44 protein-coding genes and 6 pseudogenes (1 of these 50 only partly in view) are annotated in these 57671 nt (G+C 71.3%); 27 read left to right on the forward strand and 23 right to left on the reverse strand.

Annotated elements, in window-relative coordinates:
* Positions 1 to 49 precede the first annotated feature (49 nt).
* From ACH5AF_RS20795 to adh, 5 genes and pseudogenes are all read left to right on the forward strand, one after another.
* A complete protein-coding gene (locus tag ACH5AF_RS20795) occupies positions 50 to 3007 on the forward strand; it encodes a DEAD/DEAH box helicase (protein ID WP_398903095.1) in 2958 nt (985 codons plus the stop codon).
* The gene (locus ACH5AF_RS20800; protein WP_398903096.1) at positions 3004 to 4308 is read left to right on the forward strand and encodes an SWF or SNF family helicase; all 1305 of its coding nucleotides are present in this window, start codon (positions 3004 to 3006) and stop codon (positions 4306 to 4308) included. Before ACH5AF_RS20795 ends, ACH5AF_RS20800 begins: the two co-directional genes overlap by 4 nt.
* 95 nt (positions 4309 to 4403) lie before the next feature.
* Positions 4404 to 4496: pseudogene (locus ACH5AF_RS20805) on the forward strand (N-acetylmuramoyl-L-alanine amidase); the annotation flags it as partial.
* Between the two features lie 66 nt (positions 4497 to 4562).
* Positions 4563 to 5816, forward strand: a complete 1254-nt coding sequence (locus tag ACH5AF_RS20810; protein ID WP_398903097.1) for a GAF domain-containing protein — start codon at positions 4563 to 4565, stop codon at positions 5814 to 5816.
* 123 nt (positions 5817 to 5939) lie between these two features.
* A complete protein-coding gene (gene adh / locus ACH5AF_RS20815; protein WP_398903098.1) occupies positions 5940 to 7463 on the forward strand; it encodes an aldehyde dehydrogenase in 1524 nt (507 codons plus the stop codon).
* 426 nt (positions 7464 to 7889) lie between these two features.
* On the opposite strand, the gene ACH5AF_RS20820 is transcribed toward adh, so the two are convergent.
* Both ACH5AF_RS20820 and ACH5AF_RS20825 read right to left on the reverse strand, forming a co-directional pair.
* Entirely contained in the window at positions 7890 to 8057 is a 168-nt protein-coding gene (locus ACH5AF_RS20820; protein ID WP_398903099.1) for a hypothetical protein, read from the reverse strand.
* Positions 8058 to 8061: 4 nt separating this feature from the next.
* Positions 8062 to 8389, reverse strand: a pseudogene (locus ACH5AF_RS20825) (hypothetical protein); the annotation flags it as partial.
* A 776-nt stretch (positions 8390 to 9165) separates the two neighbouring features.
* On the opposite strand from ACH5AF_RS20825, the gene ACH5AF_RS20830 reads away from it, so the two are divergent.
* The 6 genes from ACH5AF_RS20830 to ACH5AF_RS20855 all read left to right on the forward strand — a co-directional run bounded on the left by ACH5AF_RS20830 (position 9166) and on the right by ACH5AF_RS20855 (position 15887).
* Entirely contained in the window at positions 9166 to 10374 is a 1209-nt protein-coding gene (locus ACH5AF_RS20830; RefSeq protein WP_398903100.1) for a sedoheptulose 7-phosphate cyclase, read from the forward strand.
* On the forward strand, positions 10371 to 11147 hold the full coding sequence (locus ACH5AF_RS20835) for an SDR family NAD(P)-dependent oxidoreductase (protein ID WP_398903101.1): 777 nt from the start codon (positions 10371 to 10373) through the stop codon (positions 11145 to 11147). Before ACH5AF_RS20830 ends, ACH5AF_RS20835 begins: the two co-directional genes overlap by 4 nt.
* 52 nt (positions 11148 to 11199) lie before the next feature.
* A complete protein-coding gene (locus ACH5AF_RS20840) occupies positions 11200 to 12732 on the forward strand; it encodes a GMC family oxidoreductase (RefSeq protein ID WP_398903103.1) in 1533 nt (510 codons plus the stop codon).
* Positions 12733 to 12745: 13 nt separating this feature from the next.
* Positions 12746 to 13786 (forward strand): Gfo/Idh/MocA family protein, encoded by a 1041-nt coding sequence (locus tag ACH5AF_RS20845; protein ID WP_398903104.1) that lies wholly within the window; start codon positions 12746 to 12748, stop codon positions 13784 to 13786.
* Complete coding sequence (locus tag ACH5AF_RS20850; protein ID WP_398903105.1) at positions 13783 to 15111, forward strand: sugar porter family MFS transporter; 1329 nt, start codon at positions 13783 to 13785, stop codon at positions 15109 to 15111. The genes ACH5AF_RS20845 and ACH5AF_RS20850 overlap by 4 nt, the downstream gene beginning before the upstream one ends.
* A 161-nt stretch (positions 15112 to 15272) precedes the next feature.
* The gene (locus ACH5AF_RS20855) at positions 15273 to 15887 is read left to right on the forward strand and encodes an HAD family hydrolase (protein ID WP_398903107.1); all 615 of its coding nucleotides are present in this window, start codon (positions 15273 to 15275) and stop codon (positions 15885 to 15887) included.
* A 450-nt stretch (positions 15888 to 16337) separates the two neighbouring features.
* Here ACH5AF_RS20855 and ACH5AF_RS20860 read toward each other — a convergent pair.
* The 3 genes and pseudogenes from ACH5AF_RS20860 to ACH5AF_RS20870 all read right to left on the reverse strand — a co-directional run.
* A pseudogene (locus ACH5AF_RS20860) lies at positions 16338 to 16433 on the reverse strand (IS481 family transposase); the annotation flags it as partial.
* 185 nt (positions 16434 to 16618) lie between these two features.
* A complete protein-coding gene (locus tag ACH5AF_RS20865; RefSeq protein ID WP_398903108.1) occupies positions 16619 to 17752 on the reverse strand; it encodes an ABC transporter substrate-binding protein in 1134 nt (377 codons plus the stop codon).
* A 352-nt stretch (positions 17753 to 18104) separates the two neighbouring features.
* Entirely contained in the window at positions 18105 to 20930 is a 2826-nt protein-coding gene (locus tag ACH5AF_RS20870; RefSeq protein WP_398903109.1) for a SpoIIE family protein phosphatase, read from the reverse strand.
* A gap of 914 nt (positions 20931 to 21844) precedes the next feature.
* Here ACH5AF_RS20870 and ACH5AF_RS20875 point away from each other — a divergent pair.
* Genes ACH5AF_RS20875 through ACH5AF_RS20905 form a run of 7 tightly spaced genes read left to right on the forward strand, consistent with a single transcriptional unit; the run spans position 21845 to position 30421 of the window.
* Positions 21845 to 24298 carry a GMC oxidoreductase gene (locus ACH5AF_RS20875; protein WP_398903110.1) on the forward strand — a complete coding sequence of 818 codons (2454 nt, stop codon included), beginning with the start codon at positions 21845 to 21847 and terminating at the stop codon, positions 24296 to 24298.
* Positions 24295 to 26154: a hypothetical protein gene (locus ACH5AF_RS20880; protein WP_398903111.1), complete on the forward strand. Its 1860-nt coding sequence runs from the start codon at positions 24295 to 24297 to the stop codon at positions 26152 to 26154. Before ACH5AF_RS20875 ends, ACH5AF_RS20880 begins: the two co-directional genes overlap by 4 nt.
* A 5-nt stretch (positions 26155 to 26159) precedes the next feature.
* The gene (locus ACH5AF_RS20885) at positions 26160 to 27242 is read left to right on the forward strand and encodes an esterase/lipase family protein (protein ID WP_398903112.1); all 1083 of its coding nucleotides are present in this window, start codon (positions 26160 to 26162) and stop codon (positions 27240 to 27242) included.
* Positions 27239 to 28168, forward strand: coding sequence for an acetoacetate decarboxylase family protein (locus tag ACH5AF_RS20890; RefSeq protein ID WP_398903113.1), 930 nt, complete (start codon positions 27239 to 27241; stop codon positions 28166 to 28168). Before ACH5AF_RS20885 ends, ACH5AF_RS20890 begins: the two co-directional genes overlap by 4 nt.
* Positions 28165 to 28650 carry a hypothetical protein gene (locus ACH5AF_RS20895; RefSeq protein WP_398903114.1) on the forward strand — a complete coding sequence of 162 codons (486 nt, stop codon included), beginning with the start codon at positions 28165 to 28167 and terminating at the stop codon, positions 28648 to 28650. The genes ACH5AF_RS20890 and ACH5AF_RS20895 overlap by 4 nt, the downstream gene beginning before the upstream one ends.
* On the forward strand, positions 28647 to 29081 hold the full coding sequence (locus ACH5AF_RS20900; protein WP_398903115.1) for a hypothetical protein: 435 nt from the start codon (positions 28647 to 28649) through the stop codon (positions 29079 to 29081). Before ACH5AF_RS20895 ends, ACH5AF_RS20900 begins: the two co-directional genes overlap by 4 nt.
* Entirely contained in the window at positions 29078 to 30421 is a 1344-nt protein-coding gene (locus tag ACH5AF_RS20905) for a patatin-like phospholipase family protein (RefSeq protein WP_398903116.1), read from the forward strand. Before ACH5AF_RS20900 ends, ACH5AF_RS20905 begins: the two co-directional genes overlap by 4 nt.
* 71 nt (positions 30422 to 30492) lie before the next feature.
* Here the strand turns inward: ACH5AF_RS20905 and ACH5AF_RS20910 are convergent, their stop codons facing one another.
* From ACH5AF_RS20910 to ACH5AF_RS20920, 3 genes are all read right to left on the reverse strand, one after another.
* Positions 30493 to 30870, reverse strand: coding sequence for a hypothetical protein (locus ACH5AF_RS20910; protein WP_398903117.1), 378 nt, complete (start codon positions 30868 to 30870; stop codon positions 30493 to 30495).
* A gap of 100 nt (positions 30871 to 30970) precedes the next feature.
* Positions 30971 to 31600: a GTP cyclohydrolase I FolE gene (gene folE, locus ACH5AF_RS20915; protein WP_398903280.1), complete on the reverse strand. Its 630-nt coding sequence runs from the start codon at positions 31598 to 31600 to the stop codon at positions 30971 to 30973.
* Positions 31601 to 31631: 31 nt separating this feature from the next.
* Positions 31632 to 31772: a hypothetical protein gene (locus tag ACH5AF_RS20920; RefSeq protein ID WP_398903118.1), complete on the reverse strand. Its 141-nt coding sequence runs from the start codon at positions 31770 to 31772 to the stop codon at positions 31632 to 31634.
* A 123-nt stretch (positions 31773 to 31895) separates the two neighbouring features.
* On the opposite strand from ACH5AF_RS20920, the gene ACH5AF_RS20925 reads away from it, so the two are divergent.
* The 3 genes from ACH5AF_RS20925 (at position 31896) to ACH5AF_RS20935 (ending at position 35299) form a co-directional block, all read left to right on the forward strand.
* Positions 31896 to 32705, forward strand: coding sequence for a helix-turn-helix transcriptional regulator (locus tag ACH5AF_RS20925; protein ID WP_398903119.1), 810 nt, complete (start codon positions 31896 to 31898; stop codon positions 32703 to 32705).
* A gap of 35 nt (positions 32706 to 32740) precedes the next feature.
* Positions 32741 to 33856 (forward strand): transaldolase, encoded by a 1116-nt coding sequence (gene tal / locus ACH5AF_RS20930; protein WP_398903120.1) that lies wholly within the window; start codon positions 32741 to 32743, stop codon positions 33854 to 33856.
* Between the two features lie 192 nt (positions 33857 to 34048).
* Positions 34049 to 35299, forward strand: a complete 1251-nt coding sequence (locus ACH5AF_RS20935; RefSeq protein WP_398903121.1) for an NAD(P)/FAD-dependent oxidoreductase — start codon at positions 34049 to 34051, stop codon at positions 35297 to 35299.
* Between the two features lie 187 nt (positions 35300 to 35486).
* Here ACH5AF_RS20935 and glpK read toward each other — a convergent pair whose 3' ends face one another.
* Together glpK and ACH5AF_RS20945 are read right to left on the reverse strand one after the other, a co-directional pair.
* On the reverse strand, positions 35487 to 37001 hold the full coding sequence (gene glpK, locus ACH5AF_RS20940) for a glycerol kinase GlpK (protein ID WP_398903122.1): 1515 nt from the start codon (positions 36999 to 37001) through the stop codon (positions 35487 to 35489).
* A 41-nt stretch (positions 37002 to 37042) separates the two neighbouring features.
* On the reverse strand, positions 37043 to 37810 hold the full coding sequence (locus ACH5AF_RS20945) for an IclR family transcriptional regulator (RefSeq protein WP_398903123.1): 768 nt from the start codon (positions 37808 to 37810) through the stop codon (positions 37043 to 37045).
* Between the two features lie 141 nt (positions 37811 to 37951).
* Here ACH5AF_RS20945 and ACH5AF_RS20950 point away from each other — a divergent pair, with 141 nt between their 5' ends.
* Positions 37952 to 38380: an ATP-binding protein gene (locus ACH5AF_RS20950; protein ID WP_398903124.1), complete on the forward strand. Its 429-nt coding sequence runs from the start codon at positions 37952 to 37954 to the stop codon at positions 38378 to 38380.
* Between the two features lie 81 nt (positions 38381 to 38461).
* Here ACH5AF_RS20950 and ACH5AF_RS20955 read toward each other — a convergent pair whose 3' ends face one another.
* The 7 genes and pseudogenes from ACH5AF_RS20955 to ACH5AF_RS20985 all read right to left on the reverse strand — a co-directional run.
* Positions 38462 to 40486 carry a VWA domain-containing protein gene (locus tag ACH5AF_RS20955; RefSeq protein ID WP_398903125.1) on the reverse strand — a complete coding sequence of 675 codons (2025 nt, stop codon included), beginning with the start codon at positions 40484 to 40486 and terminating at the stop codon, positions 38462 to 38464.
* 716 nt (positions 40487 to 41202) lie between these two features.
* Positions 41203 to 41841, reverse strand: a complete 639-nt coding sequence (locus tag ACH5AF_RS20960) for a protein-L-isoaspartate(D-aspartate) O-methyltransferase (RefSeq protein ID WP_398903126.1) — start codon at positions 41839 to 41841, stop codon at positions 41203 to 41205.
* A gap of 710 nt (positions 41842 to 42551) precedes the next feature.
* Positions 42552 to 43505 carry an alpha/beta hydrolase gene (locus ACH5AF_RS20965; protein WP_398903127.1) on the reverse strand — a complete coding sequence of 318 codons (954 nt, stop codon included), beginning with the start codon at positions 43503 to 43505 and terminating at the stop codon, positions 42552 to 42554.
* A 44-nt stretch (positions 43506 to 43549) separates the two neighbouring features.
* A complete protein-coding gene (locus ACH5AF_RS20970; RefSeq protein WP_398903128.1) occupies positions 43550 to 43738 on the reverse strand; it encodes a hypothetical protein in 189 nt (62 codons plus the stop codon).
* A 798-nt stretch (positions 43739 to 44536) separates the two neighbouring features.
* Positions 44537 to 45988, reverse strand: coding sequence for a hypothetical protein (locus tag ACH5AF_RS20975; protein WP_398903129.1), 1452 nt, complete (start codon positions 45986 to 45988; stop codon positions 44537 to 44539).
* A gap of 262 nt (positions 45989 to 46250) precedes the next feature.
* Positions 46251 to 46577: a hypothetical protein gene (locus ACH5AF_RS20980; RefSeq protein WP_398903130.1), complete on the reverse strand. Its 327-nt coding sequence runs from the start codon at positions 46575 to 46577 to the stop codon at positions 46251 to 46253.
* 126 nt (positions 46578 to 46703) lie between these two features.
* A pseudogene (locus tag ACH5AF_RS20985) lies at positions 46704 to 47336 on the reverse strand (GlxA family transcriptional regulator); the annotation flags it as partial.
* On the opposite strand from ACH5AF_RS20985, the pseudogene ACH5AF_RS20990 reads away from it, so the two are divergent.
* Together ACH5AF_RS20990 and ACH5AF_RS20995 are read left to right on the forward strand one after the other, a co-directional pair.
* A pseudogene (locus tag ACH5AF_RS20990) lies at positions 47336 to 47644 on the forward strand (zinc-binding dehydrogenase); the annotation flags it as partial. The pseudogenes ACH5AF_RS20985 and ACH5AF_RS20990 overlap by 1 nt on opposite strands.
* A gap of 201 nt (positions 47645 to 47845) precedes the next feature.
* Entirely contained in the window at positions 47846 to 48958 is a 1113-nt protein-coding gene (locus ACH5AF_RS20995) for an AI-2E family transporter (RefSeq protein WP_398903131.1), read from the forward strand.
* 6 nt (positions 48959 to 48964) lie between these two features.
* Here ACH5AF_RS20995 and ACH5AF_RS21000 read toward each other — a convergent pair whose 3' ends face one another.
* From ACH5AF_RS21000 to ACH5AF_RS21020, 5 genes and pseudogenes are all read right to left on the reverse strand, one after another.
* Positions 48965 to 49855 (reverse strand): DMT family transporter, encoded by an 891-nt coding sequence (locus ACH5AF_RS21000; RefSeq protein WP_398903282.1) that lies wholly within the window; start codon positions 49853 to 49855, stop codon positions 48965 to 48967.
* Positions 49856 to 50603: 748 nt separating this feature from the next.
* On the reverse strand, positions 50604 to 52016 hold the full coding sequence (locus ACH5AF_RS21005) for an FAD-dependent oxidoreductase (protein ID WP_398903132.1): 1413 nt from the start codon (positions 52014 to 52016) through the stop codon (positions 50604 to 50606).
* Between the two features lie 33 nt (positions 52017 to 52049).
* Positions 52050 to 53222, reverse strand: a complete 1173-nt coding sequence (locus ACH5AF_RS21010; protein WP_398903133.1) for a polysaccharide pyruvyl transferase family protein — start codon at positions 53220 to 53222, stop codon at positions 52050 to 52052.
* Between the two features lie 386 nt (positions 53223 to 53608).
* Positions 53609 to 54298 (reverse strand): annotated as a pseudogene (locus tag ACH5AF_RS21015) (alpha/beta fold hydrolase); the annotation flags it as partial.
* A gap of 175 nt (positions 54299 to 54473) precedes the next feature.
* Entirely contained in the window at positions 54474 to 55274 is an 801-nt protein-coding gene (locus ACH5AF_RS21020) for an SDR family oxidoreductase (RefSeq protein WP_398903134.1), read from the reverse strand.
* Between the two features lie 207 nt (positions 55275 to 55481).
* Here ACH5AF_RS21020 and ACH5AF_RS21025 point away from each other — a divergent pair, with 207 nt between their 5' ends.
* The gene (locus ACH5AF_RS21025; RefSeq protein ID WP_398903135.1) at positions 55482 to 55961 is read left to right on the forward strand and encodes an ester cyclase; all 480 of its coding nucleotides are present in this window, start codon (positions 55482 to 55484) and stop codon (positions 55959 to 55961) included.
* 3 nt (positions 55962 to 55964) lie between these two features.
* Positions 55965 to 56459 (forward strand): DUF3237 domain-containing protein, encoded by a 495-nt coding sequence (locus tag ACH5AF_RS21030; RefSeq protein ID WP_398903136.1) that lies wholly within the window; start codon positions 55965 to 55967, stop codon positions 56457 to 56459.
* A 33-nt stretch (positions 56460 to 56492) separates the two neighbouring features.
* Here ACH5AF_RS21030 and ACH5AF_RS21035 read toward each other — a convergent pair whose 3' ends face one another.
* Positions 56493 to 56903 carry a Fur family transcriptional regulator gene (locus ACH5AF_RS21035; RefSeq protein WP_398903137.1) on the reverse strand — a complete coding sequence of 137 codons (411 nt, stop codon included), beginning with the start codon at positions 56901 to 56903 and terminating at the stop codon, positions 56493 to 56495.
* A 423-nt stretch (positions 56904 to 57326) separates the two neighbouring features.
* Between ACH5AF_RS21035 and katG the strand changes: the two genes are divergently transcribed.
* Positions 57327 to 57671, forward strand: the start of a protein-coding gene (gene katG, locus ACH5AF_RS21040) for a catalase/peroxidase HPI (RefSeq protein ID WP_398903138.1). 1887 nt of this gene lie beyond the right edge of the window; the window shows 345 of its 2232 coding nt (coding positions 1–345); the start codon lies at positions 57327 to 57329; the stop codon falls past the right edge of the window.

Below are 57671 nucleotides of genomic sequence, written 5' to 3' on the forward strand. Positions count from 1 at the left end.
TCCGGCTCCCCAAGTAGTCAAATTTGAGGAATGCGTCTTCACTGTGCACATGCCTCCTACGGCACCGCCGTCTCCGCCCGCCGAACCCGCACTCTCCCTGGCCGCCGTCCACGCCCTCGCCGGCTGCCCCGCTCTGTTCCTGCCGGGCGATCCGGCCAGGACCGGCCGCATGGCCTTCCTCCTGCCCGACTGCCTGCCCGACGGTGACCTGTCGCCGCTCCCCGGCGGCCGCGTCGGCCTGCCCGGCCGGATCACGGTCGTCACGGACGACCTGCGCGCCTCCGACGTACCGGCACTGCTCGTGCCCGTGGGCGACGCACTGCCCCTACTGACCCGCGCACGCACCCTTCCCGGCGCGTCGGACGCTGCCGCGTTCTGGGGCGCCGCCGCGGTGGTCGCGCTGCAACTGGCCGCGCGCGGACTGCTGTTGCCGGGGCTGAGCGCGGCCGACAACGACGCGTGGCGCATGGGGCCGCTCGCTCCCCAGGACCTGGACCGGCTGCGCACGCTCGCGGCCTCCATGCCTCCTGCCGCGCATGCGGTACCTCTCGACCCCACGGCGGACACGCTGCTGCTGCCCGAACCGGAGCGGCTGCTGCGGGAGTTCGTCGACGCCGTGGCCGACGCGCTGCCCCGCAGCCCAGCGGCTCCGCTCGCGGCGGGCGGTGCGGCGTTCGCCGCCCGGGAGCCTCTTCGGCTGCCCGACCAGCGCGCGTGGGTGGCCGACATCGCCGCCGGACACGACGCCGGCGTGCGACTGTCCCTGCGTATCGAGGTGTTGGGGCTCGACGCGGCGGCCGCGGACGGGGCCGGCCGGCCGGCATTCCGGGCCGTGGTGCAGATGCACAGTGTCAGCGATCCTGCTCTGGTTGCCGACGCCGCCGACGTCTGGGCCGGTACGGGCCCCTCCGCCGCCGCCTTCGGCTCCCGTGACCGGCTGGACGCCCTGCTCGCACTCCGTCGTGCGGCGCGCGCCTGGCCTCCGCTCGCCCCGCTGCTGCACGCCGCCGTCCCCGGTGCGATCGAGCTCGCCGACGAGGAGATCGCCGAACTTCTGGGCGAGGCCACGCGGGCCCTCGCGGCGACCGGGCTGCAGGTGCACTGGCCCCGCCGGCTGGCCCGGCGTCTCACCGCCCGCGCGGTCGTCGGACCGGCGGACGGCGGCGCGACGGACGACGGCGCGACGGACACGGGGACGGACACGACAGGCACCAGGGCCGATGCGGCCGGCCGGGAGTCGTCCGGGCTGCCGTCGTTCCTGTCGACCGACGCCCTCCTCTCCTTCAACTGGCGTTTCTCGCTCGGCGACCAGGAGCTCACGCGGACCGAGCTGGACCGGCTCGCCGAGGCCGGGCGCCCCCTGGTGCGGCTGCGCGACGAATGGGTCCTCATCGACCCCGAGGAAGCCCGGCGGGCCCGGGCCGGCCAGGACCGCAAGCTGGCGCCGATCGACGCGCTCGGGGCCGTGCTCACCGGTTCCGCCGAGGTCGACGGCCGGCGCGTCGAGGTGACGGCGACCGGGCCGCTGGAGCGGCTGCGCGAACAGCTCACCGACCCGGAGGGCGGCCGGCAGGAGGTCGCCCAGCCCGCCGCCCTGGCCGCGACCCTGCGCGACTACCAGCTGCGGGGCCTCAACTGGCTCCACCGGATGACGTCGCTCGGCCTCGGCGGCTGCCTGGCCGACGACATGGGGCTCGGCAAGACCATCACGCTGATCGCACTCCATCTGCACCGGCAGACCGAGCCCTCGGCCGCCGGGCCCGCCCTCGTCGTCTGCCCCACCTCCCTGATGGGCAACTGGCAGCGGGAGATCGAGCGTTTCGCGCCCGGCACGCCGGTACGGCGCTTCCACGGCCCGAACCGCTCCCTCGACGGTCTGGAGGAGGGCGAGTTCGTACTGACGACGTACGGCACGATGCGTCTGGACGCGGCACGGCTCGCCGGGGCTGCCTGGGGCATGGTCGTTGCCGACGAGGCCCAGCACGTGAAGAACCCGTACTCGGCGACCGCCCGGCAGCTGCGCACCATCGGGACCAAGGCCCGCGTCGCGCTCAGCGGAACGCCCGTGGAGAACAATCTCTCCGAACTGTGGGCGATCCTCGACTGGACCACACCGGGCCTCCTCGGCCGGCTCGGCACGTTCCGTACGCGCTACGCCCAGGCGGTGGAGGGGGGCGACCCCGCGGCCGCCGCCCGGCTCTCGGCGCTCGTCCGGCCGTTCCTGCTGCGCAGGCGCAAGTCGGATCCGGGCATCGCGCCCGAACTGCCGCCCAAGACCGAGACCGACCGCACGGTGTCCCTCACGCCCGAACAGGCCGCACTGTACGAGGCGGTGGTGCGCGAGACCCTCGCCGCTATCTCGGAGGCCGGCGGCATGGAACGGCGCGGTCTGGTGGTCAAGCTGCTCACCGGGCTCAAGCAGATCTGCAACCACCCCGCGCAGTACCTGAAGGAGGAGCGTCCGCGGATCGCGGACCGCTCCGGAAAGCTGGAACTGCTGGACGAGCTGCTGGACACGATCCTGGCCGAGGACGCGAGCGTGCTGGTGTTCACCCAGTACGTGCGGATGGCACGGCTCCTCGAGGAACATCTGGCAGGGCGGGGTGTGCGGACCCAGTTCCTGCACGGCGGTACGCCCGTCGCCGAGCGGGAGGCCATGGTCCACCGCTTCCAGAACGGCGAAGTGCCGGTCTTCCTGCTGTCGTTGAAGGCCGCGGGCACGGGGCTCAACCTCACCAGGGCGGAGCACGTCGTGCACTTCGACCGCTGGTGGAATCCCGCTGTCGAGGCGCAGGCCACCGACCGTGCGTACCGCATCGGTCAGGACCGGCCCGTGCAGGTGCACCGGCTCATCGCCGAGGGCACGATCGAGGACCGTATCGCGCAGATGCTGGACAGGAAGAAGGAGCTCGCGGACGCGGTGCTGGGCACCGGGGAGGCGGCGCTGACGGAGCTGACCGACGCCGAACTGGCGCAACTGGTGGAACTGCGGGGGAATGGACGATGAGCGGGTCGCCTGACATGGAGCGGACGTTCGACGCGTTGCCTCCCGCCCGGGGCAGGGGCTTCGCACAGACCTGGTGGGGGCAGACCTGGCTCAAGGCACTGGAGGACACCGCGCTGGACGGCGACCAGCTGAAGAGGGGCCGCAGGCATGCCCGCGAGGGCGCGGTCGGCGCGGTGTCGGTGCGTCCGGGCCGGATCACCGCGGTCGTCCGCGACCGGGACGGCACCGGGTACCGCAGCGACGTGCTGCTACAGGAACTGGACGAGGAGGAGTGGGACCGGTTCCTCGACATGGCGGTGGACCGGGCCGGACACATCGCCGCCCTGCTCGACCGGGAGATGCCGCCGCACCTCGTGGAGGACGCGGCGGCGGCCGGAGTGGAGCTCCTGCCCGGGATCGGTGACCTGGAGCCCGAGTGCACCTGCGAGGCGTGGGACCACTGTCCGCACACGGCCGCGCTCTGCTACCAGGTCGCTCGCCTGCTGGACCAGGACCCGTTCGTGCTGCTGCTGATGCGGGGGCGGGCGGAGCGAAGGCTGCTGGACGAGCTCCAGGCGCGCAGTGTGGCGCGCGCGAGCACACCGTCGCCACGCAAGCCGGGGGATGCGGAGGTACGGGATTCTCCGGGGGTACGGGCGGACGAGGCGTTCGCGGCTCGGGACATGCTGCCGCCGCTGCCGCCTCCCCCGCCCCTGCCGGAGGAGCCGGGCCCCGCGCCCGCACTCGACACGGAGACGCCTCCGGCGCCCGGTGTCGACCCGAGTGCGCTGGAGTTCCTCGTGGAGGACGCTGCCGCGCGTGCCCTTCTGCTGCTGATGCGGGCACTCGCGCCGGGGCACGAGGAGCATCCGCCGCCGCCCGCCCTTACGCCCGACCAGGACGCGGTACGGATGGCGGCGTCGTCCCCGGGACCGGTCGTCGCGGGCCGGATCGCCGCCGGTACGGGGCGCGGCCGCGCGGAACTCGACCTCGCCGTGCGGGCGTGGCGGCACGGCGGGGCCGCCGGACTCCATGTCCTGGAGGAGGACTTCGCACCGGACCCGGCCCTGGCGGCACGAGCGGCGACGGCCCTCGACGAGGCGTGGGCGGAGACGGACGCTTCCGGCCGCCCCCGGCTGCGGGCGGCCGGCGCGGCGCGCTGGACGGTGGTCGGCGCGCAGGTGCAACTCCGTCTGGGCCCGGACGGCCGGTGGTGGCCGTACCGCCGTGAGCGTTCGGTGTGGGCGCCGGCGGGTCCGGCATCCGCGGACCCGGCCTCGGCCCTGGCGCTGGCGCTGGGCGAACGGGCGGCGGAGGACTGACGCCCTGGGGCGCCGCCGACGGTCGGCCGACCACATGCGCTTCGGCTCCAGCGCCGCGGACGGCCGGGGACGGCCTGCGGGGCCCCAGTCCGCCGGTCGGTCACCACGAGGTGCCGGGTGCCACGCACACCGGTCCGGGCCCGCACTGGGACTGGACCCGCTACATCCGGCTCGTCGACTTCGCCTGACCGTGGCCCGCGCGTGGTCCTTGTCGGACCCCGCCGGCCGGGTGACGATGGGCGCGGGAGGGCGATGTGAGCGATCCGTGGGTGGCCCTGGAGCCCGGCGCCGATCCGGCGCGACGCAGCGCGGCGCTGCGCCGGGCGTACGACGCGTATCTGACGGCCGGCCGTGTCGAGACGCCCGTTCGGCCCGAGGTGGCCGACTCCTGGCGGCGCTCCGCGCGTGCGCGGGTCAGCCCGGAGGGCGTGGCGGGCGTGGACCTCGACGGAGAGGATCTGGGTGCGTACCGGGACAGTCATGTGCTGGCCCGGGTGATGCCGGTGATCCGTGAACTGACGGGGGCGTACGCGACGGACGGCGGCCATCTGGTGGCCGTCTGCGACGCGCACGGCAGGCTGTTGTGGGTGGAGGGTCCGCCGGCGACGCGCCGTAGGGCGGACCGGATGAATTTCGTTCCCGGTGCCCGCTGGGCCGAGGCGGTCGCCGGCACGAACGCGCCCGGCACCGCCATCACCGTCGGACGGCCGGTGCAGGTCTTCGCCGCGGAGCACTTCCGCAGACCGGTCCAGTCGTGGACGTGTGCCGCGGCCCCGGTCCACGACCCGGCCACGGGCCGTGTCCTGGGCGCGGTGGACATCACCGGCGGGGACCAGCTCGCCCATCCGCACAGCCTCGCGTTCGTCGGTGCGGTCGCCCGCGCCGCCGAGTCGCAGCTGGCGCTGCTCGCCCCGGCGCCGCCGGCCGACTGTCTGCGACTGACGGCGCTGGGCCGGGACGAGGCGGTGCTGGTCACCGCGGGCCGACGACAGCGGCTCAGCCGCCGGCACAGCGAGATCCTCGTCGTCCTGGCCGGCCGTCCCGACGGCATCGGCGGCGAGGAGCTGCTGGTGGAGCTGTACGAGGACGAGACGGTCACGCCGGTGACCCTGCGCGCGGAACTGTCCCGGCTGCGGCATCTGCTCGGCCCCGGTCTCCTGCGCTCACGGCCCTACCGGCTCGCCGCCCCGGTCGACGCCGACTTCGACACGGTGGCGCGGCGGCTGGCGTCCGGTGCGGTGACCGGTGCGCTGGGTGCGTACGCGGGGCCGTTGCTGCCCTCGTCCCAGGCGCCCGCGGTGGTGCGGCTGCGTGGGCGACTGGAGACCCAGCTGCGTGCGGCGCTCATCGCCCGCGGCGATCCGGCGCTGCTGGCCGACTGGGCGTACAGCACGTGGGGCGAGGACGACCTGCCCGCATGGCGGGCGCTGGCGTCCGTGCTGCCGCCCGACCGGCGGGCGGCAGCGCTGGCGCGCGTGGCGGAGCTGGACGCCTGGCAGCGCGGGTGACGACGGCTTCGCGCGCCCGGCTGCGCACATGAGCGCGCGCAACCTGGTTGCAACGTTCCGCTTCCTAGCCTCTGTGGGAGCGCCGCCCAACGGCGGGCGGCGCCTGCACCGGGAGGCCTGCACATGACCCGATACGCGAAGCCGAACGCCGAAGGCTCCGTCGTCTCCTACGCGTCGCGCTACGACCACTGGGTCGGCGGCGAGTACGTCGAGCCGGCCCGCGGCCAGTACTTCGAGAATCCGAGCCCGGTCGACGGCCGCCCCTTCACGGAGATCGCCCGCGGCACGGCCGAGGACGTCGAACGGGCCCTGGACGCGGCCCATGCGGCGGCGCCGGCGTGGGGCCGCACCTCGGCGGCCGAACGCGCGGGCATCCTGCTGAAAATCGCCGACCGGATGGAGGCGAACGCCGAGAAGCTGGCGGTCGCCGAGACGTGGGACAACGGCAAGCCGGTGCGCGAGACGCTGGCCGCGGACATTCCGCTGGCGATCGACCACTTCCGCTACTTCGCCGGCACGCTGCGCGCCCAGGAGGGCACCCTCAGCGAGATCGACGACGACACGGTGGCGTACCACTTCCACGAGCCGCTGGGCGTGGTCGCGCAGATCATCCCGTGGAACTTCCCCATTCTGATGGCGGCATGGAAGCTGGCGCCCGCGCTGGCGGCGGGCAACGCGGTGGTGCTGAAGCCGGCCGAACAGACCCCGGCCTCCATCCATGTGTGGCTGAGCGTGGTGGCCGATCTGCTGCCGCCCGGCGTCCTCAACATCGTCAACGGCTTTGGTGTGGAGGCGGGCAAGCCGCTGGCGTCGAGCCCACGGGTCGCGAAGATCGCGTTCACCGGCGAGACGACGACCGGGCGGCTGATCATGCAGTACGCCTCGGAGAACATCAAGCCGGTCACGCTGGAGCTGGGCGGCAAGTCCCCGAACATCTTCTTCGACGACGTGTGGGCGGCGGACGACGACTTCCGGGACAAGGCGCTGGAGGGCTTCACCATGTTCGCCCTCAACCAGGGCGAGGTGTGCACCTGTCCGTCACGTGCGCTGATCCAGCGGGGCCACTACAGCGAGTTCCTGGAGGCGGCTGTCGTCCGCACGGAGAAGATCGTGCCCGGCCATCCGCTGGACACGGACACGATGATCGGCGCGCAGGCGTCCAACGACCAGCTGCAGAAGATCCTTTCGTACCTGGACATCGGCCGGCAGGAGGGCGCCAAGGTCCTGACGGGAGGTCAGCGGATCGAGTACGGCGGGGAGCTGGCCGGCGGCTACTACGTGACGCCGACGATCTTCGAGGGCGACAACCGGATGCGGATCTTCCAGGAGGAGATCTTCGGCCCGGTCGTCGCCGTCACGTCCTTCACGGACTTCGACGACGCGATCGCCACGGCGAACGACACGCTCTACGGCCTGGGCGCCGGCGTCTGGGCGAGGGACGGCAGCACGGCCTACCGGGCCGGCCGGGCGATCCAGGCGGGCCGCGTGTGGACGAACTGCTACCACGCCTACCCGGCGCATGCCGCGTTCGGCGGCTACAAGCAGTCGGGCATCGGCCGCGAGACGCACAAGATGATGCTGGACCACTACCAGCAGACGAAGAACATTCTTTGTAGCTACTCCCCCAAGAAACTCGGGTTCTTCTAAGCCGCGTCCTGGGTCTTCGAGGAACAGGCCGCGGCTGTCGGATGCACGTGCCTCCCCGGCCCGGAGGGCCGAGGGGACGCATCGCGATGCGGTGGGCGCCCCCAGCGGCAGCTGGGGGAGAACGTCCTCGTACCGGACGTGCGCGGGCGACTGACGACCACACAGCAACGTGCCACAGCCGCGGTACCTCCCACGCGAAGCTGGGGAGCGTGCCCGACAGGATCGCCCGGACAGGCCCAGGAGTATGCCGCGTCGGCCGGGCCGTCCGAACCAACGGGAACACCGGCTCCCGCTCCCCCGCCGCGTTCCCGTACCGGGCCCGTACGGTCACGGGCCACCGGTCCCGCGGTCCCGCGGTTCTCCCAGTACACCCGCCACTCCGGCACGGGATCGGGCTGGGACCGGAGGAAGTCGTGCTCGAGCTGCTCACTCATGACCGTCCTCCTTCGCCGTTCGGCCGCAGCACCCGGGAACACGCGCGCCGTGCACGAGGAACCGGCCGTCGAAGGGGTCGCAGGTGGCCAGGACGCGTGCCATGGAGTCGAGCACCTCGTCGTCGAGGTGGGGCGTGGGACGAGGTCGGCCATCGCGCATGCGCTCATGTGCCGGTCGTGCCCCGACCCGTTGCGCCGGTCGATCGCCTCCCGGGTAAGCCCGGGAGGCAATCGACGGCTCGGCTCCAGATCGTCGCCGTGTCCATGACGAAGCGGTAGCGGACGTCGCTCACCAGCACCCGCTCGTACGCCACGTTGATCTGGTCGGCTGGGATGACCTCGATCTCGGCACCAGGCCGTGCTCGGCGCACAAGTCGAGCATCTCCCGGTCTCGGGGATTCCGCCGATCGCCGAGCCGGCCCGTGTCCTGCGGCCGCCGATCAGGGAGAAGAGGTGCAGCCATACGGGCTTTTCGGGGGCGGCCACGTTGACCGGAACGGCAACGCGCTCTGCCACGTCTTCTCGAACAGGCCGATCGGAACGGGGAAAGCCCAACCGCGCGCACAACACGCGCTGCGTCACCCCGCGGCGGGCAGTGGCGAGCGCCATCTCCTCGCCGGTCACGACCTCGACTCGTCCTTGAACTCGGTCGGCAGCTGTCGCCGAACGGCGTCGAGCGGCGTCGAACGGCGCCCGCGGGTGACGAAGGACGGGAACCAGGCCCTGCGGTCGCGGCGTACCGGCGGACGAATCCGACGCTGCCCGGCCGGCCGTCCTATAGGGCGTGCCTGGGCATACGTCAACGACGTTCGTGGCGTCACCAGCGGTTGTCCGTGCAGCCCGCTCCGATTCGGTGGGGTTGGGGGTGTCTCAAAGCCTGGGAAGCGACGGTGGATTTGACGGTGAGATATGCCACAAGAGCGATAGTCAAACCGTATACGAACTCAAGTCGCTTGGCACGGTGTCGTCTTCGCCGGGAGCGGTGCCAACCGAATTGTTTCGGCCTGCGTCGCCTAGGACGGGCACGTCGCCCCAAGTGAATTCGGGCCCGGCGAGCCGAGGAGGGGTGCCTTTCTGGTCAACACGCGGGCCGCCGTCACGGTCGGCCAGAGCGGACCGAGAGCAACAGAACCGAACCATCTCCCCCGCCAAAGTACGTCACAAACAAGACATATTGCGCAAGATTCTCGATTTGCCTCGCCCCGACCTCGCTGTATGTTTCATGACGCAACAAACCGAACGCTGCGTCAGCGAGAGGGAAAACCACCATGAACGTCTCCACCCGTCAGCAGACTTGGAAGATCCAGACGGAATTACCCGTCGAGTACGAGATAGTCGAATCCCATGGCCTGCTGAATCCGGAGAACCCCGACCTCCTCACCATTCCCGGTGGAGGCCGCGGTGCGGGCACGCGACTCGTCGTCCTCGACCATTCCGTCGACGAGTTGTACGGCACGGAAATTCGCGCCTACTTCTCGAAGAATGAAGCGAGAGTCGACTATTTGACGCTTCCCGGCTCGGAGGAGAACAAGTCCATCGAGCGCGTCCTGGACGTGGTCAACAAGCTGAATGAGGTCGGCACCAACCGCCTCAGTTCCCCGCCGATCGTCATCGGCGGCGGCGTCGTGGCCGATGTCGTGGGACTCGCCGCGAGCCTCTACCGGCGCGGCATCCCGTTCGTCCGGGTGCCCACCACCCTCCTCGGCCAGGTCGACGTCAGTGTGGCCGCCAAGTCGGGCATCAATTACGGCGGGTACCGCAACCGCCTCGGTGCCTACACCCCTCCTCCGAGGACACTGATCGACCGCTCCTTCCTCGCCACCGTCCCCGACCGGCAGCTGCGCAACGGCATGGGCGAGATCTTCAAGATGGCCCTGATCAAGGACCTTCGCCTGTTCGAGCTCCTGGAGGAGTACGGCGCGGAGCTCATCGAGACGCGCTTCCAGGACCCGGAGCCCGGCAGCGAGGGCATGGCGGGAACCGTAGCCGACGAGGTCATCGGCCGGGCCATCGCGGGAATGGCCGAGGAACTCCAGCCCAATCTGTGGGAGAAGGACCTGAAGCGGTCCGTCGACTACGGACACTCGTTCTCGCCCCTGGTGGAGATGCGGGCCCTCCCCGAGTTGCTGCACGGCGAAGCCGTGGCCATGGACTGCGTCTTCTCCGCGCTCATCGCCGTCGGCCGGGGCCTGATCGACGGCGACCAGTTCGAGCGCATCGTCGCCGTGGCGCGGCACATGGGGCTCGAACCCTCGCACCCGCTCTTCTGCGACGTGGAACTCGTCCTGGAGGGCCTCGCGGACACCGTGCTGCACCGCGACGGCATGCAGAACCTGCCGATCCTCACCACGATCGGCGAGGTGTGCTTCCTCAACGACGTGACCGACAGCGAGATCGAGCGCGCCTGCGCGGGCATGGGCCGCCTGCTGGGCATGGACGCCGGCCGGCCGAAGCAGTGCGTCGGGGCCGACCGATGAGCGACGACGCCGACGGCCGGAACCCGCTGGAAAAGGCGGTCGTGGTCGTCACCGGCGGCAGCGCGGGCATCGGCAGGGCGTCCGCCGTCGCGTTCGCCGAGGCCGGATTGCGCGTCGTCATCGCAGCCCGGAGCGAGAAGCGCGGCGCCGAGGCCGAGCGCGAGATCCGGGCGCAGGGAGGCGACGCGCACTTCGTCCGCTGCGACGTCACCAGCCCCAGCCAGGTCCACGACCTGTTCGCACGGGCCGTCGAGTTGTACGGCAGGGTCGACTACGCCTTCAACAACGCCGGTGTTCCCGGCGACGGACGCCTCGCGGACCTGGCACCCGAGGACTTCGACCCCGCCTTCGCCGTCAACACCCGGGGGCTGTGGCTGTGCATGCGGGAGGAACTGCGGCTCATGTCCGCCCAGGGCGGCGGCAGCATCGTCAACAACACATCGGTGCACGGCATCCGCACCGTCTTCCCCGGCATCGGCGCCTACGTCGCCTCCAAACACGCCGCGGTAGCCCTGACCCGCGTGGCTGCCATCGAGCACGCCCACGAGGGCATCCGTGTCAACGCCGTCGCCCCGGGCCCCATCGAGTCCGACATGCTGGCCGCCTCCGAGGCGGCCGTCGGCGGGGCGACGACCTGGCGCGGCCTGATCCCGTCCGGGGAGATCGGCACCCCACGCCAGGTGTCCGACGTCGTGCTGTGGCTGTTCTCCTCCGCCTCCTCGTACGTCAACGGGCAAGTCATCGGCGTCGACGGCGGATTCCTCGCGACCTGATGCCCCAGCGCCCCGCCCCCTACCGCTGCTCAGTGGAGCGAAGGACACAACCATGGAAAGCTTCACCACCTACGACTACGTCGTGGTCGGCGCGGGCGCGGCCGGCAGCGTCGTCGCCACCCGGCTGAGCGAGGACCCCCGTCGGCGGGTCCTGCTCCTGGAAGCCGGACCACCGGACACCGACGCGCGCATCGCCCGGCCCGCCTCCTGGCCGTCGCTGCTCGGCGGCGAGCTGGACTGGGACTACCGCACCGTGCCGCAAGCCGCCCTCGACGGCAGACGCCTCGCCTGGCCCCGCGGCCGGGTCGTGGGCGGATCCGGTGCCATCAACGCCATGGTGCACATCCGGGGCGCCGCCTCCGACTTCGACGCGTGGGAGCGCTGGGGCGGCGACACCTGGAACGCACGCCATCTCGTGCCGTACCTGGAACGCCTGGAAGGCCCCGCCCACGCGGCGCCGTACGGCAGCCTCCCCGTGGCGGAGAACACCGAACCCCACCCGTTCGCCGCCGCGTTCGTCGAAGCCGCGCAGAAGTACGGGCTGCCCGGCAACCCGGATTTCAACGCCGGCCGGCAGGAGGGCGTGGGCCTCTACCGGACCACCCGCACCGCCGCCGCCCCCGGCGCGCCGGCCCACCGCGGCAATACCGCCCGCACCCACCTGGGACCCGCTCTCGAACGCCCCAACCTCACCCTCGTGACGGACGCGGTCGTGCACGGCCTCCTGCTGAAGGCCGGCCGCGTGACGGGCGTACGACTCCGGCACGGCGGCACGGTGACCTCGATCCGCTGCACCACCGAGGTCGTGGTGTGCGCGGGAGCCGCCGCCGCCCCGCAACTGCTGCTGCTCAGCGGCATCGGCCCGGCGGCCGAACTGGCGGCGCTGGACATCCCCGTGGCCGTCGACCTGCCCGGCGTCGGCTCCAACCTCCATGACCACGTGCAGGTTTCGCTCGCCTACGACACCACCGAGGGTCACCCCGTCGCCGACTTCTCCAACCTCGGCGAGGCCGGGGGCTTCGTGTGCCTCGACAGCACGTCGGACGCACCCGAGGTGCAGCTGTCCTTCGCTCCGATGAAGGACCTCAACAACGCGGCCCGCCTCGGCCACGGCTTCACCATCGGTCCGGGCGTCACCCGACCCCTCAGCCGCGGCCGGCTCACCCTGGCCTCCGCCGACCCCGACGAGCATCCCCTGATCGACCCCGCCTACCTCACCCACCCCGCCGACCTCGACGTCCTGGTGGAGGGGGTGCGCATCGCCCGTGACATCGCCGCCACCGACCCGCTCGCGAGCCTGACCACCGGCCGCGCACCCCTCAGCGCGGCGGCCACCCGCCGCGAACTGGAGGCGTTCGTGCGGGCCAACGCCCAAACCCAGTTCCACCCGGTCGGCACCTGTCGCATCGGCCTCGACGGGGATGTCGGCTCGGTGGTCGACCCGAGGCTGCGGGTGCGGGGCACGAGCGGCCTGCGAGTGGCCGACGCCTCCGTCATCCCGAACATGATCACCGGCAACATCCACGCAGCCGTGGCCGCCGTCGCCGAACGCGCGGCCCGGTTCATCCAGGAAGACAACGCATGAGGCAGGACAACGCATGACGGCACACGACGAGCGGAACAGCACCCTGCGCTGGGGTGTCCTGGGCGCCACCTCCTACATCGCCACCCACCTGATGCCGGCCATCGCCGCGACACCCGGCTGCGCGCTGACAGCCGTCGCCAGCCGCCCCGAACGGGCGGCCGCCGCGGCGGAGCTCGGCCGCACCTTCGGCGCCACCGCCCACCCGGACTACGCGACGCTCCTCGCGGACCCCGCCATCGAGGCCGTCTACATACCACTGCCCAACACCGAACACGTCGACTGGACGCTGCGCGCCCTGGCGGCCGGCAAGCACGTCCTGGTCGAGAAACCCATGGCGATGGACGAGGACGGCTGCGCACGCGTCGAGAAGGCGGCCGAGGCGGCGTCGCGTACCGTCATGGAGGCGTTCATGTACCGCTTCCACCCGCAGCAGTTGCGCGCCGCCGAGATCCTCGCCTCCGACGAGATCGGCGAACTGCGGCTCGTACGGGCTTCCTTCGCGTTCCGCATCGAGAGCGGCAGCGGCAACATCCGGCTGGACCCCGCTCTGGGCGGCGGAGCCACCTGGGACGTCGGCTGCTACGCCGTCGACGTCCCGCTGCTGTTCTTCGGGCAGGCTCCCCAGCACGTGAGCGCACGCCTCAGCAGCCGCCCCGGCCTCACCGTGGACTCCAGCGCGGTCGCGACGATGGACTTCGGGCGGGGGCGCTCCGCGGTCGTCGACTACAGCATCGACTACGGCCCGCGCGCCGCCTACGAACTCCAGGGGACCCGCGGCACCCTCATGGTCCGCAACGCCTGGGCCATGGACGGTGAGGACGGGGTCATCACCATCCTCACCGAGAACGGCGTCCGCGAGGAGACCGTCCCGGCGGCCAACCACTACCAGCGTCAGGTCGAAGCCTTCGCGCGAGCCGTTCGCAACGGAGCGCCCGCACCGATGTCGCTCACCGAGTCCCGGCGCACCGCCCGGGTGGGCAGCGCACTCGTGGCATCCGCCGCCGCCGGCGGCGCCGCCGTGGACACCTCGACCGACACGTCGGAGGCCCGGTGAAGCCGACGAGGTCACCGGCGGCAACCCGCACCCTGACGGTCTGCGTCGCCTCCGTCGGGGGGCTGCTCTTCGGCTACGGCACGGGCGTCATCGCCGGTGCCCTGCCGCTCGTCACCGCCGAGTACGGCCTGTCGCCCTGGGCCCAGGGCGCCGCGGTGTCCGCCGCCCTGCTGGGAGCCGCTCTGACGGCTCCCAGCAGCGGCCGGCTCGCGGACCGCTTCGGCCGGCTCCCCGTGATCGGTTCGGCGGCCGCGGTATACGCGGTGGGCACCCTCGCGTCCGCGGCCGCCACCGGCACCGGGTCGCTCCTCGCCGGGCGCCTCCTGGTCGGCCTGTCCCTGGGCGCCACGTCCTTCGCGGTACCGCTGTACATCTCGGAGATCGCGCCGCCTGCCCGCCGGGGCGCACTGGTCACGCTCAACCAGCTCATGATCACAGTCGGGCTGCTGCTGTCCTACGTCGTCGCCTATGCCCTGGAACCATCCGGAGCCTGGCGCTGGATGCTGGCCGTGGGCATCGCCCCGGCCCTCCTCCTGCTGGGCGGGATGTTCCTCGTCCCCGAGTCACCGGACTGGCTGCACAGCCGGGGCCACGGCTCGCGGGCGGCGCTGGCGGCGGCCCGGCTCGGTATCGGGACGGGGAGCGGCCCCACGGCGGAGGGCCCGGTGCGCGGAACCGGTCTGCGCGTGGCCTGCGCCCAAGCGGGCCGCCGGTGGGTGGCGCTGGGCCTCGCCATCGCCGTCCTGGTCCACCTGACCGGCCTGAACACCGCTATCTACTATGCGCCGACGATCCTGGCCTCCAGCGGCCTCACATCGGCCGGTGGCATCGTCGGCTCGATCCTGGTGGGATTGTGCAATGTCGCCGCCACGGTGATCACCGTACTGGCCCTGGACCGCTGGGGACGGCGACCGCTGATGATCGGCGGACTCGTCGTCATGGCGCTCACCGCCCTGGGGATCGCTTCCGCCGGGCTCCTCGGCCACGAGGGCACCGTCACCGCTCTACTGCTGTGCGTCTTCATCACGGCCGGGGCGGTCGGCCCCGCCGCGGTGTTCTGGGTGTACATCTCGGAAATCTATCCCTCCGAGGCGCGGGGAGCGCTGATGAGCGTGGCCACCGCGGCCCACTGGGCGGCGGACTTCGTGGTCGCCACCACGTTCCTCCCTCTCGTCCAGCAGCTGTCGCTGGCCGGGACGTTCGCCCTGTACGCGGCGGTCACAGGCGCGTCGGCGCTGGCGCTGGCCCGGTGGATGCCCGAGACACGGGGTAGGCCACTGGTGGCGTCCGCGCGGCCGGCGGCCGCCATGCACCACGCCGACTGAATTCCCTCCACCTCCTCCGACCCGCCCCGCTCAGACCCTGCTCGGCCTGATCGCAGAACCCGCCACGGCCCGCCTCCGACTCGACCCGACCCGGCTCGACCCGACCCGGGCTCACACGGGCGGGACCCGGACAGGGCCCACACCCAGAAGGCTCCTTTCGCATGCACCCCGACCTTGCCCCCCGCCACGCCAGCTGCCTGCTCTTCGACTGGGACGGCACTCTGGTCGACAGCCAGTACGCCAACTACCGGGCCATGGCAGCCGTCCTGGCCCCGGAAGGCGTGCTCCTGGAACAGGAATGGTTCGACGCCCGTACGGGCCTGTCGTCGGCGGAGATGATCCGCGCCCTGGTCGACGAGCGCGCGCTCACGCTGTCCCGCCCCGTGGAGCAACTCGTCGCCGACCGCGACGAGACGTTCCTCAAGGAGGCCCACACCGTGCGACCGCACCGGGAGGTGCTGCGGGTCGTCGAGGCCATGCACGGCCGGGTCCCCATGGCGGTGGCGTCCGGCGGAGCGCGCCGCGTCATCGAGGAGACCCTGCGCCACCAGCCGTTCAGCGAGCACTTCGACACCCTGGTGGCCCGTGACGACGTCGACCGGGGTAAGCCCGCACCCGACATCTTCCTGCGCGCGGCCGAGCTCCTCGCGGTCCATCCCTCGCGCTGCACGGTCTACGAGGACAGCGACGAGGGCATCGAGGCGGCCCACGCGGCGGGCATGACGGTCATCGATGTTCGCCCCTACACGGGCACCCGTTCCCGGTCCGGCGCCTGATCACCCCCGGTGGACCGGCTCGACGAAGAACCTGCTGGTGAGTTGCTCACCGCAGAAGCCCGGCTTCTCACCGATCAGGCCGAACCTCGTCGTGCCGGCCGCCCCGTGGGATGGCCGACACGGGCCGAGTCCGCAAAGTCTGGTGGGCCGGACTGCCAGTCGCTTCCTGCGCCACGGCGGCGTGTTCACTGACCCCTGGACCAGAGCAGCCCCTTGAGCTTTCGGGTGGACGGCGGCCCTGGCGTTCGGCCGCTGGTCGTGCACTCCTGCAGCAGCGACAGGACCTCTCGCGTCATCGGCACCGTCTCGAACTGCCCGTGTGCCGAAGCCCGCACTGTCGGACGCGCCGGCCGTCGCCATCCGGGATCCAGGATCCGGGATCCGGGATCCGGGATCCGGGATCCGGGATCCGGGATCCGGGATCCGGGATCCGGGATCCGGGATCCGGGATCCGGGATCCGGGATCCGGCCGAGCTTCTCGACGTCGACGTGGACCAGTTCGCCCGACCGGTCGCGTTCGTAGCGGTGGATGACCTGGTCGGTGGCTCCAGGAGCACCACCGCGGCCACGCTCGCAGTGGGCCACGCCGGCCGGTCTCCGGTTCGCGGACCTGTGCCGGCAGGCCGGTGCGGCGGCGCACCGAGTACACCTGGAACGGTGACGACCGGGTGCCGCCTGCCTGACGTCACCCCAGGCCGGGGACCGGACTCGTGATCCCTCACGTGATGGGTTCAGCTTCCGACGGCCTTCGCCCAGCCCCGGTCGACCGTCATCCTTGCCTTCTCCACTTGCGCGTCCGTGGGGAACCGGGGCTCCCCCTCGACCGTCGGCAGTATCGCCGCGGCCTCCTCGTCGAGGGTGCCGTCCTCGCGCATGGTCTCCATCAGGACCGGGCGGGCGTAGCCCTTGAGCCGGAGGTTCTGGCCGGTCGAGCTGAAGAGATACTCCTGCCACAAGCGGGCCGCCGCCGGGTGCGGGGCGTCCTTGTTGACGGCCAGGGCGTAGTACTGGGCGAAGCTGCCGTCGAAGGGGATCGCGACCCGCCAGTCCACGCCCTTGCCGCGGAACCGGTCCGAGTAGTCGAGGTTGACGTAGTCCCAGTCGATGCTGATGGGGGTCCTGCCGGTCTCCACCGCGGCCGAGGTCGACTCGACGGGGTTGAAGTTGCCTCGGTCGTTCAGCTCGGCGAAGAAGTCGAGGCCGGGGCGGATGTCGTCGAACGACCCCCCGTTCGCGAGGGAGGCCGCGTAGACGCCGGCGAAGGCGGTGTTGGAACGGGTGGGGTCGCCGTCGAGCGAGACCTTCCCCTTGTACCGGGGGTCCAGCAGATCGGCGAAGGTCCGGGGGCAGGGCTTGACGCGGTTGGCGTCGCAGCCGATGGAGATGTAGCCGCCGTAGTTGTTGTACCAGCGGGCCTCGCTGTCCTTCTGGTTGTCCGGGATCGAGTCGTATGCGGCGACCCTGTACGGCGCGAGCAGGCTCTGCCGGGCCGCCGTCCGGGCGAAGGTGTCCCCCACATCGATGACGTCGGGGGCGTCGGCGCTCTTCCCGCTCTTCTTGATGGCGTCGATCTCGTCCTGGCTGGATCCCTGGGGATCGTCGACGGTGACCTTGATCCCGTACTTCTTCTCGAAGTCGTCGATCAGACCGCCGTAGTTGGCCCAATCACGCGGAAGCGCGATCGCGTTGAGCGCACCCTCGTCCTTCGCCGCGGCGATCAGCTTGCTCATGCCCCCCGCCTCCTCTGCCGAGGTGGCCACCGACGGCTTCACGGGCGTGGCCTTCGGCGTCTCGGTGCAGGCGCTCAGGATCAGGAGGCTGAGGCAGCCTGTGGCGGCCGCTGTTCGGACACGAGGTGCAGTCACGATGGCTCCAGGACGCAGGGGGTCGGGAAGGCGCGGGGGCGGGCACGAGCGGTTGTCCCCGGGGCAGGTCCGGCTTTCGCCGGATACGACACGTCCTCGGGGTGACGAGCAGTGGCGCTGAGCGGTCTTGCGACGAGATGCGGCGGGTGGCATCCGCGGCGGGGCGCCGCGGTCGAGGCACGTACCCGAGCAGTCCGTTCAGGGAGGCGCGATGCTCCGGAACCCGGGTCGGCGCAGCCGCCGGCCGCCGCGCCGATCGTTCCGGCCGGAAGAACGGCGGCGGGCCGGAAGCCGTGGCCCGGCCCGTGCGGCGTGGCGGGCGAGCGGTCGGACGGCGACTTCGCGGTGCCCCTCACCGTGCCGCGCCGTTCTGCTCCCCGCCTTCGCCGGAAAGCCGCTCCTCCTCGTCGAGAAGGATCTCGGCGAGCCCTTCCAGCGAGGGGCCGGTGCCGCCGTGGAGGGACAGTTCGGCCCAGATGACCTTTCCGGTGGGCGTGTAGCGGGTGCCCCAGCGTTCGGCGAACCTGGCCACAAGGAAGAGTCCGCGGCCGCCCTCGTCGGTGACTTTGGCCCGCCGCAGTCGTGGTGAGGTGCTGCTGCCGTCGGAGACCTCGCAGATCAGGGCTCGGGCACGGAGGAGCCGGACGGTGATGGGCTCGGTGCCGTAGCGGATGGCATTGGTGATCAGCTCGCTGAGGACGAGTTCGGCGGCGAAGTCGATCTGCTCGAGGCCCCATTCCCGGAGCCGCCGGACACAGTCGGCGCGGACCGGGGCGACCGCCGCCGGTTCGCGGGGCACCTGCCATTCGGTGATCCGGGTGGGATCGAGCCGGTGCGTGCGGGCCACCAGCAGCGCGATGTCGTCCCGGGGCCGGTCCGGCATCATGGCGTCGACGACCGCGGCGCAGGTGTCCTCCGGGGAACGGTCGGGTCCGGCCAGCGCGTCGCGCAGGGTCGCCATGCCGACGTCCAGGTCGCGGTCCCGGTCCTCGATCAGCCCGTCGGTGTAGAGCACCAGCCGGGAGCCCTCAGGCACGGTCAGTTCGGCGCTCTCGTCGGGCAGTCCGGTCCCGAGGCCGAGCGGCGGGGAGATCGGCAGCTCGGGGAAGTCCACGGTCCCGTCGGGGTGGACCACCGCCGGTCCGGGATGGCCGGCGGTGGCGACCGCCAGTTGCCCGGAGGCGGGATCGTAGACGGCGTACAGGCAGGTCGCGCCGGTGATCCCCTGACCTTCCCCGTCGGCGGCGGCCTCGTCGCTGTCGATCTGGGCCACCAGTTCGTCAACGCGGCCGAGCAGTTCCTCCGGCGGGATGTCCAGGACGGAGAAGTTGTGCACTGCGGTGCGCAGTCGGCCCATGGTGGCCGCCGCGTGCAGGCCGTGCCCCACGACGTCGCCGACGACCAGCGCGACCCTGGCCCCCGACAGCGGGATGACGTCGAACCAGTCCCCGCCCACCCCGGCCCGGGCGGGCAGATAGCGGTAGGCCACCTCCAAGGCCGTCTGCTCGGGCACCCGGCTGGGCAGCAGGCTGCGCTGCAACGTGACGGCCATGGTGTGCTCGCGGGTGTAGCGGCGGGCGTTGTCGATGCACACCGCCGCCCGAGCGGCCAGCTCCTCGGCGAAGGACACGTCCTCCTCCTCGAACGGCGGGGAGGCGTTCCCCCGCCAGTAGTGGGCCGTTCCGAGCACCACCCCCCGGGCACGCAGCGGGACGAGGATCAGGGAGTGAATGCCATGGTCCAGGATCCGGCGGGCGCGCTCGGGGTCCTGGGCCCGCCAGCCCTCGGACGCGCTCAGGTCCTCCACCAGGACCGCCCGGCCGTCGGCCGCGCCCGCGGCCATGGGGTGGGCGGCGACGAAGCGGATCAGCTTGCCGACCGGGGAGAGCAGATGGTCCCCCTCCAGGCCGACGACGGCGGTGCGGCGCATCTCGGTGCTCACGCCGGAGGGCTCCTCGCCGTGCAGGACGGGGTCCAGGAGCTCGACGGTGACGACGTCGGCGAAGCGGGGGACCGCGACCTCCGCGAGTTCCTCGGCGGTGCGCGTGACATCCAGGGTGGTCCCGATCCGCACACCGGCGTCATAGAGCAGCTCCAGCCGTTGGCGCGCGATCTCGGCTCTGCCGGAGAGGGCCTGCAGTTCGGTGGTGTCCCGCAGCGTCACCACCCTGCTCGCCGTGCCCTGGGGAGCGGTGAACCGCTTGTTGACGGCGAGGAGCCGGTCAGCCGCCAGGTGCACCTCGTCGGTGGCCGGGCGATCGGACGTGAGCAGCCCGGCGAGGTCGGCGTTCAGCCCCAGCGCGCTCACGTGGCGACGTTCCGCATCCTCCGGCAGGTCCAGCAGGCGGCGAGCCTCGTCGTTGGCCAACAGCAGACGGCCGTCACCCCCGACGATCAGCACTCCTTCCCGTACGGCGTGGAGGACCGCATCGTGGTGCTCGTACATCCGCGTCATCTCGGCCGGGCGCAGGCCGTGGGTCTGCTTCTGGAGGCGACGGCTCACCAGTGCCGACCCGCCCGCGGCGAGGGCGAGTGACCCGGCCGCGACCCCGAACAGGACCGGCAGTTGCTGGTTCACCCGGTCCTGCACGTTCCCCACCGTGACGACGGAGGAGACAATGGCGACGGCCGAGTTGTCGGTGTCCTTGACGGGGACGGCCGAGATCACGGAGAGCCCCAGGGCACCCTGGAAGGTCCTGGTGAACGACCTTCCTGCCGCCGCTTCCGCGTAGGGGCCGATGACGTGCTTTCCGATCTGCTTCGGGTCGCTGTGGGTGAGGGTGATCCCGTCCGGCCGGTAGACGATGACGGCGTCGACACCGGCGGCCCTGCGAACCGCCTCGGCGCTCGGCTGCAGCACCGCTGTGGGGTCGGGACTCTCCAATGCCGTGAGGAGCCCTGGTGATTTCGCGAAGGTCTCGGCCGCGGTGAGCGTCCGGGTCCGGGCGTCCGCCATGCTGTCGCGGCGCGCCTGCAGTACGAGGGCCACCAGCGCGGCAACGACGACCAGCCCCACAACCGCCAGTTGTAGGAGGAACACCTGGCCGGCGAGGCTGCGCACGCTCAGCAGGGAACGCAGCCGCCGCAGCAACCGTCGCGCGCTCCACCTGCCGGGCGCGTGATCACTCCCGGGCGACCTGGGCGATCGACGCCCGAGTCGTCCCAAAAATTTATGCATGGAACATTTCTATCGTTTTCGGCTACTGATCACGGGGCGATCGGGGGGAGGACCGGTTCCCGGTGGAGCCGCCCGGCGTTTCGGCCCGCCGCACCCGGACGGGCGTCACCGACCTGGCGCCGGCCGGCGGCGGCCGGGGACCGCAACCCGAGCTTCGTCCCCGTCGACCTCCACCGCCTGTCGGACCGCGGCGGCCGCACCCCCGCCTCAATCGTCGATGGGGCTCACGAGCCCCTGAGGCGCGCCCCGGACAGGGGGGCTGCCCGTCGGCCTGCCGACCGGGCGGATCCTCGCATCACCGCGGCACCCACGAGCGGCCGGCGGGCCGCGTGCAAGCCCGCTCCCCTACACCAGGGACCACGGAGGACGAGAACACGGCCGAGTGCGACGGCGGCCCCAGAGCGGAGAAGCGCTCCGGGAGGTCCTCCACCCGGCCCCCCACTCAATCAGGGCCGCGACGACCAGCGGGGCGGTCGCGTCCGCGTCGTCACGGAATCGGCGGCACAGCACCACGCGCCCGACGCCCCGCCGTCGCTGTCACCCCCACCCACCGAGTCACCCCCACCCACCGCCAGTTCCACCCGCAGCCCCATCGGCTGGCACGCGTACGCTGGATCCCGTCACCGAGTATCTGGTGGACCGGCATCGGTGCCGGGCGGCAGGGCGCGACGAGACCGGCCGCCTTCGCCGCAGCCTCGTCCAGCTCGAACGGATGCCGCAACGGATCCACTTCTGCTCAGGTCAGGGCGTGTGCCCACAGCTCAGTCGCCACGCCACTGCGCCGTGCGGCCGTTCCAGCCCCCCTGCTCGGCCGGCTTCCCCCGGACGCACCATCTGCTTGGTGCGCCGGCGCGGGGAACATTAGCGTCCCTTTCAGGGCGGGATGTTCACTTTCGCCCGTTAGGGGATCGACGATGACGAACGAACGGCGCCGCCGCACACGAGTCGAAGCCCCAGCCGAAGTCGGACCGGAGACCGGCGCCGGAGCCGGAGTCGACGGCGAAGTCGACGTCGTCGTGGTCGGCTCGGGCTTCGGCGGCTCTGTCGCCGCATACGAGCTCGCCGACGGTGGTCTGTCCGTCGTGGTTCTGGAGCGCGGCAAACCGTACCCTCCCGGCAGCTTCCCCCGGACGCCCGCGGGCATGGCCCGCAACTTCTGGGACCCCAGCGAGGGTCTGCACGGACTGTTCGACATCTGGTCGTTCCGCGGACTGGAGGGAATCGTCTCCAGCGGCCTCGGAGGCGGGTCGCTGATCTACGCCAACGTCCTGCTGCGCAAGGACGAGAAGTGGTTTGTCCGCGAATCGCCACTGCCCGGCGGGGGGTACGAGAACTGGCCGATCAGCCGCCGTGACCTCGAGCCGCACTACGACCGGGTCGAGAAGATGCTCGGCGCCACACCGTACCCCTACCAGGACACACCGAAGACCGCCGCGATGCGGGAGGCAGCGGACCGGCTGGGCCTGCACCTGTCCCGGCCGCCGCTCGCCGTCTCGTTCGCCTCGGACCCCGGCGGGGCGCCGGTCCCCGGAGCCCCGCTCCCCGAACCGGAGTACGGCAACATCCACGGCCTGCCACGGGAGACCTGTCGACTGACCGGCGAATGCGACGTCGGCTGCAACCTCGGCGCCAAGAACACCCTCGACCACACCTACCTGTCGGCCGCGCGCCACCGCGGCGCCGACATCCGCACCCGCTGCGAGGTACGCGGGTTCGCCCCCCGGCCCGGTGGCGGGTACGAGGTCCGCTACGTCGTCCACGACCCGGTTCGCGAGGGACACCGCACCCCCACCGGTCGCCTGCCGCTGCACAGGATCCACTGCAAGCGGCTGGTCCTGGCGGCCGGCGCGTTCGGCTCCACGTACCTGCTCCTGCGCAACCGCTCCGCGCTGCGCGGCATCAGCCCGGCCCTCGGCACCCGCTTCTGCGGCAACGGCGACCTGCTCGGCCTGGTCCTCGGGGCGACCGGCGGCTCCGCGGGAAGCGGGCCGCGGAAGCTGGCGAGCAGCACGGGCCCGGTGATCACCAGCGCCATCCGCGTCGGAGACGAACTCGACGAGGACGGGTCGGCGGGACGCGGCTTCTACGTAGAGGACGCCGGCTACCCGGCGTTCGTGGACTGGCTCGCCGAAGCGGCGCAGGTGCCCGGAAGTGTCCGCCGTACCGTGGGGTTCGGCCTCCACCGGCTTCGGTCCCGGCTCGGTCTCACCCCGCAGAGCAACATCAGCAACCGGCTCGCGCTCCTCCTCGGACCGGGGGTCTTCTCCGACTCGTCGCTGCCACTGCTGGGCATGGGACGGGACCTCCCGGACGGCCGGATGAGCCTGCGCCGGGGCTACCTCGACATCGACTGGACCACGCTCACCTCGCGCCGCTACTTCGAGCGCGTGAGGCGGACGATGAGCGACGTGGCCGGCGCGCTCGGCGGCGAATACCGCGACAACCCGCTGTGGTGGAGCCGCCGCGTGATCACCGTGCATCCGCTGGGCGGCGCGCCGATGGGCCGTCATCCCGCCGAAGGGGTCTGCGACTCCTACGGCGAGGTCTTCGGACACCCAGGACTGTACGTGCTCGACGGCGCCGCCCTGCCCGGACCGGTGGGCGCGAATCCGTCGCTCACCATCGCCGCCTTCGCCGACCGCGCCTGCCGCCGCATCCTGAAGGAGCGCTTCACACCACGGGCTGCGGTGGCGGCTCCCACCCCCGGCGCCGACGTCCCGGCAGCGGCGGCGGTCGGCGAACGGCCCACCAGCCTCTCCTTCACGGAGGAGATGAAGGGACACCTCGCCCTCGACGTCGCCGACCCGGAGGAGGGTCAGGCGCTCGGCCGGGCGCGGAACCAGCGGCTGATGTTCCGTCTCACGATCACCGCGGACGACGTCGACCGGTTCGTCGCGGACCCCCGGCACCAGGCCGGAGCGGTCGGCCACGTCGAGTGCGACGTCCTCGGCGGCCGACTGCCCGTCGAGGCAGGCTGGTTCAACCTGTTCACCCGTGACGACGACCCGGGCCGGCGCCGGATGCTGTACCGGCTGCACCTGCGCGACCCGAGCGGGAATCCGCTCACGCTCGTCGGGCACAAGGAGGTGCACGACGACCCCGGATTCGACGTCTGGAGCGACACGTCGACCCTGTACGTCCGTATGCTCGCCGGGCACGTGCCGCCGGGCGGCGACGCCGACGCCCCGCCGGTACTCGGCGCGGGCATCGTCGTCATCCTCGCCGGCGACTTCGTCCAGCAGCTGACGACGTTCCGGGCCTCGGGACCCCATCCCGCCCGGGCACTGGAGAGCTTCGGCCGCCTCTTCCTGGGCGAGTTGTGGAGCGTCTACGGCGCTCACTTCACGCCGACCGGGGAGCGCGCGTGAAGGTACGCGAGCTGCGCCGACACGCCGACGAACTCGGCTTCACCCCGCAGGAGCAGGTGCGGTGGCTGGCACCCAGGGAACTGGCCCGTACGGCGGTCAAGGCCCTGCTGGCTGGGGTCTTCGCCGGCTACTCGGACAAGCGGGAGTTCCAGGCGGTGCTCGGGGCGGGTCTGCTTCAGGCCCCGCCGGGCAGGAACGACGCCCGGGAGATCTGGATCGACTACGTGGCCGACCTCGGCGACGGCTTCGACGCGACGAGCTCGGTGGCGTGGACGCTCGCGGAGGAGGAACTCGTCGTCCCGCCCGCCTCCCCGGGGACCGGTGACGCGCCGACGCCCGGTGACATGCCACTCCGGCTGCGCCGTGGCTCCCTGCTCGTCCTCGGCGGCGACGAGGTGTACCCGGCGGCCTCGGCGACGGGATACGAGGACCGCATGAAGGGTCCCTACAGCGCCGCCCTGCCTGAGGCGGCGGACCCACCGCTGATGGTCGCGCTACCGGGAAACCACGACTGGTACGACGGCCTCACCGCCTTCCTGCGGATGTTCACACAGCAGCGGCCGGTCGGCGCCTGGCAGACGCGGCAGACCCGCAGCTATTTCTGTGTGCGCCTGCCCGCACACTGGTGGCTCGTGGGCCTGGACAGCCAGCTGGGTTCCTACTTCGACGACCCCCAACTGCGCTATTTCGAGGAGAACTTGTCGGCGAACCTGCAAGGTGGCGACGGTGTGATCGTCTGCTCGGCCGAGCCGACCTGGCTGAAGAGCGCGGAGGGGAACGCCGACGCCTTCAACGCCCTCCACTGGTTCGACCGCAACCTCATCCGCACCCGCGTCGATCCGGGCTCCGGAAAGCGGGTACCGACGCACGCGTCGGTCCGGCTGTGGCTGACCGGTGACCACCACCACTACGCCCGGTACGCCGAACGGCTGCCCGGGGAGCTCCCCGGCACCGGGGTCCCGGCACCGGACCCGCGGCGGCGCCAGATGGTGACCTGCGGGATGGGCGGCGCGTACCTGGCGGCCACCCACCGGCTGCCTCCGGTGCTCCCGTTGCCGCCCCGCGGGGCGCGGCTGCGCGACAAGGACGACCCGCCGGTCGAGTTCGCCCGGATGGGGAAGACGTACCCCGACGCCGCGGAGTCCCGCCGCATCGCCCGGGGCATCGCACTGCCGTGGTCGGGGCACTGGCTGCCGTGGCGCAACCTCGGCTTCGCCAAGCTGGCCGCGGGCCTGCACGCCGCTCTCTTCCTCCTGATGAGCTTCCTGTTCGCGCTGGTGGAGGGGGCGCTGTGGCCCATCGACGCCGTGCGCCAGGCCGGTATGGACGACTTCTGGGGCTTCGGCAGAGTGTGCCTGGTCGTGGCCGTGGCGCTGCTCGCGCTGGGATTCCTCGGCCGGCTGCTCCTCCGACGGAAGGCCGCCCCACCCTCCGGTCCGGCGATCGCCGCATTGTCGCAGGCCACGGTCGCACTGGCCGCGCTGGCCGTCACCGTGGCGATTCCGTTTCCGGCGTCCTGGGACAGATGGGTCGTCCTGTTCGTGTGCCTGGCCATCGCCGCCGTGCTGGGCGCGGTCGTGGGCTCGGGAGTCTTCGCGGTGTGGGTGCTGTCCGCGACGGGCGGGGAAGTCGCGGAGTGGCAGATGGCCGGCCAGTCCATCGAGGACCACAAGGGCTTCCTCCGCCTGCACATCGCACCGGGCGGCGACCTCACCGTCTACCCGCTGGTGCTCGAGGCGATCTGCCGTGAGTGGGACCTTCGCGACCACCCGTCCGGCGGGAAGCGGCCCGTGCCCGGCCGGAAGCCGGCCGTGCGCCTGATCGAGGATCCCGTCGTGATCTCCCGGGGAGCGTGAACGCCATGACCCACACACCCGATCCGAGCGAGGCGTCCCGGCCGACGTCGCGGCAGACGTCCCGCCGAGACCATGTCACCGAGGTGCGGCCGCTGACCGCGCTCGACGGGCGTCCGCTGACCCTGGTCCATGTGCGGGGCGGACGCCCGCCCACCCGCGGTCCGGTCCTCGTCGTCCATGGCGCCGGCGTGCGGGCCGAGCTCTTCCGGCCGCCGCTGCGGCGCACCTTCGTCGACGCCCTGATCGACGACGGCTGGGACGTGTGGCTGCTGAACTGGCGCGCGTCGATCGACCTCGATCCGGTGCCCTGGACGCTGGACCAGGCGGCGGCGTACGACCATCCCGCGGCGGTCTCCCACGTCCTCGCGGCGACCGGTACGGACCGGCTCAAAGCCGTGGTGCACTGCCAGGGATCGACGTCCTTCATGATGGCCCTGTCGGCCGGGCTGCTCCCCGAGGTGGACACGGTGGTCAGCAACGCGGTGTCGCTGCACCCGGTCGTCCCCCGCCTCTCGACGTTCAAGATCGCCCGCCTCGCGCCGGTCATCAGCCGTCTGATGCCGTCCATCTCGCCCGCATGGGGAGACCGGCCCGCCGGCCCGCTCTCCCGGCTGATGGTGTGGTTCGTGCGTGCGACGCACCCGGAGTGCCGCAACTCCGTGTGCCGCATGGTCAGTTTCACGTACGGCAGCGGATGGCCGGCCCTCTGGTCCCACGCGAATCTCGACGAGGCGACGCACGACTGGATCCGCGGCGAGTTCGCCGAGGTGCCGATGACGTTCTTCGCCCAGATGAACCGGTGCATCCGGGCCGGGCAGCTGGTGTCGACGGAGGGCATCGAGGGCCTCCCCCGGTCCTTCGCCGACCAGGCGCCGCGGACCGACGCCCGGATCGTGCTTCTCGCGGGCGAGGACAACCGGTGCTTCCTGGCCGAGAGTCAGCAGCGCACGTACGACTTCCTGAACAAGTACCGCCCCGGCCGCGACAGTCTGCACATGGTGCCCGGCTACGGCCACCTCGACGTGTTCCTGGGCCGCCGGGCGGCGACCGACACGTACCCGCTGATCCTTGAGGAGCTCGCCCGATGAATCGGATCCTGCACCTTGCCCGGCTGGGGTTGTCGGCCGTGCCGTCACCGGTGCCGCGTCGGCAGCGCCGGCTCGCCGGACGACACGCCCTGGTCGACGGCATCCCGTTCGAGCTGCCTGTCGACTCGATCGACACACCCGCCCTGATGGCCGGGTTCACCATCGACCGCGAGGCGGCCGCCCGGATGCTGCCCGGCGGCGAGCTGCACCCCGTGGCGCTGCCCGGCGGCAAGGGGCTGCTCCTCGTCACGGTCGTCAACTACCTGCGTACGGACATCGGCCGGTACATCGAGTACTCCATCGCGATCGCCTGCACGCACGGGCCCCGGCCGGCGCCGCCGCTGCTGCCGGGGCTGTTGCGCGGCACGTTCAACACCGGACAGTACGTCGTGGACCTGCCCGTGAGCAGCGAGATCTCGGTCAAAGGCGGCAAGGGCATCTGGGGGATGCCCAAGCACCAGGCCAATCTCGACTTCAAGGTCTCTGACTCCGCGGTGTCGAGCCAGTACGAGGTCGGCGGGCGGCTCGGGATGTACATCGAGATCGAACGCCCACCGGCGACCGCTCTGCCGCTGCGGGTGGGAGCGGCCAACTACTGTGCGTTCCGGGGGATGTTGATGAAGTCGTTCATCTACCTCGACGGCGAGGCCGACATCGCGTTCGGCAAGCGGGCCCGCGCACGTCTCGTCGTGGGCGACGCACCCCAGGTGGCCGGACTGCACAACCTGAGAATCGCCGACGACCCGCTGTTCACCGTCTACCTGACGTCGGCCCAGGGCGTGCTCGACGACCACTTCGAGTGCTGGTTCCTCACCAGCGAGGAGCCCGGGCGGACGTACGGAGACGCGCTGGGCAGCGTCGTCGGTCTCGGACTGTCGGAGGACTGGCCCGACCCCCCTCACATCGACGTCGGAGCGGACTCGTGAAAGGGACCCTGCTGCTGATCAACGCGCTGTACTTCCTGTTCGGCGCGACGATGTACATGGGCACCATGTGGGTACTCAGGTTCTTCCTCTACCCCACCTGGCGGACCCTCACGCCGGAGAACGTCGACGCCCACTTCGGCATCCCCACCACCCAGGCGACCAGGTTCTTCACCATCGTCGTGCCCCTGATGTTCGTCTCCGGGATCGTGCTGGTGTGGAGCGAGTGGGGCGGGTGGTACGTCGCGCTGTCGGCGGTCTGTCTGGCCGGCATCCTTGTGCTCACCTGGGTCGGCCAGGGCCTGATCATCCCGGTCAACAAGAAGATCCGGGGCGGGGAGTTCGACGGCCCGGCCGGGCTGACGCCGTTGCTCCTGCGCTGGATGAGGCTCAACGACATCCGCTTCGTCGGCGCGACGATCACCTGGGCGGCGATCGTCTGGTACATCGTCGCCAAGGGCGACCTGCTGGGAGCATTCGAGTGAGTGTGCTGCCTGCCCGGGTCACCCGTGATCCCCTGTGCCTCGTGCTCGTCCTCATCGGCGCGGTGACGGTGTTGACCGGCGTGTGCCAGCTGCTCGCGCCGGGGCCCGTGCTGGACCTGCTGTCGGCGGACTCGACGGGGATCAGCAGGCATCTCTTCGCGACCGTCGGCATGTTCATGCTCGTCGTGGGCGGCCTGCTGGTCCAGGGGCTGCTGACCCCGGCGCCGCCCCCGTACCTGCTGCTCTGGGCGGGTCTGCAGAAGTTCGGCGCCTTCGTCCTGGTGGGCATCGGGGTCGTCCGGGACCTCTTCGGGGAAATCGCCCTCCTGGTCGCGTTCTTCGACCTGGCCACCGCCCTGCTCTGCTGGCTGATGGGTCGTCGGCTCGCATCGGGGGCCGGGCGGTTGCGCGTCGCGGGGACCGGAACATGAGGCGGTCCCTGGTGCTCGCGGGCGGTGGGATGCGCGTGGCCTGGCAGACCGGCGTGGTACGGGCGCTGCGGGAGTACGGCGTCGTCTTCGACCATGTCGACGGGACCTCGGGCGGGATCATGACGACGGGGATGGTGCTGTCGGGGCAGGATCCGGCGGAAATGGGCCGGCGCTGGTCCGCGCTCCGCGTACGGGACTTCAGCTCCCTGCTGCCCCTCACGGACTACCTCCAGGGGCCGTGGGCGGTGCCGGCCGTCGGCGACGCCGAGGGGATCGTCCGCAAGGTGCTGCCCGCTCTCGGCATCGACGTGGAGGCGGTCCGGTCCTCGGCGGTGGCGGGCACGTTCAACGTCGCCGACTTCGTCACCAAGACGTGTGTGGCCGTACCGCACACGGACATCGACCTGGAGCTCATGGCGGCGGGCATGTCGCTGCCGCTGTTCGTCCCGCCGCTGCGCCGCGGACCGCGCGTCTGGACCGACGCGGTGTGGATCAAGGACGCGAACGTGGGGGAGGCGCTGCGCCGCGGCGCCGACGAGGTGTGGCTGGTGTGGTGCATCGGGAACGCGCCGTACTGGGGTGACGGTCCGCTGGAACAGTACGTGCACATGATCGAGATGAGCGCCAACGGGGCGCTGTTCGCCGAGCTGGCGGCCGCCGAGGCGGCGGAACGGCCGTTCGTCCTCCATGTGATCAAGCCGCGGTACCCGCTGCCGCTCGACCCGGAGTTCCTGGCGGGCCGGATCTCCGCCGACACCCTGGTGGCGATGGGCTACCGGGACGCGTGGGACTATCTCGGCTCTGCCGCTCCGTCGGGCGTGCCGAAGGACTCCGCGTGCACCGCGATGCAGGACCCGCCACGCGGGGTGCGGTTCCGGGAACGGATGCGCGGCGAGGCGGACGGTGCCGAACTCGTCCTCGACGTCACCGTCGAGCTGCCGCTGCCCGCCGACGGAACCCCCTCGCCCGGCGCCCGCCTGGTGGGCCACGTCGACCACGAGCCGTGGGGAGGCCGGGTCCTGCTGGCCGACGGCAGGGTCGAGGCCGACGTGGCCGGGCTGACGTACGTGGCACGGGCGAAGCTGGACGGTACGTGGCGGGAGGTACGCGCCCGGCGCGACCTGGCCGACGCCCCGGGGCCGGACCTGTGGTCGGACGTCCGCGGCGTGGCCTTCCGCGCGGGGGGCGGGTGCTCGGCGGAGCTACAACTGGGCCTGCGCGATGCGGCCCGGGCACTGGCATCGGTGGAGCCGTACGGCGCCCACGGCTTCCACGACCGCACCGAGGCGCTGACGGAACTGGCCCGGGTCGGCCTGCGGGGAGCTGTGACGCGCCACTGACGGCCGCGGTCGGCGGCCCCGCGCAGGTCCCGTCTTCTCGGCCCGGCCGCGGAGTGGCCCCGGCCGACCGGTCAGGCCCATGCACCAAGATCCGGATCATTCTCGGTCCAGGTGCCCGCCGCAGTGCGCCGGCGCAGCCGTTCCCGCTGCCCGAAGGAGCGGGCCCAGGCAGCAGTTGGCGGCATCCCTCCCGCGTGGCGGAACGGTGCGGTCGTCCAGCAGTGTTCCGCACTCGTGACTATCGCGGCTGCATGGACGTCCTTGTGGGTGTCCGCCCCGAGCACCACCTCCTCGCAGAGGTCAGTGGCGCGGTGACTCGCCAGCGAGCTCGCGGCGCGAGCGCTTGCCGACTCCTCGGCCGCGGTGACGCCGGCTTCCCGGAGGAGTTCTGCCAGCGAGGCCCGGTCCGCGGTGCTGTGGCCGAAGGTGATCAACTGAAGCCGGGGCATCGCGAACCCGTCTGCAGGGTGGTCCGATCGAGATCCATACAGCCAGTTCAGCAGCTTCCGGCCAGCACGGTGCCGCCCATCCCGCCCCGCTTGGCCTTGGTCAGCGGGGCAGGCCGGTCAAGGCCAGGAACTCGCTGCGGGACCGCGCATCGCTGCGGAGCAGGCCGAGGAGCGTGGAGGTCATCGTCGTCGCGCCGGTGGCCTGGACGCCGCGCAGCGTCATACACGTGTGTTCGGCCTGGATGACCACGCCGACACCTTTCGGCTCCAGGTGAGCCTGGAGCCAGTCGGCGACCTGCTTGGTGAGCCGCTCCTGCACCTGGGGACGGCAGGCGAAGTGCTCCAGGACGCGGGCGAGTTTGGACAGGCCCAGGATCCGGTGCCCCGGCAGGTAGCCGATGTGGGCCGTCCCGACGAACGGCAGAAGATGATGCTCACAGACGCTCCGGAGCGGGATGCTCCGGGCGAGGACCAGTTCGTCGTAGCCCTCGTCGTTGGGGAAGGTGGTGAGGTCGAACGGGCGAGGGCTGAACAGTTCGGCGTAGGCGCGGGCCATGCGTCCCGGGGTGCCGCGCAGGCTCTCCGAATCGGTGTCGATACCCAGCGCCTGGAGGAACTGCCCCGCGGCGAGTTCGGCGGCCGTCAGATCCACCCCGTCCACGTCGTGGACCACACGCAGCGCAGCAGGCGCCGAAATCGGTTCAGGGGCGGGGTACGGGCCGGGGGCCATGTGCACGGCGGAGCGGAGGTCCTGGGTCATGTCACTCACCCGTCCCGAGAGGACTGCCCATCCGCCCACCGACCGCCACGGCGACCGGGCGCGGTGCGAACGGGTGCCCGTACGAGTCCGCGAGTGTGGCGCTGACCGGCTGTTTCCCCTGCTTGGGCAGTTCCATGGACATGGCGTCCTCCTTCGTAGTTTCACCAATCAGTATTGGTCTTATGGAAGAGGATGGTCAAGCTTCCAGCGAAAAAACCCAGATAGCTTTAGTTCCGCCCGCGCAGATTGGAGTTATCGTGAAGGTATGACCTCAGGACTGACTCCCGCTTCGCCCCATCCCCGCCCCGCGGCGGGCGTGGAAGCGGTCTCGGTGCTCGCGGATGATGTGCGCCGCACCCTGTACAACTTCATCCGGCTCGCGCACCGGCCCGTGACACGGGAGGAGGCAGCTTCGAATGCCGGCATCTCCGCCAAGCTGGCCGCCTTCCACCTGGACAAGCTCGTCGTGGCCGGGCTGCTGAACTCCCGCTACGACAGTCCGGGAGGCGTCCGCAGGGTCGGCCGCAAGCCCAAGGTGTACGAGCCGGCCGAGACCGACATCCGCATCAGCATCCCCGAGCGTCGACCCGACGTCCTGGCCGAGATCCTCATCGACGCGGTCCTCGAACAGGAGGAGGGCGAGGATGCGCTGTCATCCGCGCTGCGCACGGCCCGCCGCCGGGGCGAGGAGCTGGGAGCGGCGACACGTGCCAGCAGCCGTCCCGGCCGTCTGGGGCCCGAGCGTTCTCTCACGCTTTCCGAGTCCGTGCTGGAGGAGCACGGCTTCGAGCCCGACCGGCAGGCCCCGACCGAGGTGCGGTTGCTGAACTGCCCCTTCCACCCGCTGGCCGCCCGTTCGCCTGAGCTGGTGTGCGGGATCAACCACGCCTTCCTCGGCGGCTTCCTCACCGGCCTGCAGGCAGCTGGGATCGACGCGGTCCTCGCCCCTCACCCGGGACGGTGTTGTGTGGAACTGCGCGCCGCGGCCGGCGGTGCGAGCGTGCCCGGCCCTGCCACCGGGGGGTGTGTGAAGGAGGTCTGCGCCAGGCCCACGGAGGATCCGGGCGCGACGTAGACGGCATCCCGCGAGACGACGCATGGGAGAAGATCATGAGTGAGAAGCTGGATCGGCTGGCCGCCGAAGGCGTAGCGGTCTGGCTCGATGATCTGAGCCGGGAGCGGCTTGCCGGTGGCGGGCTGGCCGACCTGGTGCGTGACCAGCGGGTGCTGGGGATCACCAGCAATCCGACGATCTTCGCCAAGGCGATCCGCTCGGGTGCCCGCTACGACGCACAAATCGGTGATCTTGCCCGGCGCGGGGTACGGGTGGAGGAGGCGGTCAGGCTGCTGACGGCGTTCGACGTGCGCTGGGCCTGCGACGTACTGCGACCGGTGTACGAGGCCAGCGACCGGGTGGACGGGCGGGTGTCGCTGGAGGTGGACCCGCGCGTCGCTCATGACACGGCGGCGACGATCGCCGAGGCGCGGGCCCTGTGGTGGTTGGTGGACCGGCCGAACCTGTTCGTGAAGATCCCCGCCACCGAGCCCAGCCTGGCGGCGATCAGTACCGCGCTCGGCGAGGGCGTCAGCATCAACGTGACGCTGATCTTTTCCCTCGACCGCTACGACCAGGTGCTCCGTGCCTTCCTTGACGGCATGGGCAAGGCCCATGCGACGGGGCATGATCTGGCATCCATCGCGTCGGTGGCCTCCTTCTTCGTCAGCCGGGTGGACACCGAGGTCGACAGCCGGCTGGACAAGATCGGCACGCCGGAGGCCCTGGCTTTGCGCGGGCGGGCCGCGATCGCCAACGCGCGCCTGGCCTACCAGCGCTTCGAGCAGGCCACCGCATCCCAGGAGTGGCAGACGCTGGCCGCGGCCGGGATGCGCCCCCAGCGCCCGCTGTGGGCCTCCACCGGGGTGAAGGATCCCGCCTATGAGGACACCCGCTACGTCGATGACCTGGTGGCGCCCGGGGTGGTCAGCACCATGCCGGAGCAGACCCTGCGCGCGGTCGCCGAGCACGGCCGCATTCGGGGCGACACCGTTCACGGCACTTACGCGGCATCCCAGCAGGTGCTCGACGACGTGGAGGCTGTCGGAGTGTCCTACGACGACGTGGTGCGTGCGCTCGAGGACGAGGGCATCGCCAAGTTCACCGCCTCCGGCAACGAGCTGTTCGAGCAACTGGAGGCCGAACTGCACCCCAGGCCCCCCGCCGCCTGATGCGGCCGGCCGCCGACGATCCGTACCAGCGCCACGGTCTCCGGCGACGACCGATGGGCGGACACACCGGGGAACACAACAACCGCTGACAGCACAGGGCTGTCGACGACGATGGCCTGGCCACGTGCGACGTCAGCAGGGAGCGGATCGCCATCCGCCTACGGGTCGAGCCAACGCAGCAGAGGAGAGAGCATGGCCGCGAACACAGCATTCGTGATCGTAGGAGCGAGCCTGGCCGGTGCGAAGGCAGCACAGACCCTCCGGGAGGAGAACTTCGACGGCCCCGTAGTACTGCTCGGAGAGGAAAGCGAGCACCCCTACGAACGCCCGCCGCTGTCGAAGGGCTATCTGCTGGGCAAGGACGAGCGTGACACCGTCTATGTCCATCCTGCCCAGTGGTACGCCGAGCACGACGTCGACCTGCGCCTGGGCGCCACGGTCACGGCGATCGCCCCGGACAGGCACGAGGTGACGCTCGCTGACGGCAGTCGCATCGGCTACGAGAAGCTGCTCCTGACCACCGGCTCCTCACCGCGTCGCCTGACCGTCCCCGGGGCCGACCTCGACGGAGTGCTCTATCTGCGCCGGCTCGCCGACAGCGACCGCATCAAGGAATCCTTTGAGTCCGCATCCCGCATCGTGGTGATCGGCGCCGGCTGGATCGGTCTGGAGACAGCGGCTGCCGCCCGCGCGGCCGGCGTGGAGGTCACCGTGCTGCAGAGAGCGGAGCTGCCGCTGCTGCGTGTGCTGGGCCGCGAGGTCTCCCAGATCTTCGCCGACCTGCACAACAATCACGGGGTGGACCTGCGCTGCGGTGTCCAGGTCGCCGAGATCACCGGCGCCGGCGGCCGGGCGAACGGCGTGCTGCTGGCCGACGGCAGCCGCATCACTGCCGACGCGGTCATCGTCGGGGTCGGCATCACCCCCAACACCCAGCTCGCCGGCGCTGCCGGCCTGGAGGTCGACAACGGCATCCGCGTCGACGCCCGCCTGCGCACGTCGCACCCCGACATCCACGCCGCCGGGGACGTCGCCAACGCCTTCCACCCACTGCTCGGCCGGCACATCCGTGTCGAGCACTGGGCCAACGCCGTCAACCAGCCCCAAGCCGCGGCCAAGGCGATGCTCGGTCAGGACGTGGCCTACGACCGCCTTCCGTACTTCTTCACCGACCAGTACGACCTGGGCATGGAGTACACCGGCTACGTCGAACCCGGCGGCTACGACCAGGTGGTCTTCCGCGGCCGGAGGGACACCCGCGAGTTCATCGCCTTCTGGCTCGCCGGGGGCCGGGTCCTGGCCGGAATGAACGTCAACGTCTGGGAGGTCACTGACCCGATCCGGGCCCTCGTGACCTCCGGGCGCCCGGTCGACGCGACGAGGCTCGCCGACTCCGACGTCCCGCTGAGCGACCTTCTCGACCGCCCCGACTCGGCTGGGTGACAGCCAGGAGAAGGCATGAAGGTGACAGCCACGCCTCCCGCCTCCGGCCACATATTCCAGACCCCGGATGCGGCACAGGCGGACGGGAGAACGGGTTTCCGCGGCCACGGAACTACACCGCGGTCGGGGACGGCCGCTGCGCCGCGCTCATCGCCCGCCGGGCCGGCCGAAGGCCGGCCGGGGGGTGTCATGATCGCTTAGGCGGCTGGATCCACCCCAGGGACCGCTCGACGGCTCGTTGCCAGCAGTCGTATTCGCGCTCCCGCCGTTCGGAATCCATGGCCGGCAGCCACTGGGCGGCCCTGTGCCAGTTGCGGCGCAGGACCTCCATGTCCGACCAGTAGCCGGCCGCGAGGCCGGCGGCGTAGGCGGCGCCGAGCGAAACCGTCTCGGCGACCATGGGCCGTACCACGGGAACGTCGAGCACGTCGGCGAGGAACTGCATGAGCAGGTTGTCGGAGGTCATGCCCCCGTCCACCTTGAGCTGCTTCAGGGCGAGCGCGGAATCGGCGTTCATGGCGTCGACGACCTCCCGTGTCTGCCAGCCGGTGGCCTCCAGGACGGCTCGGGCCAAGTGGCCCTTCGTGATGTACGAGGTGAGGCCGACGATGACGCCGCGGGCGTCGCTTCTCCAGTGGGGTGCGAACAGACCGGAGAACGCGGGGACGATGTAGCAGCCGCCGTTGTCCTCGACGGTGCGCGCCAGGGTCTCGATCTCGGGTGCGCTGTTGATCAGACCCAGTCGGTCGCGGAACCACTGGACCAGAGAGCCGGTGACGGCGATCGGCCCCTCCAGGGCGTAGACCGCCGGCTGCTTCGCGATCTTGTATGCGACGGTGGTGAGGAGCCCGTGCTGGGACCGGACGACGTCGGAGCCGGTGTTCATCAGCAGGAAACTTCCGGTCCCGTAGGTGCACTTCGCCTCGCCGGGCGAGAAGCAGGTCTGCCCGAACAAGGCCGCCTGCTGATCGCCGAGGGCGGCCGTGATCCGGATCCCCGGGAGCACGGAGCGGGCCTCGCCGTAGCACTCGGCCGAGGGCCGGATCTCCGGCAGCATCTGGCGCGGGACTCCGAAGAACTCCATGAGCTCGCCGTCCCAGGTCAGCTTCCGCATGTCGATGAGCATGGTTCGGCTGGCGTTGGTGACGTCGGTGATGTGCAGGCCGCCGGCCGTCCCACCGGTGAGATTCCAGATCAGCCAGCTCTCCATCGTGCCGAACAGCACCTCGCCGTCCCGGGCACGCTGCTCCAGCCCGTCGACGTGATCGAACAACCAGCGGATCCTGGGCGCGGAGAAGTAGGTCGACGGAGGCAGGCAGCAGCGTTCGAGGAAGAACTCGTCCCCGGGCCGATCTCTCAGTTCGTCGACGAGCGGAGCGGTGCGGGTGTCCTGCCAGACGATCGCCTTACCCAGCGGCGCACCGGTCCGCCGGTCCCAGAGCACGGTCGTCTCCCGTTGGTTGGCGATCCCGATGGCGGCGATCTGCCCGGCATCCACGCCGGCGTGGGACAGTGCCTCGGGCACCACGCGCTGCAGGTTGCGCCAGATCTCGACGGCGTCGTGCTCGACCCATCCGGGCTCGGGAAAGAACTGGCGATGCTCTCGCTGGGCAACCGACACCAGCCGCCCGCGGTGGTCGAACAGGATGCATCGAGTGGAGGTGGTGCCCTGGTCGATGGACATCACATACCGTGCAACCATGATCGGGCCTGCCTTCCGATGTGTCGCGGAGCCGCGGGTGCCTACCAGCGGCCCGCGCCCAGGTCTCTGGAGATCGCCCGTGCGGCCTCCCGGAGCAAGGTGATCAGGGCGGCTTGGGGCCGTCCTCCCGTGTCGCAGATCCGCTCGACCGGGCCGGATACGCCGAGCGCGCCCACGACGAGGCCGCCGTGCCCCCGGATCGGTGTAGCGATTCCGGCGTCACCCATGCTCATTTCCTGCACCTCGGAGCCCCAGCCGAGCTCTCGGATCTCGCCGAGCGCCCGGTTGAGGTCCTCGGGGAGCACCAGGGTGTGCCGGGTGTAGGCCTCCAGCCCGGCCTTCAGCAACGGCTCGACGGGCGCGGCCCCGAAGGCCAGCAGGACCTTGCCGAGCGAGGAGGCGTGAAGCGGCAGCAGCGCACCCACGTCCAGGGTCTGGAGGGTGTCGTCCGGCCGGAAGACGTGGTGGACGATGAGCACCTTCCCCTCCAGGGGTGTGCCCAGGCGAACGGCCTCACCGCTGCGGGCGGCCAGGGCGTCGGCCCAGTTGATGGAGCGCGACCGCAGCTCGTTGACGTCGAGGTAGCTGGTACCGAGATGGAGCAGAGCCGCTCCGAGCTGGTATTTCCCGGTGGCCGCGTCCTGCTCCACGAAGTCCACGTGCTGCAGGGTGCGCAGAATGCCATGGGCGGTGCCTTTGGCCAGTCCGAGCGACGACGCCACCTCGCCCAGGCCCAGCCTGCGGGGGCCGGTGGCGAGCAGACGCAGGATCGCCGCCGCCCGTTCTATGGACTGGACCGGGCCGACCATAAAACGATCCTAGTCCCTTCGGCTCAAGACCTCCGTTCGGCAATGCCGACCGCCGTTCATTGACCCGCCACTGCTCCGTCCTTAGCGTTTCACATCACGCCCGGCCCACCGGCCGGCAGCGCTCCCGGAAGAGGAGGGGCCATGACAGTGGCGCAGCTGAGCGCGGAGCTTCCCGAAGACGTCACGTACGTCTTTCCGCTGCCACACGCCCCCAGGGCCGCCTCGGTCGTGCGTCGGCGCGTGCGCGCGGTCCTCTCCGACTGGCGCCTGTCCGCGGACATCGCCGAGGACGTGCTTCTGCTGGCCTCGGAGCTGCTCACCAATGCGATCACCCATGCCCTGCCCCCGGCGACGCTGCGGCTGTCGCGGGTCCTGGTGGACGGGCTCGAAGCCGTACACGTCGAGGTGACGGACGCGGGACCCGCGGCTCCGGCCGACCCACCGCCTCCCGGACTCGACCCGGACGAGCACGGCCGAGGCATCGAAATCGTCATGGCGCTGGCGGCCAGGTATGGCGTGCGAGAGCGTGCCGACGGGACCAGCTGGTGGGCAGACGTGGTCGTGAGCTGAGATGGCGAAGAGACGACAGGCTCTGCCGGAGACGGCCGTGCCCGGCCGGCGCTGGGTGAGCCGCCGGCCGGACGTGGGGCGTCAGCCCTTGTGGATCACGATCGCCCCGCCCTCGATGGCGGTCGTCGCGTCGGCGTCGGGCGCCGAGCCGATCTGGTTGTCGTAGACGAGGGTGTCGTCCGCGGTCTTCCACACCCTCATCCGGAACGTGTCCGGTGTGCCATCGGTTGCGGTGAGCATGAATGAGTACCCGGCGAGGCCGTTGACCGTGCCCGTGCCCTTGTAGATGGCCTTGTCACCCGCGACGACCAGCCACTGGTAATCGGCGGAGTGGAAGTTGAGGCTCCCGGCCTTGAACTGGAACTCCGTGCTACCGGTGGGTTCGGTGGCCCCCTTCTTGTACTTCGACACGAAGCCGAAGTTCGCGCGCCCGGTGGCCGCTGGGTCGGCCGGGTAGGCACCGGCCGGCGAGTTGATCCAGCCGCCGCCGGTCACGAAGCCGCCGTCGGGGTCGTACACGACGACGAAGCCGCAGTGCTGGGTGTCGGACCCGCCGTCGTCGTCCGTGACGGTGACGGCGATGTCGTAGATACCCGCGGCCGCGTACTGATGCGTGCTGCCCACAGGGGAGTTCACGCCGGGCACATCGGTGGTGGTGCCGTCGCCCCAGGCGACCGACATCGTGTGGGTGTCGAGGGTGCCCGGATCGGTGAACGTACCGGCGAAGGAGACGTCCGTGTCGACCGCGTGGGGGTCGACCGGGCAGGTGGTCAGGGTGAGGTCCGGGGCGACGTTCTTGACCGCCACGGTCGTGGAGTCGTCGCCGGTGAGGCCGTTGTCGTCCGTCACGGTGAGCGTAACGGCGTCGCTGCCGTCGTCGAGACCGTTGTACGTGGCCACCGCCGCGCCGGCGTCCGCCAGTGTGCCGATGCCGGCATCGGCACCGCTCCAGGCGTACGAGACGACGGTGCCGTCCGGGTCGTGGCTGGCGGAGCCGTCGAGCGTGACCGCGGAGCCCTCGTCGACGGTCTTGTCGGGCCCGGCGTCGGCGACGGGCGGCAGGCAGTTGACAGTGACGACGACCTTCGGGAAGGTCACGGAGGCGTTCTGGTCGTCGTCGTAGACGACGGACTTGTTCACGTCCAGCGGCCCACACGGGGCGCCGCGGTGCTTCACCTGGTAGGTGATCTCCAGGTCCTCGTCCCCGAGATCGGCCCGGGACCAGGTGAATCCCGCCGCGGTGACGTTGTTCACGGCCGATCCGGCGAGGTTCGCGGTCACGGTGCCGGCCACGAGCTCCCAGGGCGAGTCCAGCGTGACGACGATCGACGGGTGAGTGGCGCCGGGCACCACGACCGCCTCGACGATCTTCTTCAGGAGGGTGTCGAGGCCGCCGAAGTCACCGACCGAGAAGGTGTTGTCGGCGCCGGGGCCGCTGGCGATGACCTCCAAGGTGGCCTGCTGGACCCCTCCACCGACGCCCACGGCGAAGACGTTGGCCTTGGCCTGCAGGGCGGCGGCCTCGGCGGCGGTGTTGCCGCTGGTCGCCTCGCCGTCGGTGATGACGACGACCAGCTGGTTGCGGGCGGGGTCGTCGGCCCCCAGGACGGCGTTCGCCTCGGCCAGGCCGCAGGCGATGCACGTGCCGGTGTCCTGCTTGGGGTTGGTGTCGATGGCGTTCAGGACGGCGTCCTTGTCGCCGCTGAGCGCGCTGACGGGCGGCGCTGCGGAATCGGCGAAGCCGACGACGCCGACCCTGCCGCCGTGGGTGAACAGGCCGTGGGCCGCCACGCCGTTGACCACGCTCTTGGCGAAGTCCTTCAGCTGGCCCCACTCGGTGGCGTCGATGCTGCCGGACTCGTCGAGTACGAGCACGAGGTCGGTCGGTGTCGACTGGGTGCTGGACTCGCCGTCGAGTCTGAGCGTCACGGTGGAGGTGCCGTACCGAGCGACGGCCGTGGGACTGGCCGAGGCATCGGGCACGGGCGCCGCCGTGGCGCTGGGCGCCAAGGCCACCATGCCGGCCAGGGCGAGTGCCAGGACGGCGAGTCCCGTCAGGAAAGCCCGTACGGGCATGGGCATGCGCATGTGCAATAACGCGTGCATGTGATTCCCCCCTAGGAATCACGGCGGGACAGGCACGCCGATGTGCCCGACTCCGCCGTAGTCCGCACGGACTGTGCCGATTCGAGTTCGGCGCGTCAAGAGATCGCGCAGATCGGACATGTGTACGCGTCTCTGGCCTCGCAGGACTGTCGGTGCCGGATGGATGGTCCTTCGCGCCATCGACGCAGGTTGCGCCGTTGGAGGCGCCGAGCGAGCCGGAGCGCGCGCCGGGGGTGCCTTCCGTGCCGGCTCACGTAAACCCCACCCTCGGAGGGCTGGGCTTCCCGACCGGTCGGGTGCGTGCCCCACGAGGCACGAGCTGGTGCTCCTGTGCGAGGACGGGGACGGGGACGGGGACGGAGACGGAGACGGAGACGCACCGGGGACGACGTTCCAGTACCGGCTGGTGGCGGGCAGGGATCCGGGGACCACCGGTGGCAGAGGGCCAGAAGCCCCATACAGGCCAGCCGTGGCCCAACGGCTTCGGGCGCTCGGGCAGGGGCGGCCCGATGCCGCCACCGGGGCACGGGCCGCGCCGCTGCTTCTTCCGCCTGTGCGCCCTGTCCGAGCCGCTGCCGCTGGCGCTGCCTCTGCCCCTGCCTCTGCCTCTGCCTCTGCCTCGGCACGACGTCCGGGCGCCGCGGAAGTGCACCGCGCCCCGAAGGGCAGCTGGCCGGCCTCCGGTACCTGATCGGCACCTGTCAGCACTGAGCGCGTCAACGCTGGTCGTAGCCGTGGGCGCCATACAAACGGACGAACCGGGCTGCGGTGACCGTCCTGAGGTGCACCACGCCGCGTGCCCTCCGCTGGTACAGCTCGACGCGCTCCTGCCCGCCCTGCCCGATCGGCTGGACGAGCCGGCCACCGGTACGGAGCTGGTCCACCAGTGGCTCCGGCACCTGCGGGAAGGCCGCGCAGACGATGACGGCGTCGTACGGGGCACGGCTCGGAATCCCGAGCGTCCCGTCGCCGAGCAAGACCTCGGCATTGCCGACGCCCTGTCCTGCCAGCCGCAGGCGGGCCTCGTCCACCAGATCGGGCCAGCGCTCGACGCTGACGACGTACGCGGCCAAGCGGGCCAGCAACGCGGTCTGCCAGCCGTATCCGGTCCCGACCTCCAGGACCTGCTCGTCTCCGGTGAGGCCCAGCGCGGCGACCATCATGGCGATCAGCGAGGGCTGGGTGGTCACCTGGCCGTGGGGGAGCGAAACGGGCGTGTCCCAGTACGCGGATGCCACCTCGCCCGTGGGGACGAACTCCGCGCGGGGGATGCTCCGGATGGCCTCAAGGAGACGGTCGTCCCTCACGCCCACGGCGCGGGCCGCGCGGACCAGGTCCTCGGGGGATCCCTTCATGGGCCATCTGACCGCGGAGCCGTGGCAATGGCCGTAGCGGTGGCGGTGGCGGTCCCGGTCCCGGTCGTGGTGCGTTCCAGTCTGACCACGGTCCCCTTCGACGTCGGCATGTTGCCGAACTCTGGCGTACTGCCCAGCGGCACCACGACATTGTCTCCGGCAGTGGGCAGCCGCGCAGCCGGGTGCGGTCGGGCAGGCGACCAGTCGCGAGTCCTCCACGCGGCGCTCCGCGCCGTCCGTCAAGACACTCAGGAGTCCACCCTGCGGCACAACCCGCAGGTGGGCCCTCCTGCGTCCGCCTGCGTCCGCCTGCGTCAGCCCACCGCCCTGCCCGCTGTTCGGAAACCCAGGAACCCGTGGTCGACGGTCGGCCGGTCGGAGGTTTCGCCGGATGGCGGGTCCAGTTCGTAGTTCAGGCCGCCCCGGATGACGTGCAGGTGCGAGTCATACAGCCGGGGCCACCCGGCGGCCCGGTGCATCCACGATCCTGGTCGCCGGGCCTACGAGCTGGGCGATGTCGTGGTCGTCACCGAGGGCCACAACCCGGCCGCCGTTGGATCGCGACGGCGCGGGCCTCGGGGCGGCCGGGGTCGCCGGGGTCGCCGGTGGACACCCTCGCGGTGCGGACGAGGAGATCAGTCGGCGGGTGCTCCGGTGCCGGGCTGGGAAGACGCCGGCCACGGGCATGGCCGGCGCACCGTTGGTCCCCGTCAGGCCAGGGCCTTGCGCAGGATGCCGGCGGCGAGACCGATGGCGAGCTCCGCGGCGTGCGTCTCGCGCAGCGCGTTCAGCATGACGAAGTCATGGATGATCCCCTGCACGCGCAGGGCGGTGACGGGGACTCCGGCGGCGCGCAGCTTGTCGGCGTACGCCTCACCCTCGTCGCGCAGGACGTCGGCCTCGGCAGTGATGACCAGGGCGGGCGGCAGTCCGGCGAGCTGGTCGAGGGAGGCGCGCAGCGGGGATGCGGTGATCTGGGCACGCTCGGCCTCGTCGGTCGTGTACTGGTTCCAGAACCACTGCATGGCCTCGCGGCGCAGAAAGTAGCCGGTGGCGAACTGGTGGTAGGAGCCGGTGTCGAAGGCTGCGTCGGTGACCGGGTAGAAGAGGACCTGGTGGACGATGCGGAGGTCGTCGCGCTGCTTCGCCATGAAGGTGAGGGCGGCAGCCATGTTCCCGCCGACCGAGTCGCCCGCGACGGCGATCCGTGTGCCGTCGAGCTCCTTGTGGTGTCCTGCGCGGGCGATCCACTGGGCGACGCTGTAGCTCTGCTCGATGGCGACGGGGTAGCGGGCTTCGGGCGAGAGTTCGTACTCGGGGAAGACCACGGCCGCCCCGGCGCGGACGGCGAGTTCGCGGACCAGCCGGTCGTGGGTGTGGGCGTTGCCGAAGACCCAGCCCGCGCCGTGGATGTAGAGGATGACGGGGAGCGGGCCTGTGAGGCCGCGAGTGCGGACGATCCTGGCGCGGACGTCCCCGGTGGGACCGCCGTGGACGGTGACCCAGTCCTCGTCGACGTCGGGCAGGGTGACGCCTTCACCGCTCTGGACGTCGTCCACGGCCTTGCGGCCGTCCGCGACGGGGATCTCGTAGAGGAACGGCGGCCGGGCGGTGGCATCGGCGAAGGCCTGGGCGGCCGGCTCGAGTGTCGGCTGGTTCGACATGGCGGGGCTCTCCTTCGGAGGACGTACGGGGTGGTTGCGCGCGCTCAGCAGGTACCGCGGACAACGTCCAGGATGACGTCGGTGACCACTGCCGGGCGGGATGCGGCCACGGCGTGTGACGCGTTCACCTCGGTGGTGTGAGAGCCGGCGCGCCGCGCCATCCACCGCTCGGCGGCCGGCGGGATGTTCTGTCGGCGGTGGCCATCAGCGCCCAGGACGGGATCGTCCTCCACGCCGCCGCCTGCGGCCTGCTCCTCCAGGGCCGCGGTGGGGACGGCGCGCCGGGTCGCGGCCGGGATCCGGGCTTCCCTCGGCGGGGACGTCGGCGGCGAACTGGCGGTGGTATATGGCCTGTTCGGTGACGAGCTCGGTTTCGGTGCCCTCGCCGGGCAGCGGGTACCGAAGCTGGTTGACCGTCTCGCCGAGGGTGGAGCGGGGAAACTCGCCGGCAGGCTCCGCTGCGCGCTCGCCCTTGTCCGTGGTGAAACGCGGCGATGTGGACGAGTGCCTTCACCCGGCTGTTGCCGCGGCGGCACTGCTGATGACGGCACCGCCGCAGGAGTGGCCGACCGGGACGACGGGCCCTCGATGGTGGCGAGGACACCGCGGAGGTAGGCGGTGTCGCCGGACAGGCCGCGCTTGCCCGTGCCGCGGGCGCCGAGCCCCGAGCCCCGAGCCCCGAGCACGATTCGCCGTGCCGGGCGGGTCGCACCTGCCTGACGCCCCGCCAAGTCATCACGGCGCCCTGCGGCTTGTCTCCGGAGCGGCACCGGGCTCCGGTCACCGGATGAGTGACACGGAAGCACTCAACCGCTGCGCCGTCGACTCGGTGAACCTGCGGGCCCCGGGCCCTGCTCAGCAAGACCCGGAACGGCAAGAAGGAGGCCGACGGCGCGGAGAACGAGGTCGAGGGTCAACGCCCGTGTGTGCGCCCGCTGACGGGTGACGCCCCGCCTCCCCGGGACCGCCCCCGGCCGCTCATGCGGCGGGAACTTTTCGTTCGTCCGGCCGTCGGCGACCGGCCCGTGCGGTCAGGTGGACTGCTTCAACCGGCCGCTCGCGAGGGGCCATTCGCGGTGAAGGCTGCCCAGGGGGATGCGCTTCCTGAAGACGGGCGTGCCGAATACCGAAAGCTGGAGCTGGAGGTTGCCGCTCAGGTCGAAGCCGCCGTGGAGGGCCCAGGCGCCGTTCAGGTCCGCGGTGCCGTCCGTGGCGGCTGAGGCCCGGACCTCACCCTCGGCACGCAGGTACGGGGCGAAGTCGGCGGTGAGACCGGCCATGCCGTACAGGCCGACGGACGCCTCGGCCCCCAGGGCGGTCTTCGCCCGGCCGACTGCCGTGACCGTGGCCGTCACGGGAGTGCTCGTCAGGTCGGAGGTGCTGACCGGGGTCCAGCCCTTGCCAGGCGTGTAACCGCCGCCGACGCGGAAGTCGCCCTTGACGTCCTGCCGCACGTCGAGGGTGACGCGGCCGTCGGCCTCGACCTGGAGGTAGACGGTGAGGTCGAGGTTGACGACGACGGGCACGGGGCCGACCTGGATCACGGGGTCGGCGTGCAGCTTGGCGAAGGCGATGCGCTGGGAGGTCTGGGCGGCCGCGCGGCCCTTCAGCGCCCACTGGGCGGCCCAGTCGCCGGACATGCCGAGGAACGCTGAACCGGGTCCAGGCTTGCCTGCCTGTCCGTGGGCGCTGCCGTCGTAGGAGAACTCCACCTCGGGCGCCAGCTGGACGAAGCCGGAGAGGGAGGCGGCGGCCGAGACGGGCGCGTCCTCGGCGGTGGCGAGCGAGGTGCCGACGTCGAGGCGGAGCCGGCCGACTGGCACCTTCGCGCCGTTGGGGCCGAAGCGGACGCCGTCGGGCTTGGCCCAGGACAACTTCACGCCCTTCACCAAGGGCTCGACCTCGACCGTGGCCGGGTCCACGGGTATCCGGCCGTCGGCCTTGTCGTCGGCGAGGAGTGCGCTGAGCGTCGCGGGTTCGGTGGCGACCTCGGTGCCCTTGTCCGTGGTGCGCACCACCTTCGTCACCTCGACGAGGAGGCCCTTGGGGGCGCCGGGCGCGGGGGCGCTGGCGATGACGTCGCCCGTCCTGACCGGGGCTTCGGCGCCGGGCTCGGCCGATCGCCCGGATGTCGGGGGCGGGGTCGGGGTCGCGGTCGCGGTCGGTGAGGCGTCAGGCGGGGTGGCGATGACCGCGTGCCGAGTCCGCTGATCGTAGTCCGCGACCTTGAACGTGCTCTGGCGGGTGCCGGTGCCGCCTTTGGTCGCCGGTGCCACGGCAGTTGGCGTGTCCTGCGGTGCCGGTGTGACGTCGAGCCGTTCGCTTCCCTCGCCCACAGCGGCGGGGTTCGCCGCCGGGGTGGCGGCGGATGTCACTCCGGGGGTGCCGGCGGCGGTACTGCCGGGTGTGGTGGAGCATCCGCTCACCGCCAGGGTGAGGCAGATCAGCGTGGGGACCAGGAGTCTCCTGGTGGGAGTGCGCACGGGGGTGTCCTCCGGCGATGAGCGATGTGCGTGAGGGGGGTGGCAGCTGTCACGGCATGCCCTACTTGCCGGTAACAGCAGTTGGATCATGCCATGACGGCAGGCGAGCGCAGGACATGCCCCCATTCCTGCCCGGGAGTTGGCCGGTCTGCCGACACGATTGGCGAGTTGCCGACCGCTCCGGCTCCGCCCAGCTGGGACATCGCGGCGGCCCGGGGCTGAACCTGCCGGACCCGACATCCTGTGCCCCACGCGGTCGGGTTCAGCGAGCGCACGGCCCGCACACCAGCAGTCCGGCGCGCAGTGCCTGGGGCGCGGTCTCCAGGAGCCGTTCGCCGTCAGGGACGGCCTCCAAGGCCGGTGGCCAGGGCGATGCGGATGTCGGCGGCCTCGGCCGGCTCCACACCGTCCGGTGTGCCCGCCTCCTGGCAGAGGCAGTGGAGTCGAGGGCCTCTTCGAGCCGGTCGCTGACCATCGTCAGGCCAGCCTTCTTGAGGATCTCGACCGCGAGCGGGGCGGAGGGGGACGGGTTGTGACCAGTGACCAGATTGCGGTCGGCGACCACGTTCGGCGCCCACGGCTCGCCCACCCGGACCTGGACGCCGGCCGCGAGGAGGCGGTTCTCGGGGAGCCACTTCGCCTTGTCGGCGAAACCGGCCTGGCTCTCCTCGGCGTTGGTGAAGCGGCCACCTGGTAGCCGGCGAACGCGTACGGGTCAGATACTCGACGACGGCACGCCCCGGAAGGTGCGCCGGTAGGCGAGCGGTGACACGCCGATGGCGGCATGCAGGTGCTGCCGCAGCGAGGTGCCGGTGGCGAAGCCGACCTGCCCCGCGATCTCGTCCACTGCCAGGTCGGTGGATTCGAGGAGGTGCCGTGCCCGGGCGACGCGCTGCTGGATGAGCCACCGGCCCGGGCTCATACCGACCTCTTCGCCGAAGCGGCAGGCGAAGGTGCGCAGGCTCATGTTGGCGTGATCGGCGAGCTCGGCCAGGGTCAGCGGCTCATGGAGGTTTTCGAGCGCCCAATGGCGGGTGGCGGCCGTTCCGTTCGCCGAGGTCTCCGGTACCGGCTGCTCGATGTACTGCGCCTGCCCTCCGTCCCGCCACGGCGGGACAACACAGGCGCGGGCCACCCGGTTGGCGACCTCGCTGCCGTGGTCCTTGTGTACGAGGTGCAGGCAGACGTCGACTCCTGATGCGGCGCCGGCCGAGGTCAGCACGTCGCCGTCGTCGATGAACAGGACGTCCGGATCCAGTGCCACGTGCGGGAACCAGTCGCGGAAGACGTCCGCGAGTGCCCAGTGCGTGGTGGCCGGCCGGCCGTCGAGCAGCCCGGCGGCCGCGAGGCGACACCCGCGCCCGCTCCCTCGACGTCCTGCGCCCCGGCGGCACCCTCGTCTCGCTCCTGCCGGGAACCGACCCGGGCGAAGCGGAGCAGGCAGCCGAGCGGGGCATCCGCGTCGAGACGCTCCTCGTCGAGGCCGACCATGCCGGGATGAGCGCGATCGCCGACCTCGTCGAAGCGGGCGCCCTGCGCGCGCGCATCGAGGCCGTCTTCCCTCTTGCCGAGGCCGCCAAGGCCCACACCCTCGGCGAGACCGACCGCACCACCGGCAAGATCGTGCTGGTCGTGGAGCAGGCCGAAAAGGCGTAGGAGGAGCCTCGCCACGAACTGCTCACGGTGAGGGAGTACGGGCACCGCACCTTCCCGCGTCCCATGAGAGGTACCTGTGCGGCCTGCTCCGGCTGACCGCTCGACCCGCCTGGCCACGTGGCGGCCCGATCCCGCGTACCTTCGGGCGAACAATGCACCGAACGCGTGGTCTGCGGCGCGTCCGGTGGTACGCGCATGTGCATGCCCCCCAGGTCGCCGGACCGGCATGAGCGCCCTTCGGGTGCGCCGTCCACCGCAGAGGGACCGCGGGTGCCGGACTCGCTGCGGACGGCCGCCGCGTACGCCTGGCGGTTCCTCGTGGTGGCCGCTGCCGTCTACGGCGTCTTCGCGCTGCTGGGGCGGTTCCACGAGATCGCGGTGGCCGTATTCCTGGGACTGGTCGTCACCGCCGTGCTCCGGCCGGTGGCCGATCTGGCCGCACGCTTCCTGCCTCGTCCGCTCGCCGTCGCCGGGTCGCTGCTGTGCAGCATCGGGCTCGTGCTGGGTGTGTTCGTCCTGGTCGGCGAGGTGGTCGCGGGCGAGCGGACCACACTGGTACGGGAGTTCCGCATCGGCATCGAGAGGATTGAGAACTGGCTGGAGCAGCCCCCGTTCCGCATCGCCCCGGAGGCCCTCACCGACATCCAGTCCCGCATCGGCCAATTGCTGTCCAGCCACCGGTCCACCGTCGTCAGTGAGGCGCTGAGCGGCGCCGGGCGGCTGGTCGAGGTGCTGACCGTGCTGGCCCTCGCGCTGTTCTGTTCGGTCTTCTTCGTCCACTCCGGCGACCGCCAGTGGGGCTGGTTCTGCGGACAGTTGCCGCCCGCGACCCGGGAGCGCGTGACGGTCGCCGGCCGGGCCGCCTGGCGGACGTTCACCGGATACACGCACGGCATTCTCCTGGTGGCGGCCACCAACGCGATCCTGGTGGGCATCGCCCTCTTCGCCATCGGCGTGCCCCTCGCGCTGCCGCTTGCCCTGCTGGAGTTCTTCGCCGCGTTCATCCCTCTCGTCGGTTCGCCCATCGCGCTCGCCGTGGCCGCGGTGGTTGCGCTCGCGTCCGAGGGACCGCTGATCGCGGCCGTGGTCGTCGCCCTGATCGTCGTCATCGGGCAGATCGAGGGTCAGCTGCTGCACCCGATCGTGATGAGCTGGGCCGTCCGGCTGCATCCCGTGGTCGTCGCGCTGTCGGTGGTCGGCGGAGCGGTCGCCGCGGGTGTGGTGGGCGCGGTCACCGCGGTGCCGCTGGTGGCCGTGGTGTGGTCGGTCCGTCAGGCACTCCGCACGGCGCTCCCCTCCGGCCAGGACGGCTGACCGGGCTCAGGGCACGGTGGCCTCTTGCTCCTCGGAGGCGGCAAGGGACCGGGCCAGCGGCATCCTGGCCAGGGTGAGGACACCGGCCACCACCAACGCCACCCCTAGCGCCTCCGGGAGCAGCCACCAGCCGGTGCGGACGTGTTCCTCGAAGAGGAGGATGCCGAGGCACAGGCTCACGGCCGCGTCGCCGAGGGTGAGCGCGGGCTGGGAAGCGACCAGCGGGCCCGCCTGCATCGCGTTCTCCAGCAGGAAGAGCGCCGCCACACCGGTCGCCGCGAAGGCGTAGGTCTGCCAGGCCGTGAGGAAGGCGCCGAGGCCATGGTCGTCCAGGATGTGCACCGCCTCCTTCATCAGGGCCGCGGTGACGGCGTAACTGATCGCGGTGGCCGTGCCGAGGCAGGCTGCGCGGGCCCGGCCCTCCGGGCGGCGCAGGGCAGCGGCGGCGAGCGCGACGACCACCGCAGCGCACACCGCGAGGGTGACGATCCAGCGGTCCGCCGGCACATCGGTACGGTTGCCCGAAGGCGACGCGGCGGCCAGAGCAATGCCGAGGCCCACCACGACACCGGCCACGGCCACCCACCCGGTGCGCGGCAGGCTCCCGTGCAGCAGCAGCGTCGCCAGGATGAGGGCGAGCGGCAGTTCGAGGACGAAGAGCGGCTGAACGATCGTCAGCGGCCCGGTTCCGAGAGCCACCGCCTGGCAGACGCCGGCGATGACGACGGCGAGCATGCCGGCCAGCCAGACGGGCTGGCGCAGCAGATCGAGCATCAGACCGGCGCGGAAGCCTTCCGAGCGCGGGACGACAAGAGCCGCTTTGCGCTGGAGCACGGTGGCGAAGGCGTTGCTGAGCGCCGCGCAGATCGCGAAGAGCACCGGCAGCAGGGTGTGCACGTGGTCGGCCTCCGGCAGTCGACGGGTGGTCGGGCGGCGGTGGCCGCGGAACGCCGTCGGTGCCGCGGTCCGGACCGGCCGGCCTCCTGCCATGATGCCCACGGGCACGCCGCGCTCGCGATCCGAACGGGCCGCGGCGCCCCGTGGCCCGAGGTCGGGTGCACCGGCCGGTGAGCGGGTCAACGGTCGGTTGCGAGTGGCCCACCGGTGCGGCCGCCTGCCCCGACTCACCCGGCTCCGAAGAGGCTCACCCGGCTCCGAAGAGGCCAGGAGCCGATGACGGCCCGGCCGAGGTGCTGTTCTCGGGGGCACCGACGAGGCGCCTTCCGTGGCCGCGGTCGGACCGCGCCGCATCCCCTGCTCGCCGCGCCGTCGCACAAGATCTTCCTCGGCCGGCTGCTCGGCCGTGCCAAGAACGAGCGCGGCCCGGCCACAGTCGCAGCCTGCGCCCTCGCGGTCAGTCGAGGCGCCCGCCTCGTACGCGTCCACGACGCCGCCCCCGTCCGGGACGCGGTCGACCTGGCCGTCGCCCTGGAGAACACCACTGCCACGTTACCGGCTGGGACTCCGCCGCCGCCGGAGCGCCGAGGGGTCGCGATACGACGGATGAACGACGGTCCTCCGTCAGCGGGCATGTTCTTCGACGGGTCTGCCTCGCCGCGAGCGGGTCACAGGCACACAGGCACAGGCACAGGCCGTGGCTCAGCAGTACGTGGGCGACGACACGGTTCCCGGTGCCGCCCGGGCGTCACTGGAGTCTTGCCCCCTGCGAGCGGAGCTCTTCCTGGACCGCTTTCGCCGGGATGTCCTGGGGGCGTTGGCCATGGGCTGCGGCGAGGGCAGCGCAGACGCCCGCCGCCTGACCGGTGGCCATCGAAATCGGCATGACACGGTAGGACGAGTGGGCCACGTGGTCGCCCGATATGCAGCGGCCTGCGACGAGGACCCGTTCCACGCCACGGGGGAAGAGGCAGCGCAGGGGGATGTCGTAGGACTCGCCGCGCGGTACTCGTTTGAGCGTCGTGCCGCGACCGCTCGGGTTGTGGATGTCCACCGGGTAGGCGCCGCGGGCGATGACGTCGCCGAACTTGCGTGCCGTCAGCACATCCTCCCCCGTCAGCTGGTATTCGCCGACGATCCGGCGCGTCTCACGGACACCGACCTGGACGCCGCTCTGCACGACGTACGAGTCGGCGAATCCCGGCACGCGGCTGCGCAGGAAGCGTGCGATCTGAGCCATCTGGCGGTGAGCGGTGAATTCGGCGCGGGTGAGGTCCCAGACGCTGGTTCCCAGCACCTCGGTGACGCGGGTCGAGTTGACCGCCACTTCGCCGGTGTTGGGGGTGGCGAAGAACAGCACGTCCTCACGCGGCAGGTCCAGTTCGCCCGCGTCGGTGGCGGCGCGGACCAGGTCCCACAGCCCGTGCACACCCTTCCACTGATCCGGGTGGGAGCGGGCGTACGCGGCGAATTGCTCATGGTCGAAGCGGACCATGCGGAACATGAGCGACATGGGCTGCGTCCAGCCGTCCTCCGGTCGGCCGATCTCGTACTCGGCACCGGCCGCGGCGGCGATGTCGCCGTCCCCCGTGCAATCGACGATCACATCCGCATCGATGACGACCGGCCCCGACTTGGTCTCGAACACCGCCCGTACGCGGTCATCGGGCGTCTGGAGGACACCGGAGGCGAACGCGTGCAGCAGCGTGCGGACCTCGTGGATCTCCAGCATGTCGTACACGACCAGCTTGAACAGCTCCGCGTCGAAGGGCACCGTGTAGCCGGTGTCCAGCGAGGGGCGGATCGCCGCTCCGGCACGCACCAACTGGTCGAGCAGCACCCACAGCACGCCGCCGACGACCGGCTCGCCCTCCCCGTGATCGGGCGGCAGCAGCCGAGCGGAATCGCCCGCAACAGCCTGCTGGACCTCGTTGTGGAAGCTCATCAGCGGCATCACCAGCGCAGCGGTGGCGTTGCCGCCGAGGAATCCGTACCGCTCGACGAGGATCACCTGCGCGCCCGCGTTCGCGGCGCCGATGGCCGCCCCGATGCCGGCCGGCCCCCCGCCGACCACGAGTACCTGGGTCGAGCCTGCGTGCAGAGCCTGGCGCGGGGGCAGCTCCACGCTCCGCGGGACGCGGGGCGGCATCAGGTAGGACACGGTTCCTCCCGGGGGAGCGAGTGGCGTGACGGCTCAGCCGATGGGGGCCGCGGCCGTCGGCATGGCGCTGCGGACGAGGGTGCGGGGGGCGGTGCGGTCCAGGTAGGCAAGGAGCCGGTCACCGGTCTCGGCTGCCCTCAGTTTCATCGCCGCCGTCCGAGTGGCCGTGTGAGCCTCGCGGGCGGGCCGCTCGTCCCACAGGCGGTCCACTTCCGCCAGGAGCAGTCCCGCGGTCTCCCTGACCACACCGCGCAAGGCGGGTGCGCCGATCTGCTGGGCGAAGTCGAAGACCTTTCCCGCGTACGGCAGGGGCAGCAGGGGGATCCCCGCGAGCGCGGCGAAGATCAGGAAGTGCAGCCTCATGCCGATGGCGAGGTCCAGCTGTTTGACCATGTCGAGGACCTGCTGCGGGCGATAGCTGCCGCGCAGCACCGTGCAGCGATCGGCGTCGGCCATGTGCGACACCACCGCGTGCGCGTGCCGGATGTCGTCGCGTTCCATCGGGACGAAGACGACATGGGCCTCCAGCCGGTGGACGAGGAAGTCGCCGACACTGGCGAGAAGTTGGTGGTAGCCGTCCTCGTCCAGGTGCTCGGCCGCGCGGCCGGGTTCCCGCACGCTCATCCCCACCAGTCGCACCCCTTGCGGTACGGCTTCGGCCCGCAGGAGTTCGCCACCGCAGTCCCCGGGTTCGAGCAGCAGCGCCGGGTCGGCGGTGACCGTGATGGGCCGGGTCAGTCCGGCCTCTTCCAGCACCAGCTTCGACTCCTCGTCGCGGACCGTCACCTCGACGGCGTCGGAGAGCGTGGCACGGATCCACGCGCAGTCCGCCTCGTCGGTGAGCGGACCCGCGCCGACGGCATAGGTGAAGAGGGGGACGCCGAGATCCTGTGCGGTCCGGGCCAGCCGCAGATAGCGGCGCGCCTCGGTGTTGTAGAGGATCCCGCCGCCACCGAGTACGAGCACACTCAGCCGGCGCAGGTGCTCGGAGATGCCCTCCCGGCAGACGCCCTCCCAGCCGACCACCTCGATATCCGGGTGCATGGTGCGGCTGTGGTCGGGATTGCGGGAGAAGAGAACGAGCCGAGCGTCCGGGCGCCCGCCCCGAATGCGGTCCAGCATGGCGGTGAGGATCGCCTCGTCGCCCACGTTCCGTCCCCCGTAGGATCCCAGCACCCCTACGGTCACGCTGCTTCGGTCGCCCATGATCGGCCCCCTCACGAGGTTCACCGGAGATGGTCCCCATGGCTCGGGCGGAGGAAGGGTGGCCCCCACGGTTCCGGCCGTTGCCGGGGGTGCCGCCGGCCCCGAGCCGATGGGGCCCACATCTTGTCCGTACTGCTCTCTTCGCGTACTCCTCCACAGTTCACCCGACGGGGAGATTTACGCATCTCGGGGCGAAGGAATGGGCTCGGGCCTGTGCCGGGGCCCGGCTACAGGCCCGGGCGAGTGCGACCATCGCGTACGCGCCTGCCCCGACCGATGACTGTGCGCGGCAGATGACTGTGCGCGGCAGATGGCGTCAGCCACGTGCCGGAACGGCGACACCTCACCCGGGAGCTCGGACCTTGCGCCGTGCGAGTGGTGTCACGCCCTGCCGCATCGAGGAGGATCCGCGCCGGCTCACGCGGCTGGGAGAACATCGGCCAGTGGCCGGTTTCCCTCTCGACCAGACGCCACCGTTCGCCGGCCACGAGCTCGGCCACGTCGGCGCTCGGCCCAGCACCGCCCCGCGGGCAGGCGATGTACGTCCCCTCCAAGCTCGGCGACAGGGCGTGTCAGTACGGCCGGCTCGGTCGGCGTGGCGCCGGGATGCGGCGTCGAGCCACCCATGATCCGGTCGATCTGCTCATCGGTCAGACCGAGGCCGTGGTAGGCGGCGCGGTCAGGAGGCATCCAGCGGCCGCCGTTCTCGGCGATCGCCGCCTTCACGATCCTGCCGCCGTCCGGCCGGCTGGACGTGCACGACTCTCCCTGGGCCGGAACAGGGCCGTCGATGAACACCACACAGGGGAGCCGGCCGCGGATACGCCCGGCGGCGTGACCGACGGGGATGCTCGCAACTGTGTCCGACCAGAACGACGTCGTGGAGATCAAGACGTTCGACCTCCCGACGATGTCCTGGACATGGGTCTGCTGTCCCGCCGGCACGTGCCGCTTTTCCGCGAGTCCGGACAGCGTCACCGGATAAGCACCGTGGCCGGCCGCACGCGGCTCGGCACCACCTCGTCCCAAGCCCAGGATCCGATCCGCGCGCCTGCCGAGAGCACGAAGTCAGCGATGAACGAACCGTAGCGCCGTCGTCTGACGACCCATGAGGAGCCACCGAGCAGAGCCCGGTCACGGGACGGAGGCGACGGCCGCGGCCATCGGCAGCGGCCGTGAACCCGACGGCCGGAGCGTTGACGCCGCACAGCGGGGATCAGACGGCGCGCATCCGCAGCGCTGGTGCCGGTGTCACTCGGGCGGGTGACTGAGCAGCCATGCGGACCACGTGAGGGTGCCGCGGCGGCCGGTCGGGCAGGTGAGGTCGCGGGCGGCCTGCCCGAGCCGGTCGGGCACCGGCACCCTCACGACCGAGCGGTGCCGGCCGCGGATCTGCTGCCACTGCGAGACGAGGTCGCCGAAGGTGAGCAGTTCCGGCCCACCGAAGTCCTCGCACTGCCCGCCCGGCCCGTCGGCGACGCGCTGGGCCACGTACGCGGCGAAGTCGCCGGAATCCACCGGCTGGGTCTCGATGTCCGTGGGCAGCGGCAGCACGGGCATCCGGGCGGCCTTGCCCAGCATGCGGTCGGCCAGCCAGTGAAACTGGGTGGCCCGCAGCACAGACCAGGGAACCTTCCCCACACGCACCAGTTCCTCGGCTGCGTGCTTCAGCCGCAGATACGGCAGGCGCGGCCGGTCGACTCCGACGATGGACACGTAGGCGAAATGGCCGACTCCGGACCTAGCTGCCTCGTCGAGCAGCCGGCGTGTGCCGTCGACGTCGACGTCCGCCGGGCTGCGCCAGAAGTCGGTCGGCAGGAGGTAGCCACGCCGTGCGGCCGGTGACCACGTCGCGGCATGCACCACGGTACGGACCCCCGACACCGCTTCCCGGATCCCTGCCCCGGCGGCTAGGTCCCCCCGCACCCACTCCACGTCGGGGTCGGTGCCGCGAGAGCGGGCGAGCACGCGCACCCGGTAGTCGGGCTTCAACAGGCCGATCAGGTCCCGCCCCAGATGCCCGGTCCCACCCGTGACCAGAACGGTGTCCATGGGCAGCACCTCCGGGGGAACAAGCGGCTCTGTGGCCCGACTGTGTCACCGCGCCAGTGCTGCGGCACGCCCGTTCACCCGTCGGTGGTCACTGCCGTCGCTCCCGTCCACTCGTCGCCTGGCGCCTTCCTCAACCCTTGCCAAACAATACGATCGGTCGTACGTTCAGTTGGTCAACCGCAGTCACTCAACGGGAAGGTGCGCACATTGAACGGCCATCGGATGTTCGAGCTGGCGCAGGCGCTCGCCGTCACCAAGAGCCGGCGGGATGTGCCCGCGGCCATGGAACTCTGCCACCCCGACATGGTGTTGGAAGCCCCGGCCCTGGGCACGACAGCCCGCGGGACTGCCGCCAACGAGAAGGCGCTGACCAGGTTCTTCGCCACCTTTCCCGACTACGACGTCACTCTGCAGGGACACGCCGACAACGGCGTCACGCTGATCTGCTGGGGAGCGGCCCGAATGACCATGACCGGCGACCGGTTCGGCGTGGTCCCCACCGGCAGGCGGGCCGAGTTGCCGGTATTCATCCAATTCGCCTTCGAGGACGGCCTGATCGCCCGCGAGCGGTTCTTCTTCGACCTGTCGGCGCTCTGTGCCCAGTCGGGCGTCTCGACGGACGCGGTCCGCCGCAAAGTGTTCGGCGCCACCGGCCTGCCCGCGTCACCCGGCCAGGAAGGGCGGTAGGCCATGACGCCGGACCCGCGAGTGAGGGTTGTCGCCGAGATCAGGACGGAGCACCTGTTCGACATCGTGGTCGATCTGAAGCCCCGGCTGGACATCGGCGCCGGGCCGATCGGGCGGCGAGTCCTCTTCGGCGCAGCCGGCGGATCGTTCGACGGCCCGAAACTGCGGGGCGAGGTGCTGGGCGGCGGCGGTGACTGGGCGTTGTTCCGATCCGACGGAGTGATGACACTGGACGTCCGGCTGATCCTGCGCACCCACGACGATCACCTCGTGCACATGACGTACGGCGGCCGCTGGGTCACTCCGGCCGAACTGCGCACGGCGATGGCCGATCCCGTCACCAGACACCAGGTCGACCCCGCCGGCTACTACTTCCGGACGAACCCGCTCTTCGAAACGGGGGCGCAGCCGTACGCCTGGCTCAACGACATCGTCTGCGTGGGGTCGGGATACCTCGTCGAAGGCGGCATCGCCTACAAGGTCGCACACGTCATGTGAACGCGACACGCGTCAGCGGGCCGGTCAGGAAGATCAGGCGCAGGAGGGGCACAGACCGCGGTAGGTGACCTCGGCGTGGGACACCGTGAAGCCGAACCGTTCCTCCTCCGGGAGGTCGGCCAGCGGATTTCCGGTCGGGTGGACATCGCGGATCGTGCCGCAGCGGGAGCACACCAAGTGCTGGTGCGGGTGGTGTGCGTTGGGGTCGTAGCGCTTGGCGCGCCCGTCGGTGGTGACCTCCATGACCTCACCGAGCAAGACGAGTTCGCCCAGGGTGTTGTAGACGGTCGCCCGGGAGATCTCGGGCAGTCGCCGTGCCGCGCGGGCGTGGACCTCGTCGGCCGTGAGGTGCACGTGGTCGCCGTCGAGCACCTCGGCCACGACACGCCGCTGGGACGTCACCCGCCAGCCACGGCCTCGCAGTCGCTCCAGCAGGTCACTCATAAGGGTTCACCTCAGGCTTGGCGGAATACCCGGAGTTTACCGGTCGACGTCCGGGCCCGATTGCACGGAGATCAGGTGAGCTTCTTGACCTGGACTGTGTCCATCGTAGGATCGGTTCCGGCGATAGCCAAGGGAGCAGGAGCCTCCAGCACGGCAGGAGACTGAGACATGACGGGACCACCGCCGAGAAGCAACTCGGTGCCGAGTTGCGGTTGATGGGCCTGCGCCGCGCTGCTCGTGTCGCTTGCGCGGCACCGCTCTCCCAGTCCTGCCCGGAGACGTCCACGCGCCCCGGCGAAGGGTCCCGTATGCCGGATGATGCCGGTCGGCAGCCTGGCCCCGTCCGAGGAACGCCCGTGTCCCGGCTGTTCCACCGCCCGCGATTACTGCGCACCACAGTCCGCCCCGTCGGAAAGGATTCCCATGTCCGAGAACCCTGATGCAATCGTCACAGACGCGAAAACGGAGGACGGAGGTGGCTGCCCGGTCGCGCACGGGCGCGCCGCGCACCCGACGCAGGGCGGCGGAAACCGCCAGTGGTGGTCGGAGCGGCTCAACTTGAAGATTCTCGCCAAGAACCCCGCCGTGGCCAACCCCCTCGGCCAGGAGTTCGACTACGCCGCGGCGTTCACGTCACTCGATCTCACAGCGGTGAAGCAGGACATCGCGGAGGTGCTGACGACCTCCCAGGACTGGTGGCCCGCCGACTTCGGCCACTACGGCCCGTTCATGATCCGGATGGCCTGGCACAGCGCGGGCACCTACCGC

Origin of the sequence: Streptomyces sp. NPDC018833 (assembly GCF_044390825.1) — a bacterium.
Classification (GTDB): Bacteria; Actinomycetota; Actinomycetes; order Streptomycetales; family Streptomycetaceae; genus Streptomyces.

Coding starts and splice junctions, on each gene's coding strand:
- ACH5AF_RS20795 (WP_398903095.1), top strand. CDS start 50: ATGCCTCCTACGGCACCGCCGTCTCCGCCCGCCGAACCCGCACTCTCC.
- ACH5AF_RS20800 (WP_398903096.1), top strand. CDS start 3,004: ATGAGCGGGTCGCCTGACATGGAGCGGACGTTCGACGCGTTGCCTCCC.
- adh (WP_398903098.1), top strand. CDS start 5,940: ATGACCCGATACGCGAAGCCGAACGCCGAAGGCTCCGTCGTCTCCTAC.
- ACH5AF_RS20820 (WP_398903099.1), bottom strand. CDS start 8,057: ATGCGCGATGGCCGACCTCGTCCCACGCCCCACCTCGACGACGAGGTG.
- ACH5AF_RS20830 (WP_398903100.1), top strand. CDS start 9,166: ATGAACGTCTCCACCCGTCAGCAGACTTGGAAGATCCAGACGGAATTA.
- ACH5AF_RS20835 (WP_398903101.1), top strand. CDS start 10,371: ATGAGCGACGACGCCGACGGCCGGAACCCGCTGGAAAAGGCGGTCGTG.
- ACH5AF_RS20840 (WP_398903103.1), top strand. CDS start 11,200: ATGGAAAGCTTCACCACCTACGACTACGTCGTGGTCGGCGCGGGCGCG.
- ACH5AF_RS20845 (WP_398903104.1), top strand. CDS start 12,746: ATGACGGCACACGACGAGCGGAACAGCACCCTGCGCTGGGGTGTCCTG.
- ACH5AF_RS20855 (WP_398903107.1), top strand. CDS start 15,273: ATGCACCCCGACCTTGCCCCCCGCCACGCCAGCTGCCTGCTCTTCGAC.
- ACH5AF_RS20870 (WP_398903109.1), bottom strand. CDS start 20,930: ATGCATAAATTTTTGGGACGACTCGGGCGTCGATCGCCCAGGTCGCCC.
- ACH5AF_RS20875 (WP_398903110.1), top strand. CDS start 21,845: ATGACGAACGAACGGCGCCGCCGCACACGAGTCGAAGCCCCAGCCGAA.
- ACH5AF_RS20885 (WP_398903112.1), top strand. CDS start 26,160: ATGACCCACACACCCGATCCGAGCGAGGCGTCCCGGCCGACGTCGCGG.
- ACH5AF_RS20890 (WP_398903113.1), top strand. CDS start 27,239: ATGAATCGGATCCTGCACCTTGCCCGGCTGGGGTTGTCGGCCGTGCCG.
- ACH5AF_RS20905 (WP_398903116.1), top strand. CDS start 29,078: ATGAGGCGGTCCCTGGTGCTCGCGGGCGGTGGGATGCGCGTGGCCTGG.
- ACH5AF_RS20910 (WP_398903117.1), bottom strand. CDS start 30,870: ATGCCCCGGCTTCAGTTGATCACCTTCGGCCACAGCACCGCGGACCGG.
- folE (WP_398903280.1), bottom strand. CDS start 31,600: ATGGCCCCCGGCCCGTACCCCGCCCCTGAACCGATTTCGGCGCCTGCT.
- ACH5AF_RS20920 (WP_398903118.1), bottom strand. CDS start 31,772: ATGTCCATGGAACTGCCCAAGCAGGGGAAACAGCCGGTCAGCGCCACA.
- ACH5AF_RS20925 (WP_398903119.1), top strand. CDS start 31,896: ATGACCTCAGGACTGACTCCCGCTTCGCCCCATCCCCGCCCCGCGGCG.
- tal (WP_398903120.1), top strand. CDS start 32,741: ATGAGTGAGAAGCTGGATCGGCTGGCCGCCGAAGGCGTAGCGGTCTGG.
- ACH5AF_RS20935 (WP_398903121.1), top strand. CDS start 34,049: ATGGCCGCGAACACAGCATTCGTGATCGTAGGAGCGAGCCTGGCCGGT.
- glpK (WP_398903122.1), bottom strand. CDS start 37,001: ATGGTTGCACGGTATGTGATGTCCATCGACCAGGGCACCACCTCCACT.
- ACH5AF_RS20945 (WP_398903123.1), bottom strand. CDS start 37,810: ATGGTCGGCCCGGTCCAGTCCATAGAACGGGCGGCGGCGATCCTGCGT.
- ACH5AF_RS20950 (WP_398903124.1), top strand. CDS start 37,952: ATGACAGTGGCGCAGCTGAGCGCGGAGCTTCCCGAAGACGTCACGTAC.
- ACH5AF_RS20955 (WP_398903125.1), bottom strand. CDS start 40,486: ATGCACGCGTTATTGCACATGCGCATGCCCATGCCCGTACGGGCTTTC.
- ACH5AF_RS20960 (WP_398903126.1), bottom strand. CDS start 41,841: ATGAAGGGATCCCCCGAGGACCTGGTCCGCGCGGCCCGCGCCGTGGGC.
- ACH5AF_RS20965 (WP_398903127.1), bottom strand. CDS start 43,505: ATGTCGAACCAGCCGACACTCGAGCCGGCCGCCCAGGCCTTCGCCGAT.
- ACH5AF_RS20995 (WP_398903131.1), top strand. CDS start 47,846: ATGCCCCCCAGGTCGCCGGACCGGCATGAGCGCCCTTCGGGTGCGCCG.
- ACH5AF_RS21010 (WP_398903133.1), bottom strand. CDS start 53,222: ATGGGCGACCGAAGCAGCGTGACCGTAGGGGTGCTGGGATCCTACGGG.
- ACH5AF_RS21020 (WP_398903134.1), bottom strand. CDS start 55,274: ATGGACACCGTTCTGGTCACGGGTGGGACCGGGCATCTGGGGCGGGAC.
- ACH5AF_RS21030 (WP_398903136.1), top strand. CDS start 55,965: ATGACGCCGGACCCGCGAGTGAGGGTTGTCGCCGAGATCAGGACGGAG.
- ACH5AF_RS21035 (WP_398903137.1), bottom strand. CDS start 56,903: ATGAGTGACCTGCTGGAGCGACTGCGAGGCCGTGGCTGGCGGGTGACG.